Below are 42937 nucleotides of genomic sequence, written 5' to 3' on the forward strand. Positions count from 1 at the left end.
AATATTCCGGCGGCGTCCAGTTCTTCGCCTGATATTTCATCCATGCCTGGGGAACGGTGACGGAAAGCACCATCGTCCCTTTATTAAGGGAAAAGCCCAGCTCCGGAACAGCCGAAAGATCAAGGCAACGTCCGCCCTGAGAATAATGGAGCCGCGAAATAAAATCGGTGCTTAGTCCGAAAGCGGATAACTGCCCGGCATTCACACAAATTTGCGAACCGCTTTCGTTTTCCGTTGCGATCCACTCCATTGTTGCGGATTGAGGCAACGTGTTTTTATTGACCTGAATGCGGACGAGATAGCTACCCGGCGCGATGTGGCCTTTTTTCTCAAACTGGGAAATATCAATATTACTTCGGTCTTCAACGTCAATCATATCTGTGTTGAATTCAACCGCGGAGACAGGCAACACGAATAAAGCTGAGTAAAGTGTGGCACTCAGCGAATACTTTATAAAAGCAGAGAGGCGGGAGAGTTGATGCGCTGAGTGTTTTAGCATAAATCCGTTTCGCTTTTAAAAAGAAGGCATAAAAGCCGATGAGTCCTTCATCGGCTACGTTTTCAGACGGCAATCAAATTACTTATATTCAAGGATATAGTTCGCCTGGGCCTGAACGTTACCCGGGGTAGCCTGGCTGCCAGATACCGGTTCCATTCGGGCTTTGAAGTTCAGTTCCTGATAGGCATTTGTGGTAGGGAATGACACTTCAATCGGCGTACCCAGCGTGACTTTATTGCTGCCGCTATCCAGCAAGCGAACGCCCACACCTGTTGCACCGCCGATGTTGCCATCAAGCGTGTTTTTCATCAGGCTGGTGTCGGTCGAATCGGTACTTGCGGAGGCAAAGGTGACCTTCACTTTGTCGATCGTGGTGGTGGTTTGTCCGGTGGTAGAAGAGAGAATGCAATCCTGCAGGTGGATATTCACGTCAACCGGCAGCGAGTTTTTACCGCTGTTCAGCACGCTATCCGCGACTTCTCCTAATTCAATCGTCTGATTTTCATCTCCCGGGGTGATAGAGCAAGGCGCACTGATAACTTCACCGGTGAACGTGATCTTCCCCGAGCCCTGGTTATCTGCTGCCATAGCAGTAAATGACAGACCAGAAAGCAATGCAGTTGTCGCAACTGCCAGAATAGTCTTGTTAAACATGAAGATATAATCCTTTATCTAAGAGTGGATGGCGCAATAATTTTAATGAATTAATATTGCAACACTTTTATTTCATTAAAGCGGTCGAAATATACCAGTCGCAATATGGTTCATCTCGTGAGTATTTCTAAATGGGGAATTTAGAGGCTATTAATAAATCATTTGAAATTATAAATGGGAAAAATGCTGTTGCTCTACAGCCAGAATGCTCGGTTTAAATAGTGATTGACATCAATCTTTTGAGTTTTTTTAAATACACGAAGCGGTAATTATTTTACGGGGAATAGTTATAAATAATATTTCTTAAGTGAATTCTATGGCGATTAGAAAGTATGGTGCCGGACTTTATATCATTAATACTGATAGTTGGCATTCACTGACATTAAAAGAAATTGCGCTCCCTCAAATAAGGAAGCGCAACCGTTCAGCCAATACCCGCCGTTTGTAACAACACCAGGCTTAATCCCATTACAGACATTCCGCACAACACCCCATAACTCGGATTATTGTTAGGATCGATCTCTTTCGCCAGCGGCATCAGTTCATCAACCGACAGCGCCACCATAATCCCCGCAACTGCGGCCATAATGGCGGCCATCACCACCGGTGAAACCAGGCTTCCCAGTATCAGCCACGCCAGTACGCCCCCGAGAATTTCTGCCATTCCCGATATCCCGGCCCAGAACACGGCGGTGCGTTTTGACCCCGTGGCGGCATAAACCGGCCCGGCAACGGCCAGCCCTTCAGGAATATTGTGTAAGGCCACCGCCAGGGCGATACCCAGACCCATCTCCAGATTGCTGCTGGCGGTGACATAGGTCGCGACACCCTCCGGGAAGTTGTGCAGGCTGATGCCGAGCGTCAGGAGGATGGCAGTACGTTTAATCTTTTGCGGCACCGGCGCGACGCTTTTTTGCATTAAATCCTGCGGATGTGCATGGGGCAGCATGCGGTCGAGGGCAAAATAGCCCAGCAGACCAAACACAAACATGCCATAACCCAGTACCGGAGACATGCCTTCTGTGCCCAGTGCGGCAGGCAGCATCTCCATCAGAGAGATAAGCAGCATAATGCCGGCAGCAAATCCCAGTGAAAAGGCCAGCACGCGGTTAGACGGCTTTTGACCAAGCACACCGAGGATCGCACCGATAAAGGTGGCGGCACCCGCCAGGATGGTCAGGATCAAGGGGACGGACATGCAATGCTCCTTGTGATAATGATTCTCATTAATACTAATAATTCACGTTGGCCAAAGCGAGAGGGGAACCTCTGTTTTACATATTCCTTACATTCAAATTTCCTGATGATGATCTTCACGCTTATCTGCGTTCATCTTCATCGTGTTAAGCGTAATGTAGCACCATCAAATTGACACCTTCTGTAAGGATATCACCATGACTTCTTCACGTATGCCAGCACTGTTTTTAGGCCACGGTAGCCCAATGAACGTTCTGGAAGACAATGTCTACACCCGCACATGGCGTCACCTGGGTGAGACGTTGCCGCGTCCGAAGGCGATTGTGGTGGTGTCTGCACACTGGTTCACCCGTGGCACTGGCGTAACCGCCATGGAGGCGCCAAAAACAATCCATGATTTTGGCGGTTTCCCGCAGACGTTGTACGACACGCATTATCCGGCCCCCGGCTCGCCCGAGCTGGCACAGAAGCTGGTGGATTTGCTGGCACCTGTCCCGGTCGCGCTGGATAAAGAGGCCTGGGGCTTTGACCACGGCTCATGGGGCGTGCTGATAAAAATGTACCCGGACGCCGACATCCCGATGGTGCAGTTGAGTATCGACAGCACTAAACCGGCAGCCTGGCACATGGAGATGGGTCGCAAGCTGGCTACGCTTCGTGATGAAGGCATTATGCTGGTGGCAAGCGGTAACGTGGTACACAACCTGCGCACGGCGCGCTGGCACGGTGAAAATACACCTTACCCATGGGCAACGTCCTTTAACGATTACGTCAAAGACAATCTGACCTGGCAAGGCCCGGTTGAGCAGCATCCGCTGGTGAACTATCTGGATCACGAAGGCGGTTCGCTCTCTAACCCAACGCCGGAACACTTCCTGCCGCTGCTGTACGTTCTTGGCGCGTGGGATGGCCAGGAACCGGTGACGATCCCGGTCGACGGTATTGAGATGGGGAGTTTGAGTATGCTGTCGGTGCAGGTGGGGTAATAAAAGCAAAGCGGCAACCTGCGGTTGCCGTTTTTAGTGTTTACACCCTCTCCCGTGGGAGAGGGCATCAGGCCGCACTCTACTCAACAAAAATATGCGGATAGAACCGTGACAGATCCTGCGTGATCAGCGCGCGATCTTCGCGGATGCCAATCCCGGCAGGCTGATCGTTGATGAGCCAGCTGCCAATCAGCGTATAGCTGTCGCCAAATTTCGGCAGCTGATAAAACGCCTGGACGATCATTCCTTCTTCGCCGTAAGGCCCTTCAACCGCTTCCAGCGTTTTACCGTTTTCGATAATGGAGACGTTTGCCCCCTCGCGGGAGAAGATTGGCTTCACGACATATTTTTCCATTTGCGGATAATCATCTTCCGCAAAGTATGCCGGCAGAAGGTTCGGGTGGTTCGGGAACATTTCCCACAGCATCGGCAGCAGGGCTTTGTTGGAGATGATGCTCTTCCATGCCGGTTCCAGCCAGCGCACGCCAGCGTCTTCCAGCTTGGTGGAGAACATCTCACGCAGCATATATTCCCACGGGTAGAGTTTGAACAGGTTGCTGATCACCTGATCCTGCAGGTCAGTAAACTGACCTTTCTCACCCAGACCGATATCTTCTATATAGAGAAACTCGGTGGCGACTTCCGCTTCGGCAGCACAATCCTGCAGATACTGAACCGTTCCACGATCTTCTTCCGTGTCACGGCAGCAGGCGAGATGCAGCAGGTTGAAACCGTGCTGTTCACGCAGCTCGGCGAAACGCTCAATCAACTTTTCCTGCAGGCTGTTGAACTGGTCGCTCTCTTCCGGCAGGTTTCCGGCGTTCATCTGGTCTTCCAGCCAGATCCACTGGAAAAAGGCCGCTTCATAAAGAGAGGTTGGCGTATCGGCGTTATTTTCCAGAAGCTTAGGTTCACCCACGCCATCCCACGCCAGATCAAGGCGAGAATAGAGCGAGGGCTGGCTGGTTTTCCACGACTGGCGCACAAAGCCCCAGGTGTGCTTCGGAATGCGGAATTTAGCCATCAGCTCGTCGCTGTCGATGACTTTCTCGACAACCTTCAGGCACATCTGATGGAGCTCTGCCGTCACCGCCTCCAGTTTTTCCACCTGGGCGAGCGTCAGTTTGTAATAAGCGTCTTCACACCAGTACGGCTCGCCATACATGGTGTGGAAGTTAAAACCGTATTCGGTCGCTTTTTCGCGCCAGTCCGGGCGCTCGGTGATACTGACTCGTTCCATGATCAGCCGCCCATTGAGCGAGTTGACGTACCCGTCGCGCTGCGCTGCATGCTGGTCTGTTTCGCCACAGATTCACCGAACCCGCCGCGGGTGATGGTGCTGGTGGTAGCCGGTTTCGGAGCCATCGCCGTTTTCGGTACGGTCACGGTGCGGCCAGGCGTTGCTGCGCCATAGCCTTTGCCGCTGGCATCGGTGTATTGGCCGTAGGCCGGGCTGGCCGGGTTTTTCGAGCTAAACAGCGGCTGCTGCTGGTAACCCGCACCGCCGCCCATCAGGCGGCCCATCATATAGCCGGCCATCAGTGGCATCCAGAAGCTGCCGCTGGACTGAGCCTGCGCCTGATTTTCTGGCGCCGTTCCCGCCTGAGCCGGTGTCTGTTGACACTGGCCTTCACCGAACTCTGCCACGCAGTCTTCGCGTGTGGCATATTTCGGTGCGGTACGTTCCGCTTCTTTCAGGGCGTTGTTATAGGCGGTCTTACATTCTGCCGCGTTACCGGTTGCGGCTGAGCAGTCCTCTGCGTTTTGATACAGAGAAACCGTTTCATCGCTTTTCTCACAGCCTGCCAGCATAAAGACAGCGGTAACCGCCAGCGCAACAGGGGTGAGGTGACGCGCGTTCCAGCTTTTGCGGAACGAAGCGTGATTTATGGATTTTGTCCGTTTCATATTTGTCTTCCAGGACCCAGTGGTTATAACGCTCAGGATAGAGGATGAGTGGTTGAAAATGAAGCGAAGAGGGTCGGAATCAGGGGGATCTTTACGTTGGCTTACGTTCGGATGTGATTCAGATACTCCCTCTCCCTGTGGGAGAGGGCTGGGGTGAGGGCATCAGGCCGCAGTGGGCCTGATGACACTCTTAGTTACGGAACGGATTGCTGCCGGTGTTGGTACGCGCAGCGGCTGGCTGTGCAGCAGGCGCGCTGCTGTTAGCGTTGAAGTTATCAACCGCAGCAACCTGCTCCGGGTTCTCCGGTGCCACGCTGTCCGGCGAGGTTGAGACCGGTTTACCCAGCGCATTGTTCAGCGCCAGCAGGTCCTGCTCGTTCAGCGTACCCAGCGCCTGCTTGATGTTCAGCTGGTTAATCAGGTACTGGTAACGTGCGCTGGAGAGCTGCTGTTTCGCGTTATACAGCGTGGTGGTCGCGTCCAGCACGTCAACAATGGTACGGGTACCGACGGAGTAACCAGCTTCCATTGCATCCAGGGAGCTTTGGGCAGACACAACGGCTTGTTTATACGCGTTGATGCTGCTGATCGAGGCGTTTACGTTGTTGAACGACGAACGCACGGTCTGCACCACGTTGCGGTGTGCGCTTTCCAGCTGCTCGCTTGCGCCAACAAAGTTGTACTGCGCCTGTTTCACCTGAGAATTCACCAAACCGCCCTGATACAGCGGCAGTGAGAAGCTCAGGCCGACTTTGTTCTGGCCCTGGTTGCTGTCGTCATACTGGGCGGTGTTGGTTTTAGAACCGCTGTAGCTGGTATCAGACACGCCGGTGGAGGCGCTCAGGCTCAGGGTTGGCAGGTGGCCATCCTGCGCCTGACGAATCTGCTCGCGGGCCAGGTCCTGGCTCAGACGCGCCTGCAGTAAGGTCAGGTTGCGGTTTTCCGCTTCTTTCAGCAGGGCATTCACCGCCTGCGGCTTATCGGTCTTGAAGTTATCTACGTTCAGGGAAGCCAGTTCTGGATAGTAATTACCGGTGACCTGACGCAGAGATTCCAGCGCGTTGTCGAGGTTGTTACGCGCGGTCACTTCGTTGGCCAGTACGCTGTCGTACTGTGAACGGGCGTTCTGCACGTCAGTGATGGCGACCAGGCCCACGTTGAAACGCTGGGTGGTTTGATCTAACTGACGGTAAATTGCCTGTTTCTGCGCTTCAGTATAGGAGAGCGAGTCAATCGCGCTCAGCACGTTGAAGTACGCAGTCGCCGTGTTCAGGATCAGCGTTTGCTGGTCGGTCTGATAGGTCACATCCTGGATACCCGCGCTCTTTTCCTGCAGGGTCAGTGCGCGCCATTTGGACATATCAAACAGCGTCTGTGTTAATTGCAGTGAGGCGCTGGTAGCATTGGAGTTAACGCCGTTAGCGTCGCGGAAACCGTTGCTGTAGGTATAATCTGCACCTAAACCTAACTGCGGCAGCAGTGGGCTACGCGCTTCGTTAATCTTTTCAAACGCAGCATCACGATCGGCCGCTGATTTACGTAAATCAGGGTTGCCCAGACGTGCCTGCTGGTAGACCTGTAACAGGTTTTCCGCCTGGCTCATTGCACTGAAGCCCGTCAGGCTCAGGCCGATAAGGATGGGGAGCAATTTCTTCATTTGCATTCCTTGTTGTGAAGCAGTATTAGCGCTGATCTAATTAAAAATAATTGCCGATTCTAACAGAATCATCCACACCAAAAGGTTGGCGTAATGTGCCATGTGGCGTTAATTTGCACCAATCTACCATATAGCCTTGCAAACGGCAGCCAAACAGCCTTGAAATTCATAATTTCATCACCATTGCTACCAGGACTCGACTCATGCAAAAACCAGATAAGTTGCCCGTGACATTCGCCAAAAACGATGTAGAAATTATTGCACGAGAAACGCTTTATAGCGGTTTTTTTTCAATGGAACTTTACCGTTTCAGGCATCGCCTGTTTAACGGAGAGATGAGCGGCGAAATCAGGCGCGAAATTTTTGAGCGCGGGCATGCAGCAGTCTTGCTACCCTTTGACCCAGTGCGTGATGAAGTCGTACTGGTTGAGCAGATTCGCATTGCGGCGTATGACGTCAGTGAAAGCCCGTGGTTGCTGGAGATGGTCGCCGGCATGATCGAAGAGGGCGAGTCGGTTGAAGACGTTGCCCGCCGCGAGGCGCTGGAAGAGGCGGGGCTGATCGTCGGTCGCACAAAACCGGTGCTCAGCTATCTGGCCAGTCCGGGAGGGACCAGCGAGCGCTTGTCCATCATGGTGGGCGAAGTGGACGCCACGACCGCGGATGGGATCCACGGTCTGGCAGATGAAAACGAAGATATTCGGGTTCATGTGGTGAGTCGGGAGCAGGCTTACCAGTGGGTAGAAGAGGGGAAAATCGACAACGCAGCGTCTGTCATCGCCCTGCAATGGCTGCAACTGCATTATCAGACATTACGAAACGAGTGGAAAAAATGAAGCGTTATACACCTGACTTCCCAGAAATGATGCGCCTGTGCGAAACCAATTTCGCACAATTGCGCCGCCTGCTGCCGAGAAACGACGCACCCGGCGAAACGGTAAGCTATCAGGTGAGCAACGCGCAGTATCGATTAACGATAACAGAATCAACGCGCTACACTACGCTGGTGGAAATCGAACAAACGGCACCCAGCATTAGCTACTGGAGCCTGCCGTCAATGACGGTGCGGCTCTACCACGACGCGATGGTCGCTGAAGTGTGTTCAAGTCAGCAGATCTTTCGTTTTAAAGCGCGGTATGATTACCCGAATAAAAAGTTGCATCAACGCGACGAAAAGCATCAAATTAACCAGTTTTTAGCCGACTGGCTAAGATATTGTTTAGCACATGGAGCAATGGCGATTCCGGTTTGTTAGCGTCATAAACCTACCTAAGGACACCATTTGGAAAGCCTGTTGAACCTGACTGTTGCTGGTGGGGCACCAGTCAGGATATTACAAATCACCGATACTCACCTTTTTGCCGAAAAGCATGAAACGCTGCTGGGGGTGAACACCTGGGAGAGTTATCAGGCTGTACTTAGCGCTATTCACGCTGAAAATCGTGCCTGCGATCTGATCGTTGCAACGGGCGATCTGGCGCAGGATCAATCCTCCGCGGCCTACCAGCATTTTGCTGAAGGCATCGCGAGCTTTAGCGTGCCGTGCGTCTGGCTTCCGGGCAACCACGACTTTCAGCCTGCGATGTACAGCTCTCTTCAGGAGGCGGGGATCTCTCCGGCGAAGTGTGTGTTTGCCGGTGAGCAGTGGCAGATCCTGCTGCTCGACAGCCAGGTGTTTGGCGTCCCGCACGGTGAGTTAAGCGAGTTTCAGCTCGACTGGCTGGAGACCAAACTGGCCGCCGAACCGGCGCGACATACGCTGCTTTTGCTTCATCATCATCCGCTTCCGGCGGGCTGTAGCTGGCTCGATCAACACAGCCTGCGCAATTCTGCCGCCCTGGATAGCGTGCTGGCGAAATTCCCACGCGTGAAGAATCTGCTGTGCGGACACATTCATCAGGAACAGGATCTCGACTGGAATGGCCGCCGTCTGCTGGCGACGCCGTCGACCTGCGTTCAGTTTAAGCCGCACTGCGCGAACTTTACCCTGGATACCATCGCGCCGGGCTGGCGCTGGCTGGAACTGCATGCGGATGGTTCACTGACCACGGAAGTCTGCCGTCTGGCAGGCGCGCAATTCCGCCCCGATACTGCTTCAGAAGGCTATTGATGTCTACGCTCCTCTACCTGCATGGGTTCAACAGCTCGCCGCGATCTGCCAAAGCGACACAGTTACGCCAGTGGCTGAGCGAGCATCATCCGCACGTTGAGATGATTATCCCGCAGCTGCCGCCTTATCCGGCAGAGGCGGCGGAGATGCTGGAATCCATTGTTCTGGAACACGGCGGCGAATCTTTCGGCGTGGTGGGTTCCTCGCTGGGAGGGTATTACGCCACATGGCTCTCGCAATGCTTTATGCTGCCCGCCGTTGTGGTTAACCCGGCGGTTCGACCGTTTGAGCTGCTGCGGGACTTTCTTGGCGAAAACGAGAACCCCTACACCGGCCAACAATATGTGCTAGAGTCACGCCATATTTACGATCTCAAAGTTATGCAGGTCGACCCGCTTGAAGCACCGGACCTGATCTGGCTGCTGCAACAAACGGGTGATGAAGTGCTGGATTACCGCCAGGCAGTGGCGTATTACGCCTCCTGCCGCCAGACTATAGAAGAGGGCGGAAATCATGCTTTCACGGGCTTTGAAGATCATTTCACCCAGATTGTCGATTTTCTTGGACTGCACAGCCTCTGACAATCAATGCGAATTGCTAGTTTAAATCATGACGCAAACCTATAACGCTGATGCCATTGAGGTACTCACCGGGCTTGAGCCGGTTCGCCGCCGCCCGGGGATGTACACCGATACGACGCGCCCAAACCATCTGGGCCAGGAAGTTATTGATAACAGTGTCGACGAAGCGCTGGCAGGCCATGCCAAACGTGTCGACGTTATCCTGCATGCCGATCAGTCGCTGGAAGTTATCGACGATGGTCGCGGCATGCCGGTGGATATCCACCCGGAAGAGGGCGTACCGGCCGTTGAGCTGATCCTCTGCCGACTGCATGCGGGCGGTAAGTTCTCCAACAAGAACTACCAGTTCTCCGGTGGTTTGCACGGTGTGGGGATTTCCGTGGTTAACGCCCTGTCTAAGCGCGTGGAAGTGAACGTTCGCCGCGACGGCCAGGTGTATAACATCGCGTTTGAAAACGGCGAGAAAGTGCAGGATCTGCAGGTTGTCGGCACGTGCGGTAAACGCAACACCGGCACCAGCGTCCACTTTTGGCCTGACGAAAGCTTCTTCGACAGCCCACGTTTCTCCGTTTCTCGCCTGACGCACCTGCTGAAAGCCAAAGCGGTACTGTGCCCTGGCGTGGAAATCACGTTTAAAGATAACGTCAACAATACCGAGCAGAGCTGGTGCTATGCCGACGGTCTGAACGACTACCTGTGCGAAGCGGTAAACGGCCTGCCGACGCTGCCGGAAAAACCGTTCGTCGGTAATTTCACCGGTGACACCGAAGCGGTGGACTGGGCGCTGCTGTGGCTGCCGGAAGGCGGTGAGCTGTTGACCGAAAGTTACGTCAACCTGATCCCAACCATGCTCGGCGGTACGCACGTTAACGGGCTGCGTCAGGGTCTGCTGGATGCGATGCGTGAATTCTGCGAATACCGCAACATTCTGCCGCGCGGCGTGAAGCTGTCGGCGGAAGACATCTGGGATCGCTGCGCCTACGTGCTTTCCGTGAAGATGCAGGATCCGCAGTTTGCCGGGCAAACCAAAGAGCGTCTCTCCTCGCGTCAGTGCGCGGCCTTTGTTTCCGGCGTGGTCAAAGATGCCTTCACCCTGTGGCTGAACCAGAACGTTCAGGCTGCAGAGATGCTGGCGGAAATGGCGATCTCCAGCGCGCAGCGTCGTCTGCGTGCGGCGAAGAAAGTGGTACGTAAAAAACTCACCAGCGGCCCTGCGCTGCCGGGCAAACTGGCGGACTGTACCGCGCAGGATCTTAACCGTACCGAGCTGTTCCTGGTGGAAGGGGACTCGGCAGGGGGATCGGCCAAGCAGGCGCGCGACCGTGAATACCAGGCGATCATGCCGCTTAAAGGTAAGATCCTGAATACCTGGGAAGTCTCGTCCGATGAAGTGCTGGCCTCGCAGGAAGTGCATGATATCTCTGTTGCGATCGGTATCGATCCGGACAGCGAAGATCTTAGCCAGCTGCGCTACGGCAAGATCTGTATCCTTGCGGATGCGGACTCCGATGGTCTGCACATCGCCACGCTGTTGTGCGCACTGTTCGTGAAGCACTTCCGCACGCTGGTGAAAAACGGCCACGTCTACGTCGCGCTGCCGCCGCTCTACCGTATCGATCTCGGCAAAGAGGTGTACTACGCGCTGACGGAAGAAGAGAAAGCGGGTGTGCTGGAGCAGCTCAAGCGCAAGAAGGGCAAACCAAACGTTCAGCGCTTTAAAGGGCTGGGCGAGATGAACCCAATGCAGCTGCGCGAAACCACGCTGGATCCTAACACCCGTCGTCTGGTTCAACTGACCATCAGCGATGAAGATGAACAGCAAACCAACGCCATGATGGATATGCTGCTGGCCAAAAAACGCTCGGAAGACCGACGCAACTGGCTGCAGGAGAAAGGCGATATGGCGGATATTGAGGCCTGATGCCTCAGCCATAGCAATCGTAGGCCCGGTAAGCGCTAGCGCCACCGGGCTTTTTTACATCAAAACGCCATCTTCACCGTAAACTGCACTTCGCGCGGGTCGCCAATCTGGTTGCCCAGGTTGTTGGTCGCAATGGACGAGGTGTAGTAGGTTTTATCAAACAGGTTCTTCACGTTCACCTGCAGCGTCACCGGATACTGCAGCTTCATTTTGTAGGCCACAAAGGCATCGGCAACAAAGTATCCCGGTAAATAATAATCCGCACCGTTGGTCGCTGAACGACGGCTCACGCCGTGTCCACCGCCGCCAAACGTCAGGGTATTCCCGCCGATCGCGTTATGAATGTCGTAAGTCAGGAACAGGGAACCGGTATGACGCGGCACGTTTGGCAGGGGCTTACCCGCGTAGTCTGGATCTTCCAGCACTTTGGCGTCGGTGTAGCCGTAGCTGGCGATAATATTGGTATTCTCAGTCAGCGATCCGGCAAGATCCACCTCCACACCCTGCGAGCGTACGCGGCCAGCGGTTTTGGCGATGGTTTCACCCCCCATGATTTCGTTGTACAGCACGTTGCGCTTGTGAATATCAAACAGCGCGATGTTGGCGGTAATGCCATCGAACAGGTCAAATTTAGCCCCCACTTCGTAAGCATTAGACGTTTCCGGCGGCAGGTCACCAATGTAGCTAGCAATGGACGATTGCGGCATAAACGTCTGGGAATAGTTAGCAAACAGCGAGACGGATGGCGTGAGCTTGTAGACCAGCCCCAGCTTCGGCGTCCACTGTTCGTCGCGGCTGTCGGTATTCACATTGAACGGGCGGCCCTTGCCCGCATACTGGGTGTAATACTGGTAACGCAGCCCGGCAACGGCAATCCACTTATCGGTGAGATACAGGGCGTCCTGCGCGTAGGCGGAGTAGCTTTCCTGTTTGAGCGTCTGGTCGCTATCAGCGGCGGAGACGGTGGTGCATTTGCTGAGATTGCCGTAGGTCGGATGGTAGATATTGAAATCTTTAACGTTCTTACAGCGCATCATGTCCGTACGCAGCAGATCGTAATTCTCATACGACACACCGGTCAGGATCTCATTGTAAAAGCCCGCGATATCTACGTTCCCCTGCAGATCCGCACGCGTACTGTGCATACGCTGAGTCGAGCCCTGGGTGGCATCCACGCGGCGGGTCAGGTTACCCGTTTTGGCGTCATAGGCCATCACGCGCGCCTGGTTATCACTGTATTTATCCTGGCTAAAGCTGTAGTCAAACTTTGCGGTCCACTGGCTGTTAAGACGGTATTCGGCGTTCAGCTGCGCCAGATCGGACTGCCCGTCGGTAACGTTAAACGGCTCGTCAAAGCGGGTTTTACGATCTACGTTTACCGGCTGTTTGGTGTTGAGATCGAAAATGGTTCCACGATCGAACGGCGTCTTATAGTCGCGATGTGAATAGAGCACGGTCACGGTGGCATCATCACCAAACCAGGTCAACGACGGGGCGATAAAGGTGCTGCGCTCGTTGCCAAAATTACGCCAGTAATCTTCATCCTGATACTCGCCCGTCAGGCGATACGCCAGCCGCGTGCCGTCAATCGGGCCGGTGACATCAATCTGCCCGGTGCCGCCGCCAAAGCTTGAGGAGGTAGCGGAAATTGAGCCGCCGAAGCGGGTTTCCGGGCGTTTGGTAACCACGTTGATCAGGCCGCCAGGATCGAGAATGCCATACAGCGTCGAGGCCGGCCCTTTCAGCACCTCCACGCGCTCGGTCGCGGCATTAAAGCTGCGCGGCAGCACCGTGCGCAGACCGTTGGTCATTATTGACCCGTCGCGGTTCGCGCCAAATCCCCGGCGCACAAACGCATCCTGCGTACCGCCCAGGGTGTTGGTCTGCACCACGTTGCTGACGTTATAAAGGGCTTCATCAAGCGAAGTAGCGTGCTGATCTTCCAGCACTTTATCACTGACGGTATTCACCACCTGCGGAATATCCAGCATCGGCATGTTGGTTAGCGTGGCGGTGGAGGTGTTAAGCGGCTGATAGCCGTTTGTGGCCTCAGCCACGGCATGGGGATCGGCGGTGACGGTCAGCGTTTCGCCGTCGTTAGCCGTTGCGGTGTCGGCCGCCTGCACCAGCGGTGCCATAAACAGCAGTGAAAAGAGCGCGCGCCCTTTTACCCCAGAGAGAGAAGGTGTGAACGTAGCCATTACATCTGTTTTCCCAAAAGATCCCGCGCATGAAGGGCGCGGAAGAATGTATGAGTCATTGCCCTTAATTGTCTGCTCGTTAGCCATGTGGCATCGAACATGTAATTGAGAATCATTCAATCATGCGGCAATGTAGTAGTAAATGGAAAAAAGCAAAAATCGGCTACAGCCTGAAACCTCCCGTCCTGATATAAGTAGATTCCATATAATTCATTGAAAACGCTTAAATAAAAAATAACACCGCCGCTGTAGTACCTGTTATTTAACCCTGGCTTTATCAGGGTGTTTATCCCCTTGACTACTACATGGCGCAGCGGCAAACTTTCAAAAGAGAATGAGTTTTATTTTTATTTGTTCGATTTTTTATTAAGTTGGCATTCACGTGGCGCACAACACCCATAAACCGGGGCTGGTTCTGGAGAACCTCTCCGCGGGCTATCAGAAAAAAATCATCGTCGATGATATCTCCCTTGCGATCCCCCGGCAGAAAATGACCGTGCTGGTGGGGGCGAACGGCTGTGGAAAATCCACGCTACTGAGCACTATCGCGCGTCTGCTGCAACCGCTTGGCGGGGCAGCGCTGCTTGATGGCAAAGCCATTCACGAGCAACCAACCAGAGCGGTAGCCCGCCAGCTGGGGATCCTGCCGCAATCTCCGCTGCTGCCGGAAGGGCTGACCGTGTTTGAGCTGGTATCACGCGGCCGTTTTCCCTGGCAAAATTTTATGCGCCAGTGGAGCGATGAAGACGAGCAGGCCGTTGAAGAGGCTCTGCACCTGACCGGTACGGCAGAGTTTGCACATCAGCCCGTCGAAAGCCTCTCCGGCGGCCAGCGCCAGCGCTGCTGGATCGCAATGGCCCTGGCGCAGCAAACGCCCTATATCCTGCTGGATGAACCGACAACCTTTCTCGATCTCCGCTATCAGGTGGAGATCCTCGAGCTGCTGCATACCCTGACCCGCCAGCATGGTCGTACGGTGGTGGTGGTGCTCCACGATCTCAACTTCGCCGTCAACTATGGCGATTCCCTGGTCTTTTTACGCCAGGGCAAAGTCGAGGGGGTATTGCATGAAGGCGACGTCTGCACGCCGGAACTCATCAAAGCGGTGTTTGATGTCGATGTCCATATGTCGGTTAATCCCCTGACCGATAAGCCGTTCTTTATGCCATTCCGCCAGGCGGCGGAAAAATCATGATGCGAACGTCACTGGCTTTCCTGCTGTTTGCCTTGCTGTTGGTGATGGGCGCGATTGCCCATCTGGGTATCGGTGCGCGTGTCATTGCTCCCCAGACGGTGGTGCAGGCCTTGCTTCATTTCGACCCGCGCAATTTCGATCACAACGTGATTGTCAGATTACGCCTGATACGGCTGGCTGCCGCCATGGTCACCGGGGCGGCGCTGGGCGTGGCGGGCGTGTTGCTACAGTCGGTGATCCGTAACCCGCTGGGCGAGCCGCATATTCTCGGGCTTAACGCGGGGGCGGCGCTGGCCGTGGTGCTGACCAGCGCGCTTGGGTTTACCTTGCCATTTGGCCGCCCGCTGATTGCCGCTGTCGGTGCCGCCGCGCTGTTTATGCTGGTGCTGACGTTCTCCTCTTCAGGGCGAACCGGCCTCACGCCAATGAAAATTACCTTATGCGGCGTGGCGATGTCGGCGTTTGCGTCGTCGATTACCGCCACGGTGCTGATTCTGGATGAACAGACGCTGCTTGCCATGCGCACCTGGCTGGCGGGAGATCTTGCCGGGCTTAACGCGGAGATCGTTCGCAGCGCATCCTGGGTTGCCGCTGTGGGGGTCGCTCTGGCGCTCTGGCTGTCGCCATCGCTCAATATGCTGGCCCTGGGCGACCGGATGGCGCAGGGGCTGGGCGTGTCGCTGCTCAAAACTCGCCTTTTGGCTCTGCTGGCGATTGCGCTGCTTTGCGGCGCAGCCGTCTCCATTGCTGGGCCGATTGGTTTTATTGGCCTGGTCGTGCCGCAGCTTATCCGCCGTCTGGTGTCGGTGGACTTACGCGTGATGGTGCCGCTTTCTGCCCTGTGCGGGGCACTGGTGTTACTGCTGGCGGATATCGCGGCCCGTACGCTGTTTACGCCGTATGAGCTGGCGACCGGGATCATGACCGCGCTGGTGGGTGCTCCTCTCTTTATCCTGATGGCATCAAGGATGTTCAAATGAGCCGGGCCGGATTGCGTGCATGGCGTGTCGGGCCGTTTTCCGGGCAGGTACGCCCGGCGGCAGTGGCGCGCGTTACGCTTATCGCTCTAATGGGCATTCTCCTGCTGGGGTTTGGCCTGACGCACGGTTCGCTTCCCATTCCCACTTCCGCCATCGGGCGCGCGCTGTTCTCCGGAGAACCCCTGGAGGCCGATGCGCGCTATATCGTGATGGATATCCGCCTGCCACGGCTGCTGATGGCCATTTTAAGCGGCGCGATGCTGGGCATGGCGGGGGCGGCGATGCAGTCCATCACCCGCAACGGCCTGGCCGATCCGGGGCTTATTGGCGTGAAAGAAGGCTGCAGCGCGGCAGTGCTGCTGCTGATTTTTCAGTTCCCTGTGCTGGGGCTGGCCTGGCGTCCGCTGGTCGGGATGGCCGGCGGTCTCATTACCGCGTTGCTGGTGGTGGCGCTGGCCCGCGATATCTCGCGTCCGCGTTTTATTCTGATTGGGATTGGCGTGTCATGGGCTTTCTCTGCGGCAATGGGGATCTTTATGACCACCGCCGACGTGCGCGATGTGCAGACGGCGATGCTGTGGCTGGCGGGGAGCCTGCACGCGGCAAACTGGACGCTGGTCGGTATCGCCGCAGCCTGGGCGGCCCCGGCGTTTGCGCTACTGCTCTTTACCGCCCGCGCGGCTGACGTGGCATTGCTGGGTAACCACGCCGCAACGGGGCTCGGGGTTCGCACCGCACGATTAGCGCTACTGCGCGTTCTCGCGCCGGTGGTGTTAACGGCGGCCTGTGTCTCCTGCGTGGGGAGTATTGGTTTTGTGGGGCTTATTGCGCCGCATATGGCGCGTCTGGTGATGCGCGGTGGGCAAACCGCGTTGTTGATGGGCAGTGCCGTGCTGGGGGCGCTGCTGGTGCTGCTGGCGGATACCGTCGGGCGGCTGGCATTCCTGCCGTTGCAGTTACCGGCGGGGATTGTGATTTCACTGATTGGCGGACCGTTTTTCCTGCTGCTGCTCTGGCAGCGTCGGGACAGATTTTAGAGGACTATGATGCGCGTACTTGTTTCGATGCTGTTGCTGATAGGGTTTGCGGTGGGTGCGGCAGAGCCGACGCAGACGTTCACTGACGATCTCGGGCGTAAGGTGGAGGTGCCGCTTCACCCGAAGCGGATCGTCTCGCTGCACGACCTGGATATCACCATTCCACTGATTGAGCTTGGCGTACCGCCCGTCGCCAGCCATGGCCGCACGCGCCCGGACGGCAGCCATTTTCTGCGCGCCAGCGGCATGCTGACGGGGGTGGATTTCGATAATTCCGCCATCAAATTCATCGGCACGGCGGATATCGACATTGAAGCCATTGCTGCCGCCAAACCCGATCTGATCATCACTGAGCCGACCCGCAACACGCCGGTGGAACAGCTGGAGAAGATTGCCCCGACGGTGAGTATCGACCATCTCGACGGCGGTGCACCGGAGATCTACCGCAAGCTGGCGCAGCTCACCGGTACGCAGGCGCGGCTGAAAATCCTGGAGCGCCGCTATCAGGAGCAAATCAAGGCGCTGAAGGCGACCATCGATACGCGCAAAATCACCGTGTCGGTGATTCAGGCTAACCAGGGAAAAATCAATGCCATGCACAGCTACCACTCTTTAGGCCGCGTGCTGCGTGACGCCGGATTTACCTTCCCGCCGCTGATTGAGAGTATCCCGGAAGGGGGACGGATTGACGTCAGCGCCGAACGTCTGCCGGAGCTGGACGCCGATTTTGTCTTTGCCACCTGGCGCGGCGACACCGGGGGTAAACCGCAGGACGAGCTGGCGGCGATGGAGGCGGTGATGCCGGGCTGGTGCCAGTTCCTGAACGCCTGTCGGACCGGCCACTACGTGCTGATTTCACGCGAAGAGGCCATTTCGAACTCCTTCGCCTCTTTAGGGCTGATGGCCGCGCAGGTACAGTCGCAGATTGCCGGGCGGCCATTGCCGGAGGTATCACCGTGATCCGTAAAGAGAAAGGGCGTGTGGATGTTTACGGGGAGCGCTTTCGCGCTCGTGCACATCATCTGACGCCGCGTCTGCTGCAGGTGGCGCGCTACATCAACGAGAACCGGGAAGCGGTAATGGAGCAGACGGCAATGGAAATCGCCACGCTGCTAAAAACCTCGGACGCCACCGTGGTCCGCGCGATCCAGGCGCTGGGTTTTGCCGGGCTGCGCGATCTGAAGCAGACGCTGGAGCAGTGGTTTGGTCCGGTGGTGACATCCAGCGAAAAGATCTCCTCGACGGTTAACACGCTCACCAGCGACGTTAACGCGAGCATCGATTTTGTGCTGGAAGGGCATCAGCACACCTGTGAGGTCTTGTCACAACCGCACAACCGCTATGCGATGGCGCAGGCGGTGTCGCTGCTGGCGCAGGCCAGGCAGGTGGCGATCTTCGGCATTGGTGCCTCCGGCATTCTGGCCGAGTACACCGCCAGATTATTCAGCCGGATGGGGCTCCCCGCCATGCCGCTCAACCGCACCGGGATAGGCCTTGCCGAACAGTTGATTGCGCTCCAGCGCGGCGATGTGCTGGTGATGATGGCGCAAAAATCTGCACACCGGGAAGGACAAACCACGTTGCGGGAAGCCAAACGTCTGGGGATCCCGACGATTTTGCTGACCAACGCTCTGGACTCACGTTTCAGCAAAGAGGCCAGCGTGGTGATCCATGTGCCGCGCGGCGGAGAAAAGGGCAAAATCCCGCTGCACGGTACGGTGCTGCTGTGCCTGGAGATGATTATTTTGTCCGTCGCCTCCACCGAGCCGCAGCGCACCATCAAATCCATGAAGCGCATCAACGAGTTTCATCGTGGGTTAAAGCCGGGGAAGAAGAGCGGTTAAAGCATGCCGGGCGCTCACGCCGTTCATCGGTCAGCATGGTTCTTCCGGTACTGCAACGGCGTCTCGCCAATTCCCTTCTTAAACGCGCTGATAAACCACGTCACGTCGGAAAATCCCACCTGGGTGGCAATCTCGCGTACGCTCGCCTCGCTGTGCAGCAGGCGCTCGCAGGCCTTGCGCAGCCTTAGCGTATTCAGATAGTTGTGGATCTTCTCGCCTGTTTCCGCATGGAATTTTCGCGATACGTAGCTGCGGGATTTCCCCAGCGTTTCTGCCAGGGCGTCCAGGCGAAATTTCTCCTGGTAATGTTCGTCCAGCCAGAACATCACCTGGCTGGCGAGCCCAAGGCTACTGCCCGGCGCACGGGCATTATCGTCCGGGAGCATGGCGAATAAACCAATCAACAGCGCGGCTATTCCCTCGCGGGTTAAAGGCGACGGGTAACAGCCGAGCAGATGATCGACATGGTGATGACAGTGCGCCAGATCGGCAACCCACGCTCCGGCGCCGCGGGCAGAAAGTTTCTGCAGCCGCTGCTGCGTGTGGGGAAAATCGCGCAGGGCTGTGAGCACCGCGTGAGGGTCGAGATGAATAATGGTACGTCGGTAAATCGCTTCTGCCTGCTCATCCACCCTCACTTTATGCAGGGTAAACGGCGGAAAGAAAAACAGCCGCCCGGGGCGCATGGTGTAGTGACGGTTATCGACAATGGCGACGCCAAATCCTTCTTCCACATACAGAATCTCCAGACACTGATGCCAGTGATGGTAACGCACGGTATTGGCAAACAGACGGCTGAATGACACGACGGTGTCATTTAAGGTGATCAGTTCCAGCCGGTCGGAGGTGGGCGTGTCGCGCATAGTGCAATAAAACTCAATTTTCTGCCGTTATATTCTCGTTATAAACCACCTTTTTAAATTTTCTCAACTGGAGGTTTATTTAGCCTTCACGGCTGTGACGTGGCTAACATTTATCCCCCTTGCGGATTCACTATCCTTCGTCGCAGTTGATGACGAGGGCGAGCGTATGTCTAAAAAATCAAATCCATTGTCTTCGCGCCAGGAGGTGGTGGCGTCGTTACATGACCTGCTGGGCGCGCTGGATAAGTCCTTTCCGCAGGATTGTTCCCGGTTCTCGCTGGGAGAAACCTGTGCGCATTACCCCACGGAGATTGCGCAGATGGAAGGGCTATCCCGTGCGCTGTGGGGGCTGTTTCCGCTGATGGCGGGCGGCGGGGGCGAGCCGTTTAGTGAGAAGTACCTGACCGCCATTAAGCTCGGCACCGATCCGCAGAGCCCGGGCTATTGGGGGGAAACCGGCCCGTACGACCAGCGTCTGGTGGAGATGGCGGCTTACGGCCTGGGGCTGGCGCTGCTGGGGGATAAGCTCACCTGCCGCTTCAGTGAACGTGAGGTAATGAACCTGCACGCGTGGCTCAACCAGATCACCGATGCGCAGATGCCGGACAGCAACTGGAACTACTTCGCGATTATGGTGCAGCTTGGTTTCAAATGTGCCGGGCTGCCGTATGATCCGTACGCCATCGACCGTCGGTTTGCGATGATGGAGGCGTATTATCTGGGTGACGGCTGGTATTCTGACGGTCCGGGCCGCCCGAAGGATTACTACATCTCAATGGCGTTCCACTTCTACGGCCTGATTTATGCCACCCTCAGCGGTGATGAAAAAAGGGCGGAGGTGTTACGTGAGCGTGCCCGTCAGTTTGCCGAAGATTTTATTTACTGGTCTGCCGCCGACGGCGCGTCGGTACCGTTTGGCCGGAGCCTTACCTATCGCTTCGCGATGGTCGCTTTCTGGAGCGCCGTGGCCTTTTCCGGGCTGAATGTCTTCTCGCCGGGCATCGTGAAGGGCATTGTGCTGCGCCATCTTCGCTGGTGGCAGCGGCAGCCGATGACCGATCGCGACGGTATTTTGACCCTCGGTTTTACTTATCCCAACCTGGTGATGTGCGAGGATTATAACGCCCCCGGCTCACCGTACTGGGCGCTGAAAACGTACCTGATTCTGGCCTTGCCGGAGTCACACCCGTTCTGGCAGGCAGAAGAGCAGCCGCTCCCCTCGCTGGCGGAAAAACGTGTGATCCACCCAGCGCAGCACATCCTGATGCATGCGGATAACTCACAGCACGTCACGATGCTCACTGCCGGTCAGCTTGAGCTGAATAACTACGTCAACACCGAAGCCAAATACACCAAATTTGCGTACTCAAGCCGCTTTGGCTTCACCCTCGAACGGGGGCGCTTTGGCCTGAAACATGCCGCCTGCGACTCGATGTTACTGCTGGCGGAGGGGGATAACTACTTCCGCGGGCGTCGTGAATGCGCGGAGGTGCGGGTGGATGAGAACTACCTCTATTCACGCTGGTCACCCTGGCATGATGTCCATGTCGAAACCTGGCAAATTCCCTTTGGCGAGTGGCACGTGCGTCTGCACCGCATTAACAGCGCTCGCACCCTTCAGGCAGTGGAGGGCGGTTTTGCGGTGATGAAAACCGAACACCACATTCATGAGCGTGGCTGTTACCTGACGGCCAGCAACGGCAGCAGCGTGATTGTCGATCTCTCCCCGGCCATTGCCCGGGAGCCAGACAGCATCGTCACGCCGCCGAACAGCAACATTATGTTCCCGGAATGCGCATCCATTCCGCTGTTAAAAACCGATCTCCCTCAGGGAGAGAGCTGGCTCTGTTGCGCCGTCGTGGCCAGCGAGAAACCCCCCGCGGCATTGGCACCTGAACTGAAGATGACCCCTGACCAGGTCGCGATCCGCGAACCCGGAGGCGAACGTAAGCTGTCGTTCACATTATAAAAAATCTGACCCTACACGTCGGCGAGGATGATATGAAAAGTGCATCTACAACGAATAGAACAGAATATTACAAAATCAGCAGCTTTATATTTCTCTATTTCTTTACCTGGTCCGCCAGTATTGGGCTATTAGCCATCTGGCTCGGCCAAAAGGCGAATCTCAGCGGCTCGGTAATTGGCACTGTCTTTGCGGTCAACGGTATCTTCTCAGTCATTCTTAAACCGATCTACGGCTATATTCTCGATAAGATCGGCATGAGTAAATACCTGCTCTATTTTGTGGTTGCCATGTCCGCACTGATGGCGCCGTTCTTTATTTATGTTTACCAGCCGCTGCTGATGTCCAATACCCTGGTGGGGATCATCATTGGCGCGCTCTATTTAAGTTTTGCCTGGTACGCGGGCGTGGCGGCGTGTGAATCCTATTCTGACCGATTTAGCCGTTTAAACGGTATGGAGTTCGGGCAAATTCGCATGTGGGGATCGCTTGGCTGGGCCGTGGCGTCCTCGTTCTCCGGTCTGCTGTTTAATCTCTCTCCGGCGTATAACTTTATTCTGGGCAGCGTCGCATCCATCATCATGCTGATCGTCCTTGTGAGCCTGAAAGTGAACACTAACTCCGCTCACGCCAGCGAGGTGCTGACCAAAGAGAAAATCGCCCCTGCGGATGTCTATGCCCTGCTGCGTAACCGCAAGTTCTGGGCGTTCTGCCTGTATGTGGCGGGCGTGGCGTGGATGATGTTTATTGCCGAGCAGCAGTTCTCACGCTATTTCGTCACGTTCTTTGATGATATTCACCAGGGTAACGCGGTGTTCGGTTATCTGGGAACCGTACAGTCGGGTATGGAATTTGTGATGTATATGGTGATCCCGCTGTTGGTGAATAGTATTGGTGCCAAGCGTGGACTGTTAATTGTCGGGCTGGTGGTCGGTGCACGACTGATTATTTCCGGCCTGTGCGATTCCCATCTGTTAATTTCCGTACTGAAACCGCTGTATGGCCTGGAAATATGTCTGCTGCTGGTATCGGTCTTTAAATATATTGCTGAGCATTTCGATAAACGCGTTAACGCCACCATGTATCTGCTGGGCTATCAGGCCATGCTCTACGTGGGCAACGTGGTTGTCTCTTCGCCTGCCGGCTATCTGTATGACCGCATCGGCTTTGAGCACACCTATATCATTATGGGAGCCACGGCGCTGACCTTTACGTTTATCTCTGCCTTTACGTTATCCGCCTGCCAGAGCAAATGGCGCGGTACCCGCTCGCTGAACGCAGCAGAACCCTCATCCCGGTAATTTAAAGGACCCGAAACATGTTAAGTCGTATCAAAGAGGAACACCTGCAGGCTATTCCTGTCCCCGTTGAATCGCGGACATTACGTGATGAACTCAGCTCTGCCCGCAGCCACGTGCTTGAGCTGATTAGCCGTCATTTGGTGGCGTTTGGTGACCGATTCCCGGCAGAAACCTGCCAGAACGGGGTTTATCCGCTGACGGAGAACGTGGAGTGGACCACCAGCTTCTGGACCGGTCAGCTATGGCTGGCGTGGGAGATGAGCGGTGAGACAACGTTCCGCGAGATGGCTGAAAAACACGTGCGCTCGTTTGGCCTGCGCATTGCCGGGCGTAATGATACCAACACTCATGATTTGGGGTTCCTGTATACGCTCTCCTGCGTGGCGGCCTGGCGACTGACCGGCAACCGCGAGGCGCGCGGGTTCGCCCTGCTGGCGGCTGAAGCCCTGCTGGAGCGCTTTCACCCGAAGGCGAAGATTATTCAGGCCTGGGGCGATCTGTCAGACCCGGAGCAGGCCGGGCGGATGATTATCGACTGCAACATGAATCTGCCGCTGCTCTACTGGGCGACGGAACAAACCGGCGACGCGCGCTTTGCTGACGCCGCAAAAGCCCACGTGATGCAGGCCGCTACGTACCTGATTCGTGAAGATGCCTCGACGTTCCACACCTACTACATGGATGTGGTTACCGGCGCGCCTCGTTACGGCAACACGCAGCAAGGATACGCGGACGACTCCTGCTGGTCCCGCGGGCAGGCGTGGGGGATCTACGGTTTTATGCTGAGCTATCTCTATACCGGCGATAAGACGATGATTGTGCTGTCAAAACGCCTGGCAAACTACTTTCTTAATCGTCTGCCGGAGGATTATGTCTGCCACTGGGATCTGGCGCTGCTGGGGACAGATGCACTGCGGGATTCCTCCTCGGCGGCCATTGCCGTCTGCGGGCTGCTGGAGCTGGTAAAACAGTTGCCGGTCACGGATCCGGATCGTGAACGTTATCTGGGCTGGGCTAAAGGGATTATGTCGTCACTGACAAAGCACTATCTGATGGGCAAAGACGAGAAGGGGAGCGGGCTGCTTAAGCACGCTGTCTATCACCTGGCGAGCAACAAAGGCGTGGATGAGTGTGCGAGCTGGGGCGATTACTTCTACGTTGAGGCGCTGGTGCGGTTCACCCAGAGCTGGAAGCCGTACTGGTAAAAGGTCGGGGGCGCGCCCCCGACGTGTGGGTTACGCCTTAGGAATACGCAGCGTCTGGCCGGGATAAATCTTGTCCGGGCTGGATAGCATCGGGCGGTTCGCCTCAAAAATCTTGTTGTACTGGTTGGCATCCCCGTACACGGTTTTGGAGATGGCGCTGAGGGTGTCGCCTGATTTCACCGTATAGTAGGTGGCTTCATCTTTGGCATCAGTGGCGGTGATGTTGTTTTCCACCTCGCTGACGCCCGCAATATTGCCGACGGCGACCTGGATTTTTTCTTTCTGCTCTTGGGTCAGCCCGTCGCCCGTTACGCTGGCTTTACCGTCGGTAACATTGACCTGCACTTTATCCGCGCCGGGAATGTTGAGTTTCTTGAGGTGCTCGGTGATTTTGTCGCTCTGGCCTTTATGATCGGTCAGGTTGTCCCACAGCTTTTCGCCTGCTTCTTTTACGAAGTTAAAAAGTCCCATTCCTTCCTCCTGTTAATCATGAAGTCAGAATAAGCATAGCAGGTCAGAGAGATTTCCCTCTCCGAAAGGAGAGGGAAGGCAGGTTTTACACCCCTTGCTCCAGAATACGGATGTGGGTTTCCAGCACGTCACCTTTTACCGCATCGCTCCACGCTTTCATGTGTGCGGTCTGCAGGTGCGCTTCGAGATGCGCCACGGTTTCCCACTGCTCAACCATGATGATGGAGTCCGGCGCGGTGGCCTGGAAGCTGGCGTTGGTTGCGGCGTCAACCATCGGCGCATAGCCGTGGCAGCCTTCTTCTTGCAGTACGGTTGGGATAATTTTCGCGAACTGATCCAGCACCGCCTGGCGGTGATGTTGGCCAGGACGGGTACGGATTTCAGCAATAACGGTAAGCATAATTAACTCCTTCTAATTCCAGGTTACCAGTTAAGCAAAAATTTCAGCCAGATGCTTGCGATATTCTGCGATATAGCGCGGGACGTCAGGCATTTTAATCACGTCGTTGACGATAAAGGTCGGCAGCGGGTCCATGCCGAGGAACTGGTTAGCCTTGTGGAACGGCAGGTATGCGCCGTCTACCCCTACGCCTTCAAAGAACTGATCTTTATCGGTGAACGCGTCCAGCGGGGCGTTCCAGGTCAGGGAGAGCATATATTTCTTACCCTGAATCAGGCCGCCTGAACCATATTTTTTAGACGCGTCGGAACGGGTACGGCCGTCGCTGGCATACAGTGAACCGTGGCCCTCAGTGAACACGTCATCCATGTATTTTTTCACGGTCCACGGTGCGCCCATCCACCAGCCCGGCATCTGCCAGATAACCACGTCAGCCCACAGGAAGTTCTGCACTTCGGCTTTCACGTCGTAATGGCTGTCTGCGCGAACAACCTTAACATCATGCCCGGCGTCGCGCAGGAAGCCGTCCGCGACCTCGGTCAGGGTGTCATTCAACTGGCCTTTAGAGTGGGCGAATTCTTTCGCACCGTTGATAATCAGAATGTTGCTCATTATTTGTCCTCGTCGATGAGAGTATGGCGAGTATTCTACGCGCGAGGGCGATACGGTAAAATGAGCAAAATGTGCAAAGTCTTTTGCGTTAAATGCAATAATTCCTTACCAGCACACCTTCACATCAACGCCGCCTTCCGCAGCATTATCCAGTGAAACGCGCATACCGTGCAGGGCAGCAATGCGTTTTACAATCGATAACCCCAGCCCACTGCCCGTGGCATCCTGGCCGGGTGGACGATAAAAACGCTCGCCAATACGGGCCAACGCCTCGGGGGCGATCCCTGGTCCGTTGTCGCGTATGGAGAAGCAACGGGCGTCCAGCGTAACGTCAACCACGCTGCCGTGCGGGCTGTAACGCACGGCGTTATCCAGCAGGTTACGCACCAGCAGGCTCAACAGCAGCGGCTGACCCGTGCGTTCAGCCTGCGGGGCGTTGATGTTCAGGCGAACATCGATACCCGCCTGCTGCGCCGGATGCCAGATGTCCAGAACCGCTGATTGCAGTAAATCGGTCATCTTTATCGGTTCGACATCGTCGAGATTTTCCAGAGAGTCCAGACGCGAGAGAGTGAGGAGTTGATCCACCAGCCGGGAGGCCCGGTCGATCCCCGCGTGGAGCTGCGAGAGCGCTTTTTCCTGCGCCTGCGGGTCGTCCAGAGAGAGTTGCGCCACGTCGGTTTGCACCTTCAGGGCCGCCAGCGGGCTACGTAATTCGTGCGCGGCATCGGAGGTAAAGCGGCGCTCGCGGCTCATCATCTCCTGGGTTCGGGTAAAGAGGTGGTTCAGGGAGTCCAGAAGGGGGCGCACTTCTGATGGCACGCCCTGTGTCGGCAGGGTGTCGGTGGCATCCGGTGAGCGCAGGCGCAACGTCTGCGCCAGTTTTTTCAATGGCTTAAACTCCCGGCTCAGCAGGACAATCAGCAACAGCAGCATCACCGGTAGCGCCACCAGCCACGGCGTCAGCTGCGAGCTGACCACATCCAGCGCCATCTCCTGCCGGTATTCCCACTCCTGACCGACCACCACGCGGTACTTCCCGTCCGGCGAGGTCAGCCATAAGAAACGCCAGTCATCGTTGTCGTCTTTGAGCCTGCCGTCATCAAACCCATCGCGGCGATAGTGATACGGGATGTCGCGGCCGTTTTCCCCGTCATTGAGGATCATCGTGCCGTCGGTAGCGTAAATGGCGAAGGCCAGAGCATCGTCGTCCAGGCGACCGTGCTTCACTTTTTTGGGGATCTCGCGCATCCGCTCCGGAGCGCGTATTTCATCCAGATCCATCGTCAGCAGCCGTTTAGCAAACAGCATCTGCTGGGTATCAAACAGCTTATCGAGCTTGTGGGTCGTCTGCTGCCAGGCGACAAGGCTTGCGGCAAACCAGGCCGTCAGCGACAGCAGCAGAAAAAGAAGCGTCAGACGGAGTTTCAGGCTCAGTTTCATGCGTCACCCAGGGTATAGCCGATGCCATGAACCGTGCGGATAAACTCGCTGCCCAGCTTACGCCGCAGATGATGGACGTGAACTTCCACGGCGTTACTGGAGACGTCATCGTCCCACGTATAGAGCTTCTCTTCGATCGCTTTACGCGGCAGGACGCGGCCCGCATTGCGCATCAGTAACTCCAGCAGGGCGAACTCTTTGGGCTTGAGGGCCAGCGTTTCTCCCTCCAGCGTGGCGACGAGGCTTGTCGGGTCGAGCGTCACTTTGCCATGACGCAGCTCGCTGCGCGTCTGACCGTGGCTGCGACGCACCAGCGCCTCAAGGCGGGCGGCCACTTCGATCAGCGCGAAGGGTTTGCAGAGGTAATCATCGGCCCCCAGGCGTAACCCCTCGACGCGCTGATTCAGCGCATCCCGCGCGGTCAGGATAAGCACCGGCTCGCTGCGTCCGCTTTCGCGCCAGGCGCGCAGGATCGCCAGACCGTCGATCTCCGGTAGCGTCAGGTCAAGCACTACCGCATCGTAAGGGGCAGAACAGAGCGCCGCCTGGCCGGTTTTTCCGTCGGTGAACCAGTCCACGCTGAAGCCCATTTTGCTTAAGCCCGCTTTGATGCCATCACCAATCAGCTTGTCGTCTTCTACCAGTAATATGCGCATATCCCCTCCTTGATGGCGTCAGTAAACCCTCTGGATCCGCCTGCTGTACAGTAAAAAAATATAAATTTTCCCCTTAAGAAGTTGTTAAGGATTACCCTGTTTAATGGATTGCGACACCACATTAAAGGGAGAGATGAATATGAAAAAATTCGCTGCAATGGCTGCTATCATGATGATGACCACCGCACCGGTCTTCGCTGCTCAGGGCGGTTTCACGGGCCCATCAGCTACCCAACCCCAGACTCAGACGCAGGCAGGCGGTTTTGTTGATAACAACGCCAACCTGACAACGGCCGTGAAAGTCAAAGACCTGAAGGACGACGCCTGGGTGAAGCTGCGCGGGAACATCACCGAACGCCTGTCCGATGACCGCTACACCTTCCGCGACGAGACCGGCACGGTGGTGGTTGAGATTGATCATAAGCGCTGGAACGGTGTGACCGTGTCCCCGCAAGATAAAGTCGAGCTGCAGGGTAAGGTCGATAAAGACTGGAACGAATTTGAAATCGACGTGAAGCAGGTTATTAAGCTGACGAAATAACCCAGAAAGGGCCGCTTATCCGGCCCTTTTTCTTTGTGACTCAACTCGCCAGATAGGGTAGTATCTGCGGCAATATTGCCTGAAACCCATCGGTTTCTGAGTTGAGGAATCACACGTAATGAGCGATATGGCAGAGCGCCTCGCGCTACATGAATTCACGGAAAACGCCTACCTGAACTACTCCATGTACGTCATCATGGACAGGGCATTGCCGTTTATCGGGGATGGCCTGAAGCCCGTTCAGCGTCGCATCGTCTATGCGATGTCCGAGCTGGGGCTGAACGCCACCGCCAAGTTCAAGAAATCCGCCCGTACCGTCGGTGACGTACTGGGTAAATACCATCCGCACGGCGACATCGCCTGCTATGAAGCGATGGTGCTGATGGCCCAGCCGTTCTCTTATCGTTACCCGCTGGTGGACGGTCAGGGGAACTGGGGGGCACCGGACGATCCGAAATCCTTCGCGGCGATGCGTTATACCGAATCCCGCCTGTCTAAATATGCCGAAGTGCTGCTGGGCGAACTCGGCCAGGGGACGGTGGACTGGGTGCCAAACTTCGACGGCACGCTGCAGGAGCCGAAAATGCTGCCTGCGCGTCTGCCGAATATCCTGCTGAACGGCACCACCGGTATCGCGGTCGGTATGGCGACGGACATCCCGCCACACAACCTGCGTGAAGTGGCGAAAGCCGCCATCACCCTGATTGAACAGCCGAAAACCTCGCTGGACGAGCTGCTGGATATCGTTCAGGGGCCGGACTTCCCGACCGAAGCTGAGATCATCACCTCGCGTGCGGAAATCCGCAAAATCTACCAGAACGGCCGTGGCTCCGTGCGCATGCGCGCGGTGTGGACCAAAGAGGACGGCGCCGTGGTGATCACCGCGCTGCCGCATCAGGTCTCTGGTGCCAAGGTGCTGGAGCAGATCGCCTCCCAGATGCGCAATAAAAAGCTGCCGATGGTGGACGACCTGCGCGATGAATCCGACCACGAAAACCCAACCCGTCTGGTGATCGTGCCGCGCTCTAACCGCGTGGACATGGAGCAGGTGATGAACCACCTGTTCGCCACCACCGACCTGGAAAAAAGCTACCGCATCAACCTGAACATGATCGGTCTGGACGGACGCCCGGCGGTGAAAAACCTGCTGGAGATCCTCTCCGAATGGCTGACCTTCCGTCGCGATACGGTGCGCCGTCGTCTGAACCACCGTCTGGAGAAAGTGCTTAAGCGCCTGCATATCCTCGAAGGTTTGCTGGTGGCGTTCCTCAATATTGATGAAGTCATTGAGATCATCCGTACCGAGGATGAGCCGAAGCCCGCGTTAATGTCGCGCTTTGGTATCAGTGAAACCCAGGCCGAAGCGATCCTCGAACTGAAGCTGCGCCATCTCGCTAAGCTGGAAGAGATGAAGATCCGCGGTGAGCAGAACGAGCTGGAAAAAGAGCGCGATCAGCTGCAGGCGATCCTCGCGTCCGAACGCAAGATGAACACCCTGCTGAAGAAAGAGTTGCAGGCCGATGCCGATGCCTTCGGCGACGACCGCCGTTCTCCGCTGCATGAGCGCGAAGAAGCGAAGGCGATGAACGAGCATGACATGCAGCCTTCAGAGCCGGTCACCATCGTCCTGTCCCAGAGCGGCTGGGTGCGTAGCGCCAAAGGCCATGATATCGATGCGCCGGGGCTGAGCTACAAAGCGGGCGACAGCTTCAAGGCGGCCGTGAAAGGCAAGAGCAACCAGCCGGTGGCGTTTATTGACTCCACGGGCCGCAGTTACGCCATCGATCCGATCACGTTGCCTTCCGCGCGTGGTCAAGGCGAACCGCTGACCGGCAAGCTGACGCTGCCGCCGGGGGCGACGGTTGACCACATGCTGATGGAAGCCGACGACCAGAAACTGCTGTTGGCCTCTGATGCGGGTTACGGCTTTATCTGTACCTTTAACGATCTCGTGTCACGTAACCGTGCCGGTAAAGCCATGATCAGCCTGCCGGATAACGCGCACGTTATGCCGCCGCTGGTGGTTGAGAACGAGAGCGACATGCTGCTGGCCATCACGTCTGCCGGGCGCATGCTGATGTTCCCGGTCAGCGACCTGCCGGAGTTGTCAAAAGGGAAGGGCAATAAGATCATCAACATCCCGTCGGCGGAAGCCGCGAAAGGTGAAGATGGCCTGGCGCATCTCTTCATTCTGCCGCCGCAGAGCACGCTGACCATTCATGTCGGCAAGCGTAAAATCAAGCTGCGTCCGGAAGAGTTGCAGAAGGTGGTGGGCGAGCGCGGACGCCGCGGTTCGCTGATGCGCGGCCTGCAGCGTATCGACCGCGTGGAGATCGATTCTCCTGCACGCAGCAACGCGGGCGACAGCGAAGAGTAACGCGTTTCGATCCCCCTCTGTTCCGGAGGGGGATATCCAATAAAATTTCCCGTAAAACCGTTGTTAATTCGTGCGTTGCGATTAACAATACGCGCTCGTAATAAAGTCCTTACCTGGCCACAGGTGAAGTATAATTGTCAGCTGTCAGGGCTTCAGAGGTCGCTATGCTATACATTGTTCGTCTTATTCTTACCGTTATCTACTGCATTCTGGTCTGTGTTTTCGGCTGCATCTATTGCCTGTTCAGCCCGCGTAACCCGAAGCATGTCGCCACCTTTGGCCACATGTTTGGTCGTCTTGCGCCGCTGTTTGGCCTGAAGGTTGAAAAGCGTCTGCCGGAAGGGGCGGAGAATTTCGGTAACGCCATCTATATCGCAAACCATCAAAATAACTACGATATGGTGACCGCCTCTAACATCGTGCTGCCGCCGACCGTGACGGTGGGTAAGAAGAGCCTGCTGTGGATCCCCTTTTTCGGCCAGCTCTACTGGCTGACGGGTAACCTGCTGATTGACCGTAATAACCGCGCAAAAGCGCACGGTACCATTGCGGAAGTGGTGAACCACTTCAAAAAGCGCCGCATTTCTATCTGGATGTTCCCGGAAGGCACGCGCAGCCGCGGTCGCGGTCTGCTGCCGTTTAAAACCGGGGCGTTTCATGCCGCAATTGCGGCGGGCGTTCCAATTATTCCCGTGTGTGTTTCCAATACATCGAATAAGATTAATCTTAACCGCCTGAATAACGGGCTGGTGATTGTCGAGATGCTGCCGCCGGTCGATACCAGCAAATACGGTAAAGATCAGGTCCGCGAGCTGGCAGCGCACTGCCGTGAACTGATGGTTCAGCATATTGCTCAGCTCGACAAAGAAGTCGCAGAGAGAGAAGCCGCCGGGAAGATCTAATCCGGCGTTAAAAGGGAAAACGAATTCCCGCGTTGTTAGTCGTTTCAGATGGAGCTTATATGTCACTCAGTCGGCGTCAGTTTATTCAGGCTTCAGGGATCGCCCTTTGTGCGGGTGCGATGCCGCTGACAGCCAGCGCCGCCGGGCAGCAACAGCCGCTGCCCATTCCGCCGTTGATTGAATCCCGTCGCGGGCAGCCGCTATTCCTGACGCTACAGCGAAGCCACTGGTCGTTTACCCAGGGAACCCGCGCGCCAGTCTGGGGCATTAACGGGCGCTACCTTGGGCCGACCATCCGCGTGTGGAATGGCGATGACGTAAAGCTCATCTACAGCAACCGCACGCCTGAAAATGTGGCGATGACCATCAGCGGGTTGCAGGTTCCCGGCCCGTTGATTGGCGGGGCCGCGCGCATGATGTCGCCTAACGCCGACTGGGCTCCCGTGCTGCCGATCCGTCAGAGCGCGGCGACGCTGTGGTATCACGCTAATACCCCTAACCGCACTGCCCAGCAGGTTTATAACGGCCTGGCCGGGATGTGGCTGATAGAAGACGAGGTCAGTAAATCTCTGCCCATTCCAAACCACTACGGCGTGGATGATTTCCCGGTCATTATCCAGGACAAGCGTCTGGATAACTTTGGCACACCGGAATACAGCGAGCCGGGTAGCGGTGGCTTTGTTGGCGACACGCTGCTGGTCAACGGCGCGCAAAGTCCGTATGTCGAAGTCTCGCGCGGCTGGGTTCGCCTGCGTCTGCTGAACGCCTCTAACTCGCGCCGCTATCTGTTGCAGATGAGCGATGGCCGCCCGCTGCATGTGATCTCTGGCGACCAGGGCTTTTTACCGGCGCCGGTGTCCGTTAAACAGCTGGCGCTTGCCCCGGGTGAACGCCGTGAAATCCTCGTGGATATGACCAACGGCGATGAAGTCTCGGTGACCTGCGGCGAAGCGGCGAGCATTGTGGATCGCATTCGTGGCTTCTTTGAGCCGTCGAGCATTCTGGTCTCCACGCTGGTGCTGACCCTGCGCCCAACCGGTCTCCTGCCGCTGGTGACCGACAGCCTGCCCATGCGCCTGCTGCCGCAGGAGATCATGAGCGGTTCGCCGGTGCGCAGCCGTGATATCAGCCTCGGCGACGACCCGGGCATCAACGGCGCGCTGTGGGACGTTAACCGTATCGACATTACTGCCCAGCAGGGCACCTGGGAGCGCTGGACCGTTCGCTCCGACATGCCGCAGTCGTTCCATATTGAAGGTGTGTCATTCCTGATCCGCAACGTGAACGGCGCGATGCCATTCCCGGAAGACAGGGGCTGGAAAGACACCGTCTGGGTGGATGGTCAGGTTGAACTGCTTGTCTACTACGGCCAGCCTTCCTGGCCGCACTTCCCGTTCCTGTTCCACAGCCAGACGCTGGAGATGATGGACAGGGGCTCCGTAGGGCAAATGCTGGTTAACCCGGCGCCGTAAGCACAGCATTCCCGGTGCGCCGGGAATGCGTTATGCCCGCCAGAAAAAGCGCGAGCACAGGATCAACACCGGATAAATTTCCAGACGTCCTAAGATCATCGCCGCGCACATCAACAGCTTGGCCTCTTCCTTTAACGTCCCGAAGGTTGATGCCGTTTCGCCAAAGCCCAGCCCCATATTGTTGATACAGGCAGCCACCGTCGCAAATGATGTAAACAGGTCATAGCCCATCAGATTGAGCGCCCAGACGAAAAAGCCTGTGATCATCACGTAGAGAAAGAAGAAGCTCCATACTGAACGCAGGACGCGCTCATTCACCACGCTGTTGCCAACCTTGATGGTCAGCAGCGCCCGCGGATGCGCCAGCTGATTCATCTCCTGAATACTCTGCTTGAACATCATCAGAAAACGCAGGGCCTTAATCCCACCGCAGGTCGAACCCACGCAGCCACCAAAGAAGCTGGCGCTCAGCAGCAGGAATATGGTGTGGGCAGGCCAGTGGGCGTAATCGGCCGTTGAAAGGCCGTTATCGGTCATCATTGAGCTTGCCAGGAAGAAGGCGTGCACCAGGCTGTCGAGAGGGTTATACATTCCCGCGTGCCAGACCTGCCAGGCGGTAATGGCGATAAGCACCGCGGCAGCGGCCAGAAAGAATCTCACCTCCGGGCTGCGGCGAATCGGCTTCAGCGTGCGTCTGACAAGGGCGACATACCAGAGGGTAAAGTTAAACGCCGAAAGCAGCGAAAAGGTGCCGGCGACAAGCTCAATCGCGTGGCTGTCATAAAAACCGATGCTCTCGCTGCGGGTTGAAAAGCCGCCCAGGGATACGGTGGAGAGCCCGTGACAAACGGCATCAAAAAAGGGCATCCCCGCCAGCCAGTACGCCAGCGTGCAGGTTATCCCCAGCGCCAGATAGGTGACCCACAGGGTGCGTGCGGTATCGGCGAGCCGGGGCGTCAGACGCTCCTCTTTAAACGGGCCGGGCATTTCTGACTGGTACAGCTTCATGCCACCGATGCCCAGCAGCGGCAGGACCGCGACGGCCAGCACGATGACGCCCAGCCCGCCAATGAAATTGAGCTGCGCGCGATAATAGAGGTACGATTTGGGCAGGGCGCTGACGTCGCCGATCACCGTTGCGCCCGTGGTGGTGATCCCGGAAACGCCTTCAAAAAGTGCGTCAGCAAAGGAGAGTTGCAGGCCATCGTCCATCCAGAGCGGCATGGCGCTGATTAATGAGAACAGCAGCCAGAACAGGACGATAATCACGAATCCGTCGCGGGTGCGTAGCTGTATACCGGCGTGACGGGTTGCCCGCCAGGCCAGGCCGCCGAGGCTGAAAAAAGTCAAAAAGGTGGTCAAAAAAGCAAAATAGGTTCGCTCTTTATTCAGCAGAGCGATAACCATCGGCGGCAGCATAGACAGGCTGTACAGAAGAACCAGAAACCCGCAGAGATGAAGCACAACCCGCAGCTGGGAGACATGTAACGAATCGTTGAACTTCACAACAGAACTCCGCGCAAGAACCTGTTCCGGGGGAAAATCACCGGAAGTTAGAGTGAATATTATGAGCCAAAATAATCAGGGCGCTGTATTTTAACGACTTCTGTGAATATCTGTCTGCCTCTTGCATCCTTTTCTTCAAATCTGGCGGATGAACAGCGTATAATCCGGCTCCTTTTGTCTATTTTTTCTTCGGAAGCATTATGAGCGCAATTTCCCTGATCCAGCCGGATCGTGACCTTTTCTCGTGGCCCCAGTACTGGGCGGCCTGCTTTGGACCGGCGCCGTTCCTGCCGATGTCCCGGGAAGAGATGGACCAACTGGGCTGGGATAGCTGCGATATCATTCTGGTCACGGGCGATGTCTACGTTGACCACCCGAGCTTTGGTATGGCCATCTGCGGCCGCATGCTTGAAGCGCAGGGCTTCCGCGTGGGGATCATCTCCCAGCCAGACTGGAACAGCAAAGACGACTTTATGCGTCTGGGTAAACCGAACCTGTTCTTCGGCGTGACCGCCGGCAACATGGACTCGATGATCAACCGCTATACCGCCGACCGTAAGCTGCGCCATGACGATGCGTACACACCGGATAACGTGGCGGGCAAACGCCCTGACCGCGCCACGCTGGTCTACACCCAGCGCTGTAAAGAAGCCTGGAAAGATGTGCCGGTGATCCTGGGCGGCATTGAGGCGAGCCTGCGTCGTACCGCGCACTATGATTACTGGTCTGATACCGTGCGCCGCTCGGTGCTGGTGGACTCCAAAGCCGACATGCTGATTTACGGTAACGGCGAGCGTCCACTGGTAGAAGTGGCGCACCGTCTGTCGCAGGGCGAGCCGGTGAGCAGCATCCGCGACGTGCGCAACACCGCCATCATGGTGAAAGAAGCGCTGCCGGGCTGGCGCGGGGTGGATTCCCGCATCATCGATATGCCGGGCAAAATCGATCCTATCCCGCACCCGTATGGCGAAGATCTGCCGTGCGCCGATAACAAACCGGTTGAGCCAAAGAAAGCGGAAGCGAAGGCAATCGTCGTGCAGCCGCCGCGCCCGAAACCATGGGAAAAGACCTATGTGCTGCTGCCGTCCTACGAGAAGGTGAAAGCCGATAAGGTGCTCTACGCCCACGCGTCCCGTATTCTGCACCATGAAACCAACCCCGGCTGTGCGCGTGCGTTGATGCAGAAGCACGGCGAGCGTTTTATCTGGATCAACCCACCGGCGATCCCGCTCTCCACCGAAGAGATGGACAGCGTCTTTGCGCTGCCGTACAAACGCGTGCCGCACCCGGCGTACGGCAACGCCCGTATCCCGGCGTATGAGATGATCCGCTTCTCGATCAACATCATGCGCGGCTGCTTCGGCGGCTGTTCCTTTACTCTTGTTTTTATGTATTTAGAGTTAAACTCTACTTTTCTATTTTTAGAATTCAAGCTATTCATCGTAATTGAGAGATATCCTTTTAATGTTCAGCAAGCCTGTTAAAAGCACTTTATCTGAACCGCGTTTTGCCTAAATCCTGCTCAATATATACTCTCCCTGAGTTCTGAAATCCTCAAATTCCCCAATCTTAAAGCATTGATACATAGATGATGTCAGATAATGCGCAATCATCTCACCGCCAATATGGATCCGTTCCGGGTGTGGGTATGTCGCCTGTATAGCCCTTTGTTCATTCATCATTACAGGAATTGTCTGCAACAAATCCCCATCCAAGATTTGGCACTCAGGTTTTACTCCTGTTCCGTATTGTAATTGCTCTGATTCGAAATCATGGACTGAGCGATAGGCGAACGAAACGATATTTCCTGTTTCCTCGCAAATTGCGAACTGATAAACACTGGTTGTCACCGTTGAAGAAGAGGGAATTGCATGGTCATGCTTGTATTGTTTCCACAGCCTCCTTAGACAGGCCGATGTATGATAATTGAGATTTTGTATACCTGATACGACCATTCTGGTTGATGCTTCAAGCAACCAGGTGTTAGAAAATCCACCTGCCCCCGTTCCTGCTATGATGGTTCTTAGCTGGGGGATGTAACCTGCTTTGGAAACAAAAGATAACGGCTCCCCATTATCGGTGACGGCAAGGGTATCTGTTACAATCAGTGCTTGTGCTTCGTCTGTATAAAATATCAGTGATGACATATTTTCCTCATCCAGAAAAGACATTACATGAATCACAGAACAGGTCACTACAACCACGTGAAAGGGAGTCAGACCATTTTCCAGAGGTAAATATATTCTTGTGTTTGGACGCGTTGCGGTTCTCTGTAAAAAATATATAGCACAAACAAAAGTCCCCGCAGGGATAAATATAGTTATATGCGCTTTTTCTGCTGGCTTTTACAATTGAAAGTGACAGGTAAACGAAATGTGTTACAGGTTTCTTTTGCTTTTCGTTGGGTTCTGTATATGCGAATTTACCCTGTGTGTTATTTTTGCAATGGACTCAGGCTGTATTCAATCAATTAAGGTTTACTTCTGGCATTAAGATGTATCCGTTGCCTGTTTTTTAAGGGCACGGTTTGTGCCGGGAAATGAAAATCACATCTTAAGTTCTTCACTCAAAGGATTTGTGATGTTTATCACGTATGGTCCGGGTAACGTGTTGAGGTCAATGTATTGCATCGTGATGGTGTCGTTACATCTTTTACTTTCCTCCTGATTTGCATATTCACTCCCGGCAACCTGGTTGTTTGTTTTTTCTTCTTCCGGATTTATAGTGTAGGCATGAGGTGGCGTTTCAGGGCGACAGACTGTGAGGATAATCACTAACATTCATGCGCGTTATGGGCGTGTCAGCAAACTGGATGCAACAGAGCCGAAACTGAAATTTGAACCCGGATTTCTGTATGCTGAAATACCTTATATTAGCGGCATCCAGAATCGAAAACTGAGCCGATATGTACACTTTTATCTTATGGATAAAGCTATCCTGCAGGCCAGGGATTTAAAGCCTTTAGCCCGGGCATTTTTACGCTGGATAAGGTGGCTGGAGGATAACGGACTTGACCCTTTCACCCCGGGAACGTTGAAATACCAAAGCCCTACATATGGCTTCAGGGAGTATCTTCTGGGGGCCGTAAGGCAGGGGCGCATCGCCTCATCCACCGCGGCGGTGTACATCAGCGTTATCCGACGGTTTTACGTATTTCTGGGCAAGTGTGGTGAGCTGGCTGCCAGCTCATTTTTTACGTTGGTCGAAAAAGTCGTTGACGGGCGACGCAAGGTGATAAGTTCGGATCTTGCCATCAGGATAACCAGCACAACAAAAAGGACAATCAACCCACTGAATGATGCAGAGGTTCATATCCTGGATGAGGCACTGAAATCTGAGTCCGGGTTGTTCAGTTTAATGATTGTGCTGATGAAAAATTGTGGGCTACGGCTGGATGAAATGCTGACCCTGCCGTCGTCACTCTTTACTGAAGAGTACCTTGCCAGTGTCCCTGTATCTGAGTTGACCATCAGGGGGCTTCATATTGGTCCGAGATGCGGAGTTCATACGAAGTTTGGGATGACGCGAGAACTCTTCATCACCAGACGATTGTACGAGCAGGTTCTGGATTATCTGGCGGATGAGGAGTATGAAAAGAAGATCCAAAAATGGCGTGCACGACAGGGTGGGGAAGGGCGGCACGAGCCTTTATTTTTAATGGCAAACGGGAAACGGATGTCTGAAAAAGCCTTTTACTCCCGCTGGTACAGTTTTCGCCATCGCCTGGCCCGGTCTGCTCCGGGAAATGTGTTCAGACATAAACCCCATGATTTGCGGGCAACGTTTGCGACCCATTTTTTACGCTCGGCACTGAGTTGCTATCCCGATCAGGCCGCAAATGCGCTGGGTACAGTAAAATACTGGATGGGCCATAAAAGCGAAAATACGACGATGAAATACATCGTCTTTCTTCAGCAAAACCAGATTTCTGATGCAGTCGCCGGGGTCATGGACGCATTGATTGACGGTGCTGCAGGTCGCGATGGAGCCATATATGAGCCGGAGTGAAACGCAGATAACGTGGATGGCCGAAAATGTGCTGTCATGGGAGACGGTCAGCGGACACATCACTCAGCGGGATCTGAACCGATATTATTTACTTGACGTTTATCTTCAGGCTCATTTTTCAGATTATGTGTTGCTCCCCGGATGGTTTAGTGAACATTCGCATCTTGCCCGCCCTGAAAAACGCGATTTTATTGCCTCTCTGAAACGATTTCTTCTGTCTTACCGTCCCGCCGGAAGGTTAACCATTTTCCGTTATCTCAATATGTTTTTTATATGGCAGTCAGTCAATCAGTATGACTATGGCACGGCTGAAGGCGTTGAAATGTATATTAAACATCTCATGAACGATATTCGTCGGCGAAAAATTTCAGTCAGGATGGCAAGACACTACTTGTCCGTGGTCAACCGGTTTTTGCTTACGGGCGGGCAGATTCAGAGGCGGTATGAATATGAATTCTTACCGAAAGGAACGTATCAGCAGCAGGGAAGGGATAGCTATACCAGGAATGAACTTTCCGAGATCCTGAGGCAGTTGTCATCCATGAATGAGTTCCTTGCGGGATGTATCCGGGAGCATATCGCTAAATCGGAAAAAGGGGTGCGGCATTTCTCACCGTCTTTGCTGGCACCTGTTTATGAAGCGTATTTCCGGTATCCGGGAGAGAACGGGGTCAGCAGGGCAGAGATCATCATCAGGGACGTTCTGGAAAATTACTTTCTTACTTCTTTTTTTCTGTTCTGTTACCACACATGGGGAAACACCTCTCAGGTTCTGGGTCTGACGCGGGATGATATACATCTGGATGAAAAGGGTATCAGCACTGATTATGTTTATAAGGGGAGAGCGAATAAGTATATACGTCTGACGATAGGTAAATCGGAGTATGTGACCAAACGTGCGGGCTATTACTGGTTTCTGTCTTTTATCAGGCTCAGGGACGACATCGTTAACTATCTGGTTTCCGCAGATAACTTCCCTCCGGTACAGGCGCTGTTTCTGAGTGAGCCGCAGGTGAAATTCCGTAAGCTTTATTCTCTTAATCCCAGTCATCTGACTAAATTTTCTAACTCTGAGGGGGCGTGGGCCACGATGCGGCAGCTTAATCCCTCGCTTCCATCAATTACCGTTTCTGGCTTGCGCAAAACGTCTGAGCAGTATACGGACAGAACATTAAAGAATGGTCTGATTACGGCGGAAAAAGCACAGCATAACTGGGGCACTTACAGGCGGAATTATGCTGCAGGTAACCCACAGGGGGCGAAGGAAAACTTCAGTGCTGCACTTGATACGCTTATGAATCAGGGGATTGCGACACGTGCGTTATCCGAGCGGGTAAAAGTTGCTGATGAGCTGGGGATCGATCTGCGTGGAAGCGATGAGGGTGTGGATCTTTTATTGAATGGCCTGGGATGTCGATCGCAGGAGCCGCCTACAGATATTGAATTGCGCTTTATAAAAAAGCAAAAACGATTTGGCCGGACACCAAAGGCTTGTGCGGATTTTTCTCATTGTGTCGAATGTTCAAAAAGTTGCGTTGTGGAAACGCTGGAGTCTGTATGGCTCCTGCTGTCATTCAGGCATGCTATCGAGTATGGAAAACCGTTGTACATCGGTTCGGTCAATGCTGTGGAGCGTTATGAAACGTTACTCCTGAAGATTGATTTACGGCTTGGGCTGGTAGATGAGGCGACCCTGAAAAAAGCGCGCGTTAAACTTCAGCGAGAAGGTGTGGCTCCGGTATGGCAGATTTGAAGAAAAAAGAGGTAAGCCGTAGTCGAATGGCGGAGTTTCCTGCCGGAACGCCGCTTCGTTCAGGGGATGAGTTTCCGACTGAGGATATCATCTGTGAGGCACTAGAAAACAAAAGCTTTGAACGTCTGAATAACTGCCTGGTTATCGCCAGCTCAGATGAACATGATATGCGTTTTATCAATGAGGAGACGCTGAATATTTATTTCAGGGATGATGTCTGGACCAATCGCTATGTCAGAACCCATATTGGTGAAACGTTAAGAACCGTTAATTTTTCAGGCATACGGGATCCTGAACTGCGTCTTGAAGCCAAAATCATCTCAGCCAGCCTGCTCTGGATTGTCGGCAGGACCGCGAAGACGCAGTCACTGATCCGGAAATGTGCAAACATTGTGGCGGGAGCCCGTATTATTGAGTCTATGGGGTATCGCAGTCTGTTTCAGCTTCGTTTTCCGCTTGTCCGGAATGCTTTCATTGTAAAGATGAAGGAGGAGGATGAGCACGGCAGGAAGCGTTCTGAAAGAACATTACGTAATTACTTTATGGACCTGGCGGATATCTCGCTGACAGGTCATACCCGTCTTCGAAAATACGGTTACTTTCCTGATATTAGCTTCGACAGTTACAACAGTGTGGATGATTCAAACCAGACATATTGTATGCCTTTCAGTCTTATGATGTCTGTCTGGGAAGGGCTGATTACTGAACTGGATGCTGAAATCAGTGATTTCGATTTTGACGGGTTTTCCCGGCTGTGCGCTATCATAAACGGTTTTTATGATTCGCCTTACTATACGTCGATGCTGGAAGCCCGTAAAAGAGGGACAGCAAAAAGCATACCGGATTACCGGGCCGCGTATTACTACAATATTGTTGCCGGGGAAATTCGGGCGCTTTTCGCGACACTTGGCCCCGGGATGCAGGGCTGGTTCTCGGTACATAAAAATAAGCGCTGGAGATCTGATTTTATTGGCGTTGATCACATAAAGCTGAACACCTGGCATTTTGAGCTGACGTTAAAAGTCATGAATGTGATACAGGCCATGTCGGGGATGAGACACAGCGAAGTGCTTGGCGTGATGCACGGTTCACTGATTTATGATGGTGATATCCTGGGACTTCGTTCGGTGTTGCATAAGTTCGCCCCGGAAGGTGGAAGTCACGAAGACTGGGTTGTTTGTCGCTATGTGGAAAAGCCTTTTCAGCATTTACGCAGAATTAATCAAATCATGACAGGCCTGGACGGGAAGACGCTGGACAATGTTCCATTGTCTTTAAATATCAGGTCGTGGTTCTCGGAGCAAAAACTCTCTTTTATGGGGACGCAGCGCCAGACTGAGTGGGCAAAGAAATTTGTGAAAAGACACCATCTGTTCATCCGACGTGACCATATTGATGAGTTCAGGCTTTTAAATCCAAACATACGTGATGATGAACGCGTTGCGATGGAGATTCGGGAGGGGGCTTTCTGGCCATTGCGAACCCATCAGTTTCGCCGTTCACTTGCTGTACACCTCAGGCGTCTTGATCTGATTTCTACTAATGATCTTATCCGGCAGTTTAAGCACTTAATCAGAGGCATGACGGAGTGGTATATGTCCGGTGCACTCAACGCTTCGCATTTTAGCCGGGCGATCCCTCAGGCATTCGCTGCCGAGATTGAAAGGGTTGATACCGAACTCTCAGCTTCCAGGGCTGTTTCTTATCAGCATGAAGGCCTGCTTTATGGCGAAGGCGGGAAGTTACTGATGTCCCAGAGAGGTGGGCACTTACATCAGATGACGTTTCCTACACTGAAAAAAGCGATGAGCATGGCTAAACGAGGCGGGCAAAAACTGGTATCTCTTGGAAACGGTTTTTATTGCATGAATGGCCATGACTGCGAGTTTAAGGCGGTTGTTCAGTCAGCGTCCTGCAATCCGGGATGTGAGAACATGCTGGCCGGAGCTGATTCTGTTCCCGTGTGGAAACGCAGGATGGCTCATTATGACAACCTTCTGGAGATTGCCGTGCGAAATAATGCTCCTCAGGCTGACAGGGATTTTCTGATGCTTGAGAGAGATTTTTATGCAGATGCTGTCCGCTTTTTTGAAAAGGATGAATAGAGCATGACGAACGAACAGTCGGGGGTTAAAAAAACACAGGCAAGAGCAGAGCAGGCCCTGAGGGAACTGATGTTATCAGGGGAGCGTATCAGCCAGTATGCTGTGGAAAAACGAGCGGGGCTGGCAAACGGCACCCTGAATTATAACTGTCCTGAGTACAGGCAGGTCAGGGAGGCTATCCGCAGTCTGAAAAAAACGTGCCAGGGCACCGCGCCGGTTGATGAGCAGGGCATTGAGCAGCAGATCAAGCTGAAAGAAAAGTATCGCCGTCAGAGAAATGAGCTGAGGGAAGAAATCAAAAAGATGATGGCTGAAAATGTAGAGCTGTTACATAACCTTATACTTTTACAGCAGTATGTCAGGGAGCTTGAACGCAACACCGGGAGGGAGAAAGGGGACGTCATTCCGTTCTCGGGTGGTGTCAGGGACTGAGGCTATACTGAACGGAAGGACGCGAGGTGAATCGCCACGCGTTTAACAGACACCTCAGAGTCATTTAAGATGACTTAAAGAGAGGTGCCCATGAGCGGTAAGCGTTATCCTGAAGAGTTTAAAACTGAAGCAGTCAAACAGGTTGTTGATCGCG

The 42937-nt window shown here is 54.8% G+C and carries 37 protein-coding genes and 1 pseudogene (1 of these 38 cut by a window edge); 23 read left to right on the top strand and 15 right to left on the bottom strand.

The window, feature by feature from the left end; genetic code table 11:
- The 3 genes from APU11_RS22600 to zupT all read right to left on the bottom strand — a co-directional run.
- Positions 1–499: the 5' portion of a fimbria/pilus outer membrane usher protein gene (locus APU11_RS22600; RefSeq protein WP_060578725.1), read on the bottom strand. The gene continues 2024 nt to the left of window position 1, outside the view; only the first 499 of its 2523 coding nucleotides appear in the window; the start codon lies at positions 497–499; its stop codon lies off the left edge, out of view.
- Positions 500–577: 78 nt separating this feature from the next.
- A complete protein-coding gene (locus tag APU11_RS22605) occupies positions 578–1153 on the bottom strand; it encodes a fimbrial-like protein (RefSeq protein ID WP_045293703.1) in 576 nt (191 codons plus the stop codon).
- A gap of 424 nt (positions 1154–1577) precedes the next feature.
- Positions 1578–2351: a zinc transporter ZupT gene (zupT, locus tag APU11_RS22610; RefSeq protein WP_013098748.1), complete on the bottom strand. Its 774-nt coding sequence runs from the start codon at positions 2349–2351 to the stop codon at positions 1578–1580.
- A gap of 196 nt (positions 2352–2547) precedes the next feature.
- Here zupT and ygiD point away from each other — a divergent pair, with 196 nt between their 5' ends.
- Complete coding sequence (gene ygiD, locus APU11_RS22615; RefSeq protein WP_058651362.1) at positions 2548–3336, top strand: 4,5-DOPA dioxygenase extradiol; 789 nt, start codon at positions 2548–2550, stop codon at positions 3334–3336.
- 79 nt (positions 3337–3415) lie between these two features.
- Here ygiD and APU11_RS22620 read toward each other — a convergent pair whose 3' ends face one another.
- The 3 genes from APU11_RS22620 to tolC all read right to left on the bottom strand — a co-directional run bounded on the left by APU11_RS22620 (position 3416) and on the right by tolC (position 6901).
- Positions 3416–4576 carry a glutathionylspermidine synthase family protein gene (locus APU11_RS22620; protein ID WP_029883040.1) on the bottom strand — a complete coding sequence of 387 codons (1161 nt, stop codon included), beginning with the start codon at positions 4574–4576 and terminating at the stop codon, positions 3416–3418.
- A 2-nt stretch (positions 4577–4578) separates the two neighbouring features.
- Entirely contained in the window at positions 4579–5244 is a 666-nt protein-coding gene (locus tag APU11_RS22625) for a DUF1190 family protein (RefSeq protein ID WP_013098745.1), read from the bottom strand.
- A 190-nt stretch (positions 5245–5434) separates the two neighbouring features.
- Positions 5435–6901 carry an outer membrane channel protein TolC gene (gene tolC, locus APU11_RS22630; protein WP_048971854.1) on the bottom strand — a complete coding sequence of 489 codons (1467 nt, stop codon included), beginning with the start codon at positions 6899–6901 and terminating at the stop codon, positions 5435–5437.
- A gap of 203 nt (positions 6902–7104) precedes the next feature.
- On the opposite strand from tolC, the gene nudF reads away from it, so the two are divergent.
- The 5 genes from nudF to parE are packed head-to-tail and all read left to right on the top strand — an operon-like array spanning position 7105 to position 11513.
- Entirely contained in the window at positions 7105–7737 is a 633-nt protein-coding gene (nudF, locus tag APU11_RS22635; RefSeq protein ID WP_013098743.1) for an ADP-ribose diphosphatase, read from the top strand.
- Positions 7734–8156, top strand: a complete 423-nt coding sequence (locus APU11_RS22640) for a DUF1249 family protein (RefSeq protein WP_003862516.1) — start codon at positions 7734–7736, stop codon at positions 8154–8156. The genes nudF and APU11_RS22640 overlap by 4 nt, the downstream gene beginning before the upstream one ends.
- A gap of 27 nt (positions 8157–8183) precedes the next feature.
- A complete protein-coding gene (cpdA, locus tag APU11_RS22645; RefSeq protein ID WP_013098742.1) occupies positions 8184–9011 on the top strand; it encodes a 3',5'-cyclic-AMP phosphodiesterase in 828 nt (275 codons plus the stop codon).
- Positions 9011–9592: an esterase YqiA gene (gene yqiA / locus APU11_RS22650; RefSeq protein WP_014833291.1), complete on the top strand. Its 582-nt coding sequence runs from the start codon at positions 9011–9013 to the stop codon at positions 9590–9592. The genes cpdA and yqiA overlap by 1 nt, the downstream gene beginning before the upstream one ends.
- Before the next feature lie 28 nt (positions 9593–9620).
- Entirely contained in the window at positions 9621–11513 is a 1893-nt protein-coding gene (parE, locus tag APU11_RS22655) for a DNA topoisomerase IV subunit B (RefSeq protein ID WP_013098740.1), read from the top strand.
- Positions 11514–11572: 59 nt separating this feature from the next.
- Here the strand turns inward: parE and APU11_RS22660 are convergent, their stop codons facing one another.
- Positions 11573–13714: a TonB-dependent siderophore receptor gene (locus tag APU11_RS22660; RefSeq protein ID WP_058651361.1), complete on the bottom strand. Its 2142-nt coding sequence runs from the start codon at positions 13712–13714 to the stop codon at positions 11573–11575.
- A 382-nt stretch (positions 13715–14096) separates the two neighbouring features.
- Here APU11_RS22660 and APU11_RS22665 point away from each other — a divergent pair, with 382 nt between their 5' ends.
- Genes APU11_RS22665 through APU11_RS22685 form a run of 5 tightly spaced genes read left to right on the top strand, consistent with a single transcriptional unit; the run spans position 14097 to position 18770 of the window.
- Positions 14097–14909 (top strand): ABC transporter ATP-binding protein, encoded by an 813-nt coding sequence (locus APU11_RS22665; RefSeq protein WP_058651360.1) that lies wholly within the window; start codon positions 14097–14099, stop codon positions 14907–14909.
- A complete protein-coding gene (locus APU11_RS22670; protein ID WP_038983470.1) occupies positions 14906–15889 on the top strand; it encodes an iron ABC transporter permease in 984 nt (327 codons plus the stop codon). The genes APU11_RS22665 and APU11_RS22670 overlap by 4 nt, the downstream gene beginning before the upstream one ends.
- Positions 15886–16926 carry an iron ABC transporter permease gene (locus APU11_RS22675; RefSeq protein WP_045902682.1) on the top strand — a complete coding sequence of 347 codons (1041 nt, stop codon included), beginning with the start codon at positions 15886–15888 and terminating at the stop codon, positions 16924–16926. The genes APU11_RS22670 and APU11_RS22675 overlap by 4 nt, the downstream gene beginning before the upstream one ends.
- Before the next feature lie 9 nt (positions 16927–16935).
- On the top strand, positions 16936–17886 hold the full coding sequence (locus APU11_RS22680) for an iron-siderophore ABC transporter substrate-binding protein (protein ID WP_057072287.1): 951 nt from the start codon (positions 16936–16938) through the stop codon (positions 17884–17886).
- Positions 17883–18770: a MurR/RpiR family transcriptional regulator gene (locus tag APU11_RS22685; RefSeq protein WP_013098734.1), complete on the top strand. Its 888-nt coding sequence runs from the start codon at positions 17883–17885 to the stop codon at positions 18768–18770. Before APU11_RS22680 ends, APU11_RS22685 begins: the two co-directional genes overlap by 4 nt.
- Before the next feature lie 23 nt (positions 18771–18793).
- Here the strand turns inward: APU11_RS22685 and APU11_RS22690 are convergent, their stop codons facing one another.
- Positions 18794–19633, bottom strand: coding sequence for an AraC family transcriptional regulator (locus tag APU11_RS22690; protein WP_058678713.1), 840 nt, complete (start codon positions 19631–19633; stop codon positions 18794–18796).
- A gap of 166 nt (positions 19634–19799) precedes the next feature.
- Here APU11_RS22690 and APU11_RS22695 point away from each other — a divergent pair, with 166 nt between their 5' ends.
- Genes APU11_RS22695 through APU11_RS22705 form a run of 3 tightly spaced genes read left to right on the top strand, consistent with a single transcriptional unit; the run spans position 19800 to position 24105 of the window.
- Positions 19800–21602: a DUF2264 domain-containing protein gene (locus tag APU11_RS22695; RefSeq protein WP_058651358.1), complete on the top strand. Its 1803-nt coding sequence runs from the start codon at positions 19800–19802 to the stop codon at positions 21600–21602.
- Between the two features lie 32 nt (positions 21603–21634).
- Entirely contained in the window at positions 21635–22900 is a 1266-nt protein-coding gene (locus APU11_RS22700) for an oligosaccharide MFS transporter (protein ID WP_013098731.1), read from the top strand.
- A 17-nt stretch (positions 22901–22917) separates the two neighbouring features.
- Positions 22918–24105: a glycoside hydrolase family 88 protein gene (locus APU11_RS22705; RefSeq protein ID WP_058651357.1), complete on the top strand. Its 1188-nt coding sequence runs from the start codon at positions 22918–22920 to the stop codon at positions 24103–24105.
- A 30-nt stretch (positions 24106–24135) separates the two neighbouring features.
- Here APU11_RS22705 and lysM read toward each other — a convergent pair whose 3' ends face one another.
- From lysM to qseB, 5 genes are all read right to left on the bottom strand, one after another.
- Positions 24136–24576, bottom strand: coding sequence for a peptidoglycan-binding protein LysM (lysM, locus tag APU11_RS22710; RefSeq protein WP_013098729.1), 441 nt, complete (start codon positions 24574–24576; stop codon positions 24136–24138).
- A gap of 85 nt (positions 24577–24661) precedes the next feature.
- A complete protein-coding gene (locus tag APU11_RS22715; protein ID WP_013098728.1) occupies positions 24662–24976 on the bottom strand; it encodes a putative quinol monooxygenase in 315 nt (104 codons plus the stop codon).
- A 30-nt stretch (positions 24977–25006) separates the two neighbouring features.
- Positions 25007–25588 (bottom strand): NAD(P)H-dependent oxidoreductase, encoded by a 582-nt coding sequence (locus tag APU11_RS22720; protein ID WP_013098727.1) that lies wholly within the window; start codon positions 25586–25588, stop codon positions 25007–25009.
- 105 nt (positions 25589–25693) lie between these two features.
- Positions 25694–27031: a quorum sensing histidine kinase QseC gene (gene qseC, locus APU11_RS22725; protein ID WP_058651356.1), complete on the bottom strand. Its 1338-nt coding sequence runs from the start codon at positions 27029–27031 to the stop codon at positions 25694–25696.
- The gene (gene qseB, locus APU11_RS22730) at positions 27028–27687 is read right to left on the bottom strand and encodes a quorum sensing response regulator transcription factor QseB (protein ID WP_020689493.1); all 660 of its coding nucleotides are present in this window, start codon (positions 27685–27687) and stop codon (positions 27028–27030) included. The genes qseC and qseB overlap by 4 nt, the downstream gene beginning before the upstream one ends.
- A 139-nt stretch (positions 27688–27826) precedes the next feature.
- Between qseB and APU11_RS22735 the strand changes: the two genes are divergently transcribed.
- The 4 genes from APU11_RS22735 (at position 27827) to ftsP (ending at position 32979) form a co-directional block, all read left to right on the top strand.
- Entirely contained in the window at positions 27827–28228 is a 402-nt protein-coding gene (locus tag APU11_RS22735) for a NirD/YgiW/YdeI family stress tolerance protein (protein ID WP_057072634.1), read from the top strand.
- Between the two features lie 118 nt (positions 28229–28346).
- A complete protein-coding gene (gene parC, locus APU11_RS22740) occupies positions 28347–30605 on the top strand; it encodes a DNA topoisomerase IV subunit A (RefSeq protein ID WP_058651355.1) in 2259 nt (752 codons plus the stop codon).
- 164 nt (positions 30606–30769) lie between these two features.
- The gene (gene plsC / locus APU11_RS22745) at positions 30770–31507 is read left to right on the top strand and encodes a 1-acylglycerol-3-phosphate O-acyltransferase (RefSeq protein ID WP_013098722.1); all 738 of its coding nucleotides are present in this window, start codon (positions 30770–30772) and stop codon (positions 31505–31507) included.
- 59 nt (positions 31508–31566) lie between these two features.
- Positions 31567–32979, top strand: coding sequence for a cell division protein FtsP (gene ftsP, locus APU11_RS22750; protein ID WP_013098721.1), 1413 nt, complete (start codon positions 31567–31569; stop codon positions 32977–32979).
- Between the two features lie 30 nt (positions 32980–33009).
- Here the strand turns inward: ftsP and APU11_RS22755 are convergent, their stop codons facing one another.
- On the bottom strand, positions 33010–34485 hold the full coding sequence (locus tag APU11_RS22755; protein ID WP_013098720.1) for a TrkH family potassium uptake protein: 1476 nt from the start codon (positions 34483–34485) through the stop codon (positions 33010–33012).
- 200 nt (positions 34486–34685) lie between these two features.
- Here APU11_RS22755 and APU11_RS22760 point away from each other — a divergent pair.
- Positions 34686–35861, top strand: a pseudogene (locus APU11_RS22760) (YgiQ family radical SAM protein); the annotation flags it as partial.
- Between the two features lie 135 nt (positions 35862–35996).
- Here APU11_RS22760 and APU11_RS22765 read toward each other — a convergent pair.
- Positions 35997–36632 (bottom strand): hypothetical protein, encoded by a 636-nt coding sequence (locus APU11_RS22765; RefSeq protein ID WP_012477419.1) that lies wholly within the window; start codon positions 36630–36632, stop codon positions 35997–35999.
- 613 nt (positions 36633–37245) lie between these two features.
- Between APU11_RS22765 and APU11_RS22770 the strand changes: the two genes are divergently transcribed.
- From APU11_RS22770 to APU11_RS22785, 4 genes are read left to right on the top strand one after another with little or no spacing between them, the layout of a single operon-like run.
- A complete protein-coding gene (locus APU11_RS22770) occupies positions 37246–38493 on the top strand; it encodes a site-specific integrase (RefSeq protein ID WP_007897923.1) in 1248 nt (415 codons plus the stop codon).
- Entirely contained in the window at positions 38480–40246 is a 1767-nt protein-coding gene (locus tag APU11_RS22775) for a hypothetical protein (protein WP_007897920.1), read from the top strand. Before APU11_RS22770 ends, APU11_RS22775 begins: the two co-directional genes overlap by 14 nt.
- Positions 40234–42351 (top strand): hypothetical protein, encoded by a 2118-nt coding sequence (locus APU11_RS22780; protein ID WP_017384059.1) that lies wholly within the window; start codon positions 40234–40236, stop codon positions 42349–42351. Before APU11_RS22775 ends, APU11_RS22780 begins: the two co-directional genes overlap by 13 nt.
- A 3-nt stretch (positions 42352–42354) precedes the next feature.
- Positions 42355–42783, top strand: coding sequence for a hypothetical protein (locus APU11_RS22785; protein ID WP_017384060.1), 429 nt, complete (start codon positions 42355–42357; stop codon positions 42781–42783).
- Positions 42784–42937: the final 154 nt, after the last annotated feature.

Source organism: Enterobacter sp. 50793107 (assembly GCF_001463365.1).
Lineage (GTDB): Bacteria > Pseudomonadota > Gammaproteobacteria > Enterobacterales > Enterobacteriaceae > Enterobacter > Enterobacter cloacae.

Coding starts and splice junctions, on each gene's coding strand:
- APU11_RS22605 (WP_045293703.1), bottom strand. CDS start 1,153: ATGTTTAACAAGACTATTCTGGCAGTTGCGACAACTGCATTGCTTTCT.
- zupT (WP_013098748.1), bottom strand. CDS start 2,351: ATGTCCGTCCCCTTGATCCTGACCATCCTGGCGGGTGCCGCCACCTTT.
- ygiD (WP_058651362.1), top strand. CDS start 2,548: ATGACTTCTTCACGTATGCCAGCACTGTTTTTAGGCCACGGTAGCCCA.
- APU11_RS22620 (WP_029883040.1), bottom strand. CDS start 4,576: ATGGAACGAGTCAGTATCACCGAGCGCCCGGACTGGCGCGAAAAAGCG.
- APU11_RS22625 (WP_013098745.1), bottom strand. CDS start 5,244: ATGAAACGGACAAAATCCATAAATCACGCTTCGTTCCGCAAAAGCTGG.
- tolC (WP_048971854.1), bottom strand. CDS start 6,901: ATGAAGAAATTGCTCCCCATCCTTATCGGCCTGAGCCTGACGGGCTTC.
- nudF (WP_013098743.1), top strand. CDS start 7,105: ATGCAAAAACCAGATAAGTTGCCCGTGACATTCGCCAAAAACGATGTA.
- APU11_RS22640 (WP_003862516.1), top strand. CDS start 7,734: ATGAAGCGTTATACACCTGACTTCCCAGAAATGATGCGCCTGTGCGAA.
- yqiA (WP_014833291.1), top strand. CDS start 9,011: ATGTCTACGCTCCTCTACCTGCATGGGTTCAACAGCTCGCCGCGATCT.
- parE (WP_013098740.1), top strand. CDS start 9,621: ATGACGCAAACCTATAACGCTGATGCCATTGAGGTACTCACCGGGCTT.
- APU11_RS22660 (WP_058651361.1), bottom strand. CDS start 13,714: ATGGCTACGTTCACACCTTCTCTCTCTGGGGTAAAAGGGCGCGCGCTC.
- APU11_RS22670 (WP_038983470.1), top strand. CDS start 14,906: ATGATGCGAACGTCACTGGCTTTCCTGCTGTTTGCCTTGCTGTTGGTG.
- APU11_RS22675 (WP_045902682.1), top strand. CDS start 15,886: ATGAGCCGGGCCGGATTGCGTGCATGGCGTGTCGGGCCGTTTTCCGGG.
- APU11_RS22680 (WP_057072287.1), top strand. CDS start 16,936: ATGCGCGTACTTGTTTCGATGCTGTTGCTGATAGGGTTTGCGGTGGGT.
- APU11_RS22690 (WP_058678713.1), bottom strand. CDS start 19,633: ATGCGCGACACGCCCACCTCCGACCGGCTGGAACTGATCACCTTAAAT.
- APU11_RS22695 (WP_058651358.1), top strand. CDS start 19,800: ATGTCTAAAAAATCAAATCCATTGTCTTCGCGCCAGGAGGTGGTGGCG.
- APU11_RS22700 (WP_013098731.1), top strand. CDS start 21,635: ATGAAAAGTGCATCTACAACGAATAGAACAGAATATTACAAAATCAGC.
- APU11_RS22705 (WP_058651357.1), top strand. CDS start 22,918: ATGTTAAGTCGTATCAAAGAGGAACACCTGCAGGCTATTCCTGTCCCC.
- lysM (WP_013098729.1), bottom strand. CDS start 24,576: ATGGGACTTTTTAACTTCGTAAAAGAAGCAGGCGAAAAGCTGTGGGAC.
- APU11_RS22715 (WP_013098728.1), bottom strand. CDS start 24,976: ATGCTTACCGTTATTGCTGAAATCCGTACCCGTCCTGGCCAACATCAC.
- APU11_RS22720 (WP_013098727.1), bottom strand. CDS start 25,588: ATGAGCAACATTCTGATTATCAACGGTGCGAAAGAATTCGCCCACTCT.
- qseC (WP_058651356.1), bottom strand. CDS start 27,031: ATGAAACTGAGCCTGAAACTCCGTCTGACGCTTCTTTTTCTGCTGCTG.
- qseB (WP_020689493.1), bottom strand. CDS start 27,687: ATGCGCATATTACTGGTAGAAGACGACAAGCTGATTGGTGATGGCATC.
- APU11_RS22735 (WP_057072634.1), top strand. CDS start 27,827: ATGAAAAAATTCGCTGCAATGGCTGCTATCATGATGATGACCACCGCA.
- parC (WP_058651355.1), top strand. CDS start 28,347: ATGAGCGATATGGCAGAGCGCCTCGCGCTACATGAATTCACGGAAAAC.
- plsC (WP_013098722.1), top strand. CDS start 30,770: ATGCTATACATTGTTCGTCTTATTCTTACCGTTATCTACTGCATTCTG.
- ftsP (WP_013098721.1), top strand. CDS start 31,567: ATGTCACTCAGTCGGCGTCAGTTTATTCAGGCTTCAGGGATCGCCCTT.
- APU11_RS22765 (WP_012477419.1), bottom strand. CDS start 36,632: ATGTCATCACTGATATTTTATACAGACGAAGCACAAGCACTGATTGTA.
- APU11_RS22775 (WP_007897920.1), top strand. CDS start 38,480: ATGAGCCGGAGTGAAACGCAGATAACGTGGATGGCCGAAAATGTGCTG.
- APU11_RS22780 (WP_017384059.1), top strand. CDS start 40,234: ATGGCAGATTTGAAGAAAAAAGAGGTAAGCCGTAGTCGAATGGCGGAG.
- APU11_RS22785 (WP_017384060.1), top strand. CDS start 42,355: ATGACGAACGAACAGTCGGGGGTTAAAAAAACACAGGCAAGAGCAGAG.